Source organism: Pseudomonas sp. 1, assembly GCF_056626735.1.
In genome coordinates this window covers 168,710-226,380 of the sequence record NZ_JBWXMQ010000006.1, presented here as the reverse complement: position 1 = coordinate 226,380, position 57,671 = coordinate 168,710, and the positions used below count along the sequence as shown (strand labels likewise).

Here is a 57,671-nt window from a genome sequence, read left to right as displayed (position 1 = left end):
CTTTCCTTTATCCGTCCGCAAACGGATACCGATCAGCGACTGCCGCTTGTTACTCTCCCGGGGCCCTCGCGTTGAACACGACCAGCACGTTGCCGAAATAATCTCCCGCCTTGTAACCACCGGCCGGCATGATCGGATCGATCTCCAGCGGCACTCGCTTGCCTATCGCGGCCTCCTCCTTTGACAGCACCTGACGGTACGCCGGAGCGGCACTCAGCTCCACGTTGTTGAAGCGCACCCGCAGATCGATATTCTCGCCGGGCCTGCCCGTCGACAGGTACGGCGCGCTTTCCAGCCGAGCCTCGATGGCGCTGGTGTCATGCCGCACATCGAAGTTCCTGCTGAACCCACCGAGGGTCGAATCCGGGTAGTTCCAGGCCAGAATCTGCGGTCGGTGGATCCAGTCCGGTTCCGACGGCAGGATGTAAAACGGTCGGCTGGGGATGGTCAGCGTCACTTCGAAATGCAGCGTTTCCCGAGCCGCCGAGACAGCGGTTGCGGTCAACGTGCTGATTGCCGCCAGTACGGCGGCCACACAATACTTGTTCATGTCATTTCCTGCGGGTCAGCGGCTGACGACCTTGAGATCCTGCTTGCGCTCGCCTTCGACGAGTTTGAAGCGATACTCGCGGCCCTTTTCCTTGTCGAAAGCGAACGTGCGGCCGGCCATCACGTGGTGTTTGACGGTCGCGCCGCAGTCGGTTTCCTTTACCAGTGAACAGCTCTTGAACTCGTCGACCACAACCACCGTGTTGCCGTTGTTGCGCACTTCATACCGACTGCCGGTGTCGTTGAGAACCGTGTCGTAGCGAGTGTCTTTCGGCCGTACGAAAAACACCGTGCCGAAACCGGTCATCACGTTGACGCCCGCCGAAAGGGTCTTCTTGTAGTCTTCGCGCTCTTCGCTGGACACCACAAAATCGTCCTCCTTCTCCGGCACCACCGGCACGAAGCGCACACGGAAATAGCGCTCGCGGTCGCGCTCCCCCATATACAGCAGACGCGTGCCCTGCATGCCCTGGGCCGGAATGATCAGGCGTGCCGGGCTGGCCATCAGGCCGTTGCGCGACGCGCCATCAGCGGCGCTCGCAACCGGAACCTCCTGGGGCTGGCCCTGGCCGTCGTAGACGATCTCCAGCACGTTGACCTTGACGAATGCCGTGCTGTCGCCGCTGTTGAACACCCGTTTCAGGTAGGTGCTTTTGTCGCCGTCCAGGTAGTCGTACACCGTGCCCACATTGATCTGCGGTCCGGCCTGGGCCGTGGTCCAGAACACCGCGCACAGCAACAGCAAAAACAGATGTCTCATCCTTTCAACCTCATGAAAATCACAATGCCCCGTTGGCAGATGCTCATACTTCCGAATCAAAAATGATCGTGGCGTTGCCCCACAGCGTGCCGTTCATGCCGGGCTTCAAAAAATCCAGAAACCTGGGAGAGATGAAGAAGCGCAACATGCCTTGTTTGCGATCGACATAACGGCTGGGCTCGAACGGTCCAAGCCAGGTGTTGTAAGTCAGCGTGCCGGACCAGCCATCGGTATTCCCGGGGCCGACAATGCCGGGTGGCATCGTCAGCCGGACCTGGAACTTGGAGAAGCCCACCTGGTTATTGCCTATGTTGCAGTCGGCCCCTCCCAGAGAACTGCACTGCAACATCACCTTGAAACGCGATGAAGCGGACAGGAAAAACGGCTGATTACGGAAGATGTCGGTCGGCCTGCGGCCGCTGTCGATCCACTGTTGCCAGCCGCCTGCCGGCTCCAGCGCAATTTTGTTTCCGCCAGGAGGCAGCTCGACTTTCAGCGTGTGCTGTACGTCCAACACGAAATCCAGAGTCAGATCGCTATCGTCCGGCACCATCGTCGTGCCCATCTGAAAATCACCATCGGGGCCCATGGTGTAGGACAACGACCCGGTGTAGAGCCCGGATGACATACCCAACGGATTGGGCGTTCTCAATTCATAGGCAAAATCGAGGGTGTCGAATGACATCGACGGAATCGGGTACGCGGCGACCTTGGTACAGGCAGCCTCTACCGGTGATTTCCAGAAAAACCTGTAGTAGATCGGCGAGTAGGCCCCTACGCCGCTGTATTGACAGGGAGCCGGAGCATAGACCCAACTTCTGTCGGTCCAGAGTTGCTGATGTCCCTCCAGGGGGGTCGCCGCGCCTGTCAGATCGGCCGCCGGATGGCTCAGGACATAGTTGGACCCGATGCCGATGATTCGCACTTCAACGGTTTCGGTTTCCTGCGTATCCCGATTGATGACGGTCAACCGCCGCCAATTGGCCGGAACCCTCACTCCCAGACTGTCGCCAGGGGCGAAGGGCCGCGTGGACGTGAACCGCACCGGCGTTTGAATACTGAACATATTGTTGATCGAGCATTGACCCGGGTAAGTCGCGCAATAGCCACTGTTGGGCGTCTTGTTGACAAAAACATTCTTGTTTGGCTGCGAGGGGTCTGGCTGGAACAACGCTTTTATTTCATGAGTGGCTGCCTCGGCCGAAAGGCTCAACGCCGTTAGTAAACCCAGCCAGTACTTTGTCGCTTTCATGGCATCAACCCGCCTTCTGTTCGATGGATGCGAGATCGGCGAGAGTGTCGGGCGTGCAGCGCAGGTCACCGATCATCAACACATTGTTTTCGCTGCGGTGATCCTTCTCGTTGAGACGGAACTGGCACAGCAGGTTGTTATCCCGGCGCACTTCCAGCGTCGGGGAGCCAGCATTCATTTCCATCGAGAAGAACCCGTCGACTTCGGTCACTCCGCGACTGGCGTGGTTGATCACGTGATGGCCCCTGAGCGGACGCCCCTGCGCATCCACCAGACGACCGAGGACAGTGAGGGTTTTCATCACCCGGATCTGCCGGTAATCCACGCCGCCCTTGTTCAGGTGATAGCGGGTCCGGGCCGGAGCGATGGTCGCGGCGGGCACATGGTTGCCCTCGAAGTCGAAGCTCACGGAGCTGTTCTGGTACGCCGTCAGCGGAATGAAATTGCGCCCCGGCTTCAATGAAGCACCGCCGCCACTCAGGTCGTCGGCCCGCAGGACAATCCCGTCAATGTCCGATTCCACATCGACGATCATGCCGGCGCCGCGCATCTCGTATTCGCTGGTCATCAGCATTTTCTGCCCGCCCACCACCAGCGTGCTGTCGAGGTTCAGGCCGCCGGTGAACTTGTTGTTATAGGACGAACGCTGAACGAAACCGTCGCCATTGACCGTGTCGGTGCGGAAGTTGGCCAGGCTCGACAGGCCCATGCCGTAGGTATCGCTCAGCGCGGTGACCGATACGTTCTGCAGCACGTGATCCTTGAAGTCCTTGCGCCAGCCCAGAGAGGCATTGTTGTCGCGACCGCCATCACGGTCGGTGCGTGAACCGATGCTGCCGGTCAACTGCTGGCCCGGCGCGCCGATGGCGAGGTTCAGGCTGAGATCGACACCCCGGCTGCGATCATTGCCGCTGCTGAAACTGCCGGGACGATCGAACAGCGACAGGCGCCAATTGGCATCGTTGCCGAACAGCACGGCACGGCGGTTCCAGCCCAGATCCACGCCGAAGCCTTCGACGTTGCCTTCACTGTGCGAAACCCGGGCGTTGAGGGAGTTGCGCTGATCGACGCGATGATTGATCGCCAGCGAAGAATTGCTGGTCTGGCCGACGAACACGTTGCGTTGGCGCACACGGGTGCCATCGGGCAGGGTTTCGTAAAGATCGGTGGTGTCCAGCCAACTGCGGGTGTGGCTGAAGATCAGGCTGCCGGAGCCATAGTTGTACAGGCTCTGCAGGTCCAGTCCGGTGCCGTAGTCCCGAGTCTGGTAGACGTTGGCATACAGGCTGAGATGGTTGGCCAGCGTCCAGTCGATGGACGTGCCGTACTGCAGTGTTTCCCGGATCTGGCGTGCCGACAGCCCGAGAATCACCCGCGGGTGCGCCAGGTAGTTGATCGAAGCGCCGGCCGTGGGACTGCCGCTGGCCTGTTGATCCCAGTTGCTGAGCAGCTTGCTCTCTTCGCCGGCGAACAGGTTGTAGCGCCAGCGCTCGTCAAGGTTGCGCCAGTTGTTCGGCTTGTAGACCAGCTCCTGGGTGGTGGAGGTGATCTGACCGTCTTCGATCAGCCGCACTTCCACTTCATAGATGCCGCCGGGAAGCGGTCGGGTATCGAGGGTCTGCAATCCGGCCGGCACCGACTGCGTGTTGATCAACAGGCCGTCGCGGTAAATCTCCACCGAGCCCTGACGGTTGGCGGTGACATAAATCGGATAAACGCTGGGCATCGCGTTGTTGATGGCCAGACTGTCGGAGCTGCCGTACATCACACCGACCGCCGTGTCGGGGCTGGTGCCGAATGTACGCGGCTGACGGGTCAGGCCTTCGGAATTGGGGGTGAAATAACCCAGACGAAAGAAGCTGCCTTGCAGCTCGCGTTGGGTGTAAAGCTCGTGCACGGCGTGGTACAGCTTGTCGTCGGGACCGCCCATGCGCGCCAATTGCATGTTGAAGGTCTGGCTCCAGTTACCCAGGCTGCCACTGGCCTCCAGACCATAGCGCCCACCCAGGTCCTGATCCTGGCCACCATTGAGGTTGAGCTGATTGCGCACCATCAGGCCGCTGCTGCCTTCGAGGGGTTGATCGTGAAAACGCTTGGCCTCGAGATCGCGCTCGGCATTGCGGGTGAGGATCGAGACCAGGGAACTTTCGAGGTTGTAATGCACGGCCAGCACATCATTCGGGCACGCACCGGAGCAATCGCCCAATGGCACGCCGGGCTTGAGATAGGCTGCCCACTTTTCCCGTTCAGCCGGGCCGTAGCGGTTTTCGCTGGTATCGGTGAATTCGAGCAAGGTGATGCGGTCATCGCGTGACAGCACGACCAGAGCTTCTCCCAAAGGCTGCTGGTCAAGCTCGACCCGCACGGCCAGGGGCACGTCAAAGAAATGCTCCTCGAAATCCGCTGGCAAACCTTTGGCTTGCGCCAGCAGACTGCGGGGTGTCGAACCCGCGGAAACAGGTGCCGCCGTCGCACCGGCACAAAACAACAGTGCAAGCGCGACCGCGATGGGTGTCATCGGGAACATGAACTCTTACTCTGATTTCGAACAAGTTGAAGTCCGGCGGGACATTGGGGAATGGGTGTCCCGCCGGGAAACGCTACCGAGCGGTCAGCGCAGCTGCCCGATCAGAGCGCAGCGATCGGCGGTACAGCGTCGAAGGTCAGCGCGACAACACCGGTGTAATCACCCGAGGGGAAAGAGCTGCCTGTGGCGCGGATTTTGATCGGTGCGCGATAGTTCACGTCGGACTCGGACTCACCCACGACCATTTGTGGAGTCAGGGTCAGTACTTTGTTGTTGAACGAAACTTCCAGCGGGATGGTTTCGCTTCCATAGATCAATTGCGGAACACTTTCCAGGCTGGCGTGAACCGAACCGTTGTTGTTGCGCACATCGAAGAAACCATTGATCTCACGCATTTTGCCGGTGCTTGGCTGATAGCTCATGTCCTGGTCTTTGTTGACCAGATCCGTATCAGTTGGCACCACGTAGAAACCATTGGTCGGCACATGGGCGATGAGGCTGATGGAGTGGCGCGCTTCACCGGCAGCAAAGGTCACGGAAGAGCTGAGGGCGAGGGCAGCGAGAGAAGCGGTGATTGCGATTTTCTTGAACATCGATCAGTACCTGTTTTCTTTTTAAGGAATCGAAACATTGAAGTTCAGCTCACAACGGCCGATAAGGCCCGAGACACTGAAGTTCAACTCCGCGGCATGATCAACGCTTGTAGATTAAATGTAAGCAGGCAACTTCCTACGCACTTGTAGTTCAACACCCTTACAACTCGAAAGAAAAAACATTCAAAATCACAAATTCAATAAAGTGACTGTAAGCAATTCCCTACCTACAGTTTCAAGTAAAAAGCATTACAGCACTTTCAACACGACCCAGTCGTACTTTCCTCAAGTTTTAGAATATAAGATCAACGATTAATAGAGTCATAGCTTTAACTTCATGGTTATTTCTGCGTGACCGGTCTTTTTGGCAAAAAAATCATTTGAAACCCTGCTCACGCGCTTCGACCGCTCGTCAGCGGCCATTCCCTTTCGAAGAAAAAGGCCTTGCCCGGCCTGAAAGATATATCTTAAGTTGTATCTAAATACGACGAGAGACGACTGAAATGAGAGACCATCATTCCCCCCACCGCGACCACGGCGACAGCCGTGACGGCTTCGAAAAACGCCACGGCCGCGAGCGCGGCGGTCGCGGCCCGCGGGTTTTCGCTCCCGGTGATCTGAAATTGCTGCTACTGGCACTGATCGCCGAACAGCCGTGCCACGGCTACGACCTGATCCGCCAGATCGAAACCATGTTCGACGGCGCCTACAGCCCCAGCCCCGGCGTGATCTACCCGACCCTGACATTCCTTGAAGAGAGCGAAATGATCACCGGCGACGCCGAGGGCGGCAAAAAGCGCTACGCCGTGACCGATGCCGGCCGGCAATCCCTCAGCGAACAAGCGGTGGCGCTGGACGGCGTGCGCATGCGCATCGACGTCAGCAAGCGCTCGCTACGCGGTCACGACCGGCCGCCGGAAATCCATGAAGCGGTACACAACCTGCGTCATGCCTTGCAGATGCACCACGGGCGCTGGAGCCCGGAAGAAATCCTGCGGGTGCGCGACCTGCTCAACGACACCGCCAAAGCCATCGTCGACGGCCCTGCCGTTCAATCTGCCCCGGAGAAAGCCGAATGACTGAAGTCCAGACCCAAGGCATCCACCGTGTGATGCATGAAATCAAACGCCGCCGGCTCGAGGTTCTGCGGGTGGTCGACCTGACCCCGCGCATGCGCCGCATCACCCTCGGCGGGCCGGAACTGGCCGGGTTCATCAGCCTGGGCACCGACGATCACGTCAAACTGTTGTTCCCGCAGAACGCCGAACAGGCCGCCGCGCTGGAAACCCTGGTGCTCGGCGCTGGCAAGAGCGACGTGCCGATGCCACCGATGCGCGACTACACCCCGCGCCGCTACGACCTCGACAAGCTTGAGCTGGACATCGATTTCGTCCTGCACGGCGACGGCCCTGCCTCGACCTGGGCCGAACAGGCCAAACCGGGACAGTTCCTGCACATTGGCGGCCCGCGTGGCTCGATGATCGTGCCGGACATCTTCGACAGCTACCTGCTGATCGGCGACGAAACCGCCCTGCCCGCCATCGCCCGCCGCCTCGAAGGCCTGGCGGCCAATCGCAAGGCGCTGGTGGTGATCGAAGTGGAGAACGGCAAGGAGCAGCAAACCCTGGAAAGCGCGGCGCAGGTCAATGTGATCTGGGTGTTGCGTGAGGGCGGCAAAGACAATCTGCTGGCCACCATCAAACAATTGCAGGTGCCCAAGGGCAATCTGTATGCGTGGGTGGCGACGGAAACAAAAGTCTCGCGGCAGATCCGCCGGGTACTGCTCGATGAGCACGGGCTGGATGAGCAGTTCGTCAAAGCCGTCGGCTACTGGCGTGCCGAAGGCTCGGAAGAAGAGTGAATACGCGCGGCGGCGCTGTTAAAGGCGCCGCCCTTGCCAGCGATCAATCCCGATCACCAGCAACGCCATCAGCACAAAGCCCAGCAGAATCCCCCCGGCATTGACGAACACCTGTGGATAACCCAGCAGCGCCACGTCAATGAACGGATAGGCGTAAGCCCCCAGCAAATGCCCGCGCAACAGCGCATAGGCGAAGTACACCAGCGGATAGATCAGCCACAGCGGCAGGTGCTTCAGACGCAGGGTGCCCTTCGGCACACACAACCACCAATAAGCCAGAAACAGCAGCGGCATCACGTCGTGCAGCAATTCGTCAGCGATAAACTGCCAGCCCTGCGGATGCCACAGATGTCTCAGCAGAATGCTGTAGGCCAGGCCCACCACCGCAATGCTGACGGCAATCCCGCTGCTGACCCGGGGTTGCAGAAACCACTGGCGCGCAGCGGATTCGCGATGGGTCACCGCGCAGGTCAGCACCACCGCCACCAGGGTGTTGGTGATCACGGTGAAGTAGCTGAAGAAACTCACCAGCCCGCCCAGCAGGCTGGCGCCGACACTCAGCCGTGCGAAGAAAATCAGGTACAGCTGAATCCCCAGCCCGGCCCAGCCCAGCACCGCGACCGAAGTGATCAGGCGTCGCCGCCATAGGGCGTTCATCTCAGAGCGGTCGCTTGGTGCGCATCAGCTTCACGTACAGACGCTCAACCTTTTCCCGCGCCCATGGCGTCTTGCGCAAAAAGGTCAGGCTCGACTTGATGGTCGGATCGCTCTTGAAGCAGCGGATGTCGATGCGCTCGGCCAGGCCCGACCATTCGTAGTGGGTTACCAGTGCATTGAGGATCTGTTCGAGGGTCACGCCGTGCAGCGGATCGGGATTGTGGTCGTTCATGCCGGGCCTTTGGGCGAAGTGAAAATGCAGAAGCCGCGCACCTTAGCCGAGGGGCAGAGCCGGTGGAAGGCCTTCCTTCAAATGTAGGTGAACCGCGCAAGATCGCAGGCTCCATCATCCCGGGCAATGTGATCGATTGCCGCACTGTTACCGAATCCGAAAGGGTTCATGTCTGCAAAAGCACTTTGTGTTTTTGTAACAGGACATTATCCTGCCGCCCTTCTGCTGAATCGCTTCACTGCCTGCGTCAAATCGTAGCGGCCAGCTTATCCCCCAAAAAGATCAAGAAAGACCTATTCAATGCCCGATTTTCCGCTCTCCAGAGACAGCGCTATCTCAACCCTGCGCCTGATCGGCGGCTGCACCGCCCTTGGCCTCGCCACCTGCACCCAGGCCGCCTCGGCCTTCGACAGTGAATCACCGTGGATGCTCGGTGACTGGAACGGCACCCGCAGCGAACTCTCGGCAAAAGGCATCGACTTCAAGCTCGACTACACCGGTGAAATGGGCAGCAACCTGCACGGCGGCTACGACCACGACCGCACCGCGCGCTACAGCGACCAATGGGGCCTCGGCACTCATCTGGACCTGCAAAAACTGCTGGGCTGGGATGACGCAGAATTCCAGCTGACCGTGACCAAACGCAGCGGCAACAACATCAGCAACGACCGCATCAACGACCCGCGCGTCGGTGGCTTCACCTCGGCCCAGGAAGTCTGGGGCCGTGGCCAGACCACCCGCCTGACGCAGATGTGGTACCAGCAGAAATTCTTCGATCAGAAACTCGACATCAAGGTCGGCCGCTTCGGCGAAGGCGAAGACTTCAACAGCTTCCCGTGCGACTTCCAGAACCTGGCGTTCTGCGGCTCGCAGGTCGGCAACTGGGTCGGCGGCATCTGGTACAACTGGCCGGTCAGCCAATGGGCACTGCGCGTCAAATATCACCTGACGCCGGAGCTGTACGCACAGGTCGGCGCCTATGAGCAGAACTCGTCGAACCTCGATCGCGGCAACGGCTTCAAACTCAGCGGCAGCGGCACCCAGGGCGCGATCCTGCCGATCGAACTGGTATGGAAACCAAAGCTCAACGGCCTGCCGGGCGAATACCGCGCCGGTTACTACTACAGCAACGCCAAGGCCACCGACGCCTATAAAGACAGCAACGGCCAGCCGGCGGCCCTGAGCGGCGAAGCCTATCGCAGCGCTTCAAGCAAACACGGTGTGTGGCTCGGCGTGCAGCAGCAGATCACCAGCGTCGCCAGCGACAACTCTCGCGGCTTGAGCGTGTTCGCCAACGGCACGATGCACGACAAGAAGACCAACGCCGTCGACAACTACGTCCAGGCCGGCGTGGTCTACAAAGGCCTGTTCGACGCCCGCGCCAGGGACGACATCGGTTTCGCTCTGGCTCGGGTTCACGTCAATCCGGCCTATCGCAAGAACGCCGAAGCGACCAACCAGGCCCGCGCCGTCTACGACTACGACGATCCGTCCTACCTGCCGCCGCAGGACACCGAATACAGCGCCGAACTCTATTACGGCGTGCACGTGACGAACTGGCTGACCGTGCGCCCGAACCTGCAATACATCCGCCATCCGGGCGGCGTGGACAAGGTCGATGACGCGCTGATCGGCGGGATCAAGATCCAGTCGTCGTTCTGATCGACACCGCCCCACACGAAATTTAGCTAGCTACACAAGTTTTACTTGAACCATGCCCACGCCAAATCGTCATCTACAGTGACTACAGCGCGGGACTACATAAACGTCACGGAGAATCACACTATGAGCACTGAAGGTGCTTCGAGTCGAAGCCGTCTTCTGCCGAACCTGCTCGGCATTCTGCTTCTACTGATGGGCCTGGCCATGCTGGCCGGGGGAATCAAGCTGAGCACGCTCGGCGGCTCGCTGTACTACCTGCTGGCCGGCATCGGCATCACGCTGACCGGCATTCTGATGTTGATGCGCCGTCGCGCAGCACTGGGCCTGTACGCCATCGTGCTGTTCGCCAGCACCGTCTGGGCGCTGTGGGAAGTCGGCCTGGACTGGTGGCAACTGGTGCCGCGCCTGGCGCTGTGGTTTGTCCTCGGTTTCGTGATGCTGCTGCCGTGGTTCCGTCGTCCGCTGTTGCTCGCAGGCCCTGCGCCGATGGGCACCGGTGGTTTGACCGTGGCCGTGATTCTGGCCGGCGTCACCGCTCTGGCCAGCCTGTTCACCCACCCGGACGAAACCTTCGGCGAACTGGGTCGCGACACCGCCGGTACCACCAGCACCGCGCCAGCCATGCCCGACGGCGACTGGCAGGCCTATGGCCGCACCGAGTTCGGTGATCGCTACTCGCCTCTGAAGCAGATCACCCCGGCCAACGTCGGCAAGCTGCAAGAAGCCTGGCGCATCCAGACCGGCGACCTGCCGAGCGCTGATGACCCGGTCGAGCTGACCAACGAAAACACCCCGCTGAAAGCCAACGGCATGCTCTACGCCTGCACCGCCCACAGCAAAGTGCTGGCGCTGGATCCGGACACCGGCAAGGAACTGTGGCGCTTCGACCCGCAGATCAAGAGCCCGGTCGGCTTCAAGGGCTTCGCCCACATGACCTGCCGTGGCGTGTCGTACTACGACGAAGCCGCGTACGCCAAGTCGCAAAACGCTGCGTCCGCCGTCATCTCCGAAGCCGGCAAAGCCGTCGCCCAGGCCTGCCCGCGTCGCCTGTACCTGCCGACCGCCGATGCCCGCCTGATCGCACTGAACGCCGACACCGGCAAGATCTGCGAAGGCTTCGGCACCAACGGTGTGGTTGACCTGACCCAAGGCATCGGCCCGTTCACCGCCGGTGGTTACTACTCCACCTCGCCAGCCGCCATCACCCGTGATCTGGTGATCATGGGCGGTCATGTCACCGACAACGAGTCGACCAACGAGCCATCGGGCGTGATCCGCGCCTTCGACGTGCGCGACGGTCACCTGGTGTGGAACTGGGACAGCGACAAGCCGGATGCCACCGAGCCTTTGGCCCCGGGCGAGACCTACAGCCGCAACTCGGCCAACATGTGGTCGCTGGCCAGCGTCGATGAAAAACTCGGCATGGTTTACCTGCCACTGGGCAACCAGACGCCAGACCAGTGGGGCGCCGACCGCACCCCGGGTGCCGAGAAGTTCAGCGCCGGCGTCGTCGCCCTGGACCTGGCCACCGGTAAAGTGCGCTGGAACTATCAGTTCACCCACCACGACCTGTGGGACATGGACGTCGGCAGCCAGCCAACCCTGCTGGACATGAAAACCGCCGACGGCATCAAGCCTGCACTGATCGCCCCGACCAAACAGGGCAGCCTGTACGTCCTCGACCGTCGTGACGGCACGCCGATCATCCCGATCCGCGAGATCCCGGTTCCGCAAGGCGCCGTGAAAGGCGACCACACCGCCCCGACCCAGGCCCGTTCGGACCTGAACCTGCTGGCCCCGGAACTGACCGAAAAAGCCATGTGGGGCGCCAGCCCGTTCGACCAGATGTTGTGCCGCATCCAGTTCAAGGAACTGCGCTACGAAGGCCAATACACGCCTCCGTCGGAACAGGGCAGCCTGATTTATCCGGGTAACGTCGGCGTGTTCAACTGGGGCGGCGTATCGGTCGACCCGGTTCGCCAGATGCTGTTCACCAGCCCGAACTACATGGCCTTCGTCTCGAAAATGGTGCCGCGCGAAAAAGTCGCCGCCGGCAGCAAGCGCGAGAGCGAAACCGCTGGCGTGCAACCGAACACCGGCGCGCCATACGCGGTGATCATGCACCCGTTCATGTCGCCACTCGGCGTACCGTGCCAGGCCCCGGCCTGGGGCTACGTCGCCGGTATCGACCTGACCACCGGCAAAGTCGTCTGGAAACGCAAAAACGGTACCAGCCGCGACAGCTCGCCAATCCCGATCGGCTTCACCCTGGGCGTGCCAAGCATGGGCGGCTCGATCGTCACTGCCGGCGGCGTCGGCTTCCTCAGCGGCACCCTCGATCAGTACCTGCGCGCCTATGACGTGAACACCGGTAAGGAACTGTGGAAATCGCGTCTGCCGGCCGGCGGCCAGGCGACCCCGATGACCTACACCGGCAAGGACGGCAAGCAATACGTTCTGCTCGTTGTCGGCGGTCACGGTTCGCTGGGCACCAAGATGGGTGACTATGTGATTGCGTACAAACTGCCGGAATAAGTTTTAGCGGCGGTAAAAGCAAAGGCGACGCCCTGCCAAGGGTGTCGCCTTTTTTGTGGGCGCCAATCGCCAATCGATATAAAAGACTGTCAACTCTGACAGGCGCGGTTCTGCTCATTTGCTCCGATCATCAACCCTGAGAAGCGGTTGAATCATGGAGTCAGCGATGCCCGCCCCCCACCACTTTGGCAACCACTGGATCGAGTCTCTGGTCAACGGACAGGCCCGGCTCCATCAGTTGCCCGCACACCTTGCGCCCGATGAAGCCAACCTGATACGACGCGAGGCCCTGCAACGAATCAACGGGTCGTCCCTGCAGGCGATCGGCGAATATCAGCACGACGCGCGACCGGTTCATTGCGAGAACCGCATCGGCTCCATACAGATTCCGCTGGGTGTCGCCGGACCGCTGCTTGTCAAAGGCCAGGCCATTACGGCTCAGGAACCGGTCTATGTGCCCATGGCCACCACCGAAGGCGCGCTGATCGCCAGCACCTCGCGCGGTTGCCGCGCCTTGCATGCCGCCGGCGGCGCCGTAGTGCGGGTCGAGGACGTGGGCATTACCCGCGCGCCTGTGTTTCGCACCAGCGGCATTGAACAGGCCCAAACCTTTCTCGCCTGGATTCGCGACCACTACCCGCAGATCAAGCAATGTTGCGAACAGGACAGCCACTATCTGCAATTGCAGGAAATCGTGCCGGCAGTGGTCGGCAGAACGATTTACCTGCGTTTTCGCTTCCACAGCGCCGATGCCATGGGCATGAACATGGCAACCCTTGCCTGCGACCGAGCGATTATCCAGTTGATCAGCCCGGAAACAGGCGTGCCCTGCATCAGCATCTCGGGCAACTATTGCACCGATAAAAAAGCGGCAATGGTCAATTTCCTCAACGGACGCGGCCAGCGCATTCATGCCGAAGCCCACCTGAGCGCCGACATCCTGCGCGATATTCTCAAAACCAACTCCACCGACCTGTGCGAACTGCAATACCGCAAGAACCTGCTCGGTTCCGCCATGGCCGGCGCCATCGGCCACAACGCCCATCACGCCAATATCCTCGCCGCGTTTTTCATCGCCACGGGTCAGGATGTCGCTCAAGTGGCTGAAAGTGCGGTAGGCATTACGTGTATCGAAGCCTGTGAACACGGAGCCATTTACGCCTCGGTCCTGTTGCCGGACACGCCGTTGGGAACAGTCGGCGGCGGTACCGGGTTGTCCACCCAGCGCGAAGCCCTGGCCTTGATGGGGATCGTCCCGGGCAGTAAAAAACCAGGCGTCGACACCCGGCGGCTGGCGGAAATTCTCGGTGCGCTGGTACTCGCGGGGGAACTGTCGATCATGGCCGCCCAAGCCTCGCATCAGCTGGTTTCAGCCCATCAGCGATTGGGGCGCTGAGCATGCCCGTGATCCATGCCAGAGCGCCCGGCAAAATCATCCTGATGGGGGAACATGCCGCGCTGCATGGGTGTCCGGCCATTGCCTGTGCCGTAGGGCTTTACTGCAACGTGTGGATATCCCCGCACGAGAGTCGGCAGATCGACGTGCAACTGCCCGACCTTGCGTTCCAGCACCGCTATGACCCCGAGCAATTGGCCGACTACATCCGCCATGTTCGTCTGGCCTGGGCGCATTATCGGCGCGGCCCGAGTACCTCCAGTTTTGCGCGACTCAACGTCAGCGCCCCCGACCACCTGATCAAATGCGCCATGGGTGAAATCCTGCTGCGACTCGCGCCCGCCAACTGGCAGGGCTTTGTCCTGCGGGTGCAATCACAGATTCCGACCGGCGCCGGCTTCGGCAGCTCCGGCGCACTGGCCGTCACGCTCATGGCTGCACTGTCGCAGCTGTTCCGGCTGACAGAAGCCGATTGTCCGCTCGAACAGTTGGCCCTGGCGCTTGAACGCTATCAGCACGGCGAACCATCGGGCATCGACCACAACACCAGCCTGCTGGGCTCGGTTGTCATAGGCCGGCGTGACGCGCAGGGCCCGTTCAATCTGCTCACGCTACCCGACAGCCCTGTGCTCCTGCCGCCCGGCACGTTGCGAGTGTTCAACACCGGAACCGCCCGCGAGAGCACCGGCCAAGTCATCGCCGCCACCCGATACCGGCTCGAAGGCGCCAACAATCCATTACTGGCCAGCATGCAACGCAATACCGAGCGCTTCTGTTCGCTGCTGCAACAATCGCGACCGATGCCGGAAACGCTTCGTGCGGTGATACGCGATTACCAGGCGGATCTGGAAAAGCTGGGCGTCGTCCCCGCCGCCGTCGCCCGCTTGATTCGCTCGATAGAAAACGCAGGAGGAGCAGCCAAAATCTGCGGCGCGGGAGCCCTGACCGGTCACCAGGCCGGGGCACTGCTGGTGATGGGCGCAGAAGAGGTGCCGCAGCTTTCGCGGTATCAGCGAATCGACGCACCGCTCGCGGTGGCGGGACTCGAGATCATCCGTTCATGAATCGCACCAGCGTCTCGTCCCCGGCCAACATTGCACTGATCAAGTATTGGGGCATGCGCGACGCTCACAACACCTTGCCCAATAACGCCTCGCTTTCGATGACCCTGAGCCGCTGCGTCAGTATCTGCACGCTGGCGCCATTGCCCGGTGGCTCGGCCGATGAATTTCTGTGGAAAAACAGGCAAGGCACACTGGTACCGGCCGACCCCACCCTGCGCGCCGGGATCGAACATCACCTGCACGCCTTGCGCGAACATTTCGATCACTGGCAACCGCTACGCATCGCAACCACCAACAGTTTCCCGACCGGCGCCGGCATCGCCTCGTCGGCAGCGGGTTTCAGCGCACTTGCAGCGGCATTTGCCGTGTATCGCGGACACTCGCTGACGCATCCCACCCTCAGCGATCTGGCGCGCCTGTCCGGCTCCGGCTCGGCGGCGCGCTCGGTCTGCGGTGGTTTTGTGCAGTGGCCCGGCAATGCGCAGCTGCTTTCGGGGCCGGCCCTGCAAATCGCTCCCGCACGCCACTGGCCACTGCATGATCTGATCGCCGTGGTCGATGCCCGACACAAAACCGTCAGCTCCCGCCAGGGTCATCTGCTCGCCACCAGCAGCGAGTTTTATCCGACCCGTTTGAAGCTGCTGCCGGAGCGTCTGGAACAAGTGCACCGCGCCATTCTCGAACGCGACTTCACCCGACTGGCCGATGCCGTGGAGCGCGAAGCCATCGAACTGCACCTGATCACCATGACTTCGCAGCCACCGGTTTTCTATTGGCATCCGGCGACACTGGCCGTGCTGGAACAGGTCCGCCAACTGCGTCGCGAAGGCCTGGACGTCTGCGCCACCCTCGACGCCGGCCCCAACGTACATGTGCTGTGCACGCCACAACATTCCCCCCGCGTGTTTGCTGCACTGCGCAAACTGCCTGACATCCAGCGCTGGATACTCGATAGAGCGGGCGACGGGCCCCGGCGGCTGGAGCAGCATCTGTTCTGATGCTTGCGTCCTACAGATGAGGTGTTTTTTGGGGACGATTCCGACAAGTCGCGTCGGTTGTCCCTAGGAAACGGGGTGGATAGGCTTCGGGGGTCGCTGAAACATTCTGCGATGGGGCGTCGCGGCCCGATAACTGATGCATAATCGCCAACCTCACGGCACCCCGGTGCCTGTTGTTTGTGTCATGGCGGCTGTGCGCGGGATACCTTCTCTGGAGGTATGCCGATTCCTCAGTTATCGGTCCGCGAACCCGCGTACAGCTGCCACCTCAGATTGCGTCGCGGCAATCGAAGGCAGCTCCAAATTCACCAACTGAGTATTCACCATGAAAAAACCAACACCCAATCCCCCCGAATCAAACGACGCATCGCCCTAACGAATCGCCAGATTCCAAAAAACTCCACGAAGCCGCCGAGCGCGCCCTCGACCATTACCTGAAACCCAACGCCACCACCCTGCGCTTCCATAAACCCAGCACCATGTTCCAGGTCGCCCCCGATCAGGACAGCGAAAGCCTGCTGGTGCACGCCTGCGAATCACTGGCACAGGCCAGCCTCATGACCAGCGACATCGCCGCACACATCGACCTCCCGCAGCGGCGGACGATTCTGGCCATTCAGCAAATCATCATGCTGGCTGAACTGGCGGTGAATCGGGTGCTGGATAATGTTGAGGTCGATCGGTATCCAACCTGATTATTGAAAATACCGCTGCGCGAAGAAGGGCTTGTGGTGCGTTCTGCCTGAGGCACCACGAGCCCTTCCGACCGTCAAATCCGTTGTTTTTTGACAATGCCCGGAGCCAGCCGGTTTTTATCTCACCCTGATCATTTGCAGATCGTGTTCAAGCATATTGATCAAGTTCTGCAGGTATTTGAATCGCTTATCTTTTTTCTCCCAACGATCAATGAACAGCAAGCCGTGATCGTTGACCTGGATCGGTGTCTCGACGATTTCACCGGTCCTGGATTTATGCACCAGACGGAGCGCACTCGTGTCTGAACTGTCGATCATGAACATCCCGGCACCGGTCAGTTTGCTGCGGCTGACAGACTGCACCGGGACTGGTTTTTCCCCTCCGGCGACGGCCACCTCCATCAAGAAATCGCTGCGCAGGGCGCGGCTAGTGGTTCCCATCCTGCCGGCCACAACTTCCCACCCCCCGCGATGGATACCTTTGGCCAGTTCCGGAGCGGTGTCGCGCACATGGAGACTGACTGCCGAGAGGGTATCCGCCAGCCCCGGTACACCCAGGTTGTAATTGGTGTGGGCACTGCCGATCAGGGCCACCCATTTATGCGGTCCGTGTGCCAGTTGGTCGGCTTTGATCACCTGAGTGGCGAAATAGCTGAACATCTCGTTGCGAGAAATATCGGTGTCACGCAAGCCCTTGACGTGGTACGACGCCGTGCAATCGAGTGCCCTGATACGGATGTTGTACTTGGCCGCCGCCTGACAGACCTCTGTGTACGTATCGTTACCGGCATGGGTGGGCATCTGGCCACGGTCCTGAACGCGCAGATAAGCCTTCAGTCGGTCCGGCATGCGCTGTGTCCGGTAAAAAACATCCAGGTCAGCCTGATGCAGATCGGTGAACAGATGCTCCATGTACAGCGTGTCATACCCGGCTTGCTTGAGCGCCTTCATGTGTTTTTTCAGCAGCACTTTGCTCGATACGTCGCTATGGGCCTCGCCGATCAGCAGGTTCAAGCGTCCGTCAGCCAACTGCCGCAAAAAACCTTCGAATGAGGTGTCTGAGGTGATTGTCGGGAGCCTGGCAGCTGCGGGGGGAGTGTACTGAGCAAAAGTGTCCCGGGCTTTTTTCCCGAGACGCTCGCGGTTGGTGATGAACGCATCATGCGCCGGTCTTTCTTTAGGTGCGGACGGGGAATAACGTGAATCCAAGGCATGGCGTTGGTGCAACATGTTCGCGATATCGTCACGCAGGGAGGCCGGGATATCGTAGTCGCTGAAATGCTCGACAACAGAAGTAATCGGAGCGGGCCTGGAGACGGGCTGGGGAGCCTTATACGCCGTCGGCCATTGCACACGATAATCGCCCTTGGCAGCCGCATCCCCCGCGTTTGTCCCGGCCGAATCGAGGCTGATACGTGCTGACTGATCCAGGGCAACGTCTTCTACACGCACGGCGACAGCAGCATGCAGGTCAGCCAGGCCAGGGGTTTTGTCGGAGGTGCACATGCGTGATTGTTCAGTGAGAACCACCCAGCGCTCCTCGGGCGCATCGGCGATATCGGCGGCCAGCGTCTTGTGTGAATAGAAATTTCTGATGAGGTTGCTTCGAGGGGTCAATGGCGAGACATCGGCCAGGACCAGAGCCCCGTCCAGGTTGTAGCTGGTCGAAGCATCCAGCGCATGGATTTTCAGACCTTTTTCGCGAGCCGCACGCACCAGTGCCAGATACGAGTGTGGTGCGTCTTTCTCATGTCCCAGTGCACGGTCGACGGCTTCAAGATGAGTTTTGATGTGCTTCCAGGTTCCACCCTTGTTCATTTTTGCCAGCTTGACATTGAAGACATCACCCGCCAGGTATTCCACGTAAAGCCGCTTGTAGCCTTGACTGACGAGTGCGTCCAGATTATCGATCAGCAGTTGTTTGCTGGCGATCGAATCGGGCCGGGCGCCGATCACCAGATTTTTCCCTTTGACAGTATCGCTGCCGATCAACCGGGCAAATGACAGGTCGCCGGCGACTGCCGGGACTTCGGCGCGGGCTGCCAGCGGGGCAAGTCCGGCGAAATGAGCAGTGGCGTCTGCGCTGAGCTTTTCGACCTGCTTGAGGTATGCGGTGCGTGTCGAGGCAAGCTCATGGGCGGCGCCTTCCATGACGACGGCGGGCGTGATGGCTATATCGTCCTGACTGCGCAGGAGGATGTTCTGCCGGGTTTGCGGATTCATCACCGTTTCGATGCGTTCCCGGTACTTGGGCTCTACGCCATAGTCCTTATACGGTCCGGGGGGCTCTGGTACAGGCTCATACTTGGGCGCTCCACCGACCATGCCACTACGTACCAGAACGCCATCGGAATTGCGCACGGTCAGAATGCCGGTAGAAACGAGTTCGCTGGAATCCGGCTTGAACCGATAGAGCAAATAACGACCGAGTTCGTCAGGACTGTTCCTGGTATAGAACAGTTGGTTTCTGAAAGACACCACATGCATGTCTTTCAAATGAGGTTGGGGTGCCACGTCATCAATCACGGCCATGACATGTTCCAGTTGATTTCTGGCGCTGGCACTGGAGAGGCGTGGCAGCAAAAGACTGCGTGTGGGTTTGAGCGGTTTCAACATCGGACGCAGGTCGGTCAGTACCGCCCCGGCACTGTTGAACAGATAGCCGAGCCAATGCTCAAAAGCTTCACCGTGGTCACCCTGGCGATAGGCGTGCAGGGCGAGCATGCCGTCCTTGAAAGCCAACAGCAGACCGCTACTCAGGCTCAGCAGCGGGAACGGCGCAGTGGCAATGGCGGTGAACAGTTCGACAGTGATCCATACCAGACCGGCGATCATTCCGGCACGGCTGGTGGTGGTCGCGTTAACGTCGTCGATCCGACGTTGCAGCTTCATGTTGTAAAGGGCAAAGCGCAGATCACTGACTGCCGCGACCGCGTGGGTCGAGTCGTAACGCGCAGGGCTGGGTGTCGTTTTATTGAGGCCTGCGGGCAGCTCCTTCCTGATATTTTCAAGGTACTTGCTTACACGGGGCCGGGCGCTGACGCTGACTCGCGAGACCAGGTATTCGAGCATGCCGGACAGCTGTTTAAGCAGGTAGTTGAACAGCCGCGCCTCGCGAAAAACCACGCCGTCGGGCGCATCGGGTGTGTAGAGCAGGACCGGGTTGTCGCCGTGGCTGAACAGCCACGTATCGATCACCCACTCGCCGTCGATCATCAGACGGTGAAGCGCATAATTGGTGCGCGTGGCACCTGAAGTCTCACCCATACTGTCAATACTGCGCTCCAGCCATTGCAGGTCATGACTGGCAATATGGCCTTGCAGCTGGCACTCCAGCGCGGCGTTTTTCATCTGGAGCCGGGTAATCGCCAGGGTCGCATTACGCCTGAAGTCATAGCCTTCGCTTGTCGAACTTTGCAGCTCGGCCTTGACTTTGTCGATGTAGCGTTGGCCGATCCATACACCGGTGACCGAACGCGCGACATTCTCTGCGGTCAGGTTGCTGATATCGATCCCCTGCGGACCTCTGAAGCGCGCCGAGCGGGAAAATTTTTCATCGAGAAAACCGACGCCGTCGGCGTAACCGTCGCGATAAAGCTTCGTGTACGTCAAAGGTGCCGGTGTCCACGAGGGCATGATGGAGGTCGGCGAGAATGCCCAGACGGTATCCGGGTCGACATCGTTGGCCGTGCGTTTGAGCAAGCGATTCAAGCTTATTTTTGCTTGCTCGTGCACATAGTCATCAAAGGTCGGAAAGCGACTGCCCGACAAGGCGTGGCTAATGAACGCACGCAAGACTCCGTCGGCGCCTTCGCCATGGGTCGTCAGTTTCCGGCGGTTGACGGAGGTGGTCGAGCGATACCACAACGGTGTACTGAAATCGTAGTCGTCGGTCCGTGTAGCGAGCATGTGCCTGGCCATCGCACCAAGGCAATCAAGATGACTGCCGTGAGCGAACGTGACCTTGTGATGCTCGTGCGCCTCTGGCTTGAAACTCAGTCCGGACAACACCTGGCGCACCTTCTGGCGAAAACGCATGGGCGCGCGACGGATCAGATAGCCGGCCATGCTGTCGGCGACACTTTGCCGGGCCCAGCCAAGCAAGTGAGTCTGGCATTCGAGCTCACTGTCGAAAGCCTGGAATTGCTGCTCTCGCGGCGCCTCTGGCGTACACAGCAACAACCGTTTGATCGCGCCGCCGTCATCGTTCTGGCACAGCACCCACAAGTCCTGTAACTGTGCGCCGTGCAGCGACACGGTGGCGGCGCGCAGGCGGGAATCGCGGCCGTCACGCAGGCGCTGGATCAGTTGCAGGTCACTGTCGAGCAGATGCCCTTGCAGCACTGCCGTGTGAGCGAGGGCGACGATACGGTGATCGAGCATCTGCTCGATGGCGGACTTGATCGCAGGCCTGGCCTGTAGCGCTTTTTGCAAGTCATAGAAATCAGTTCGAGGCTGCAGTTCCAGGGCTTGCTTGATCAGCCACGCTGGTGTCACGTCAGCGTAGGCTGGTGGCAAAGGCTCGTCATTGTAAGTGAGGGTGGTGTGCTTCAAAAACGCCGAGTCCGGTAATTCATCGCCGGTGTGCGGGCCGCGCAAGGTCAGCTCAAGCAAACTGCTTTGTTGCACATAATTACCGTATCCCGGTACTTGACGAACGGTGGATAGGCTTAATTTTTCGGGCTCGATATCGTCGATTTCCAGATCTTCGCTCAGGCGCTCCAGCCATTGCTGGCGGGCCAGGGCCGTCAGGCTGCCTGCCGGTCCCATCAGGTCGAGCAGGTGTTGCCGCCTCTGCTGGTAGTTGCGCAGGTGCTGCGTCAGTGCGTTTTTTTGCGCAGTGCTGGCGCTCCGATACCAGTGCGGTGCGCTATCGCGCAGATGGCGTTCGAACAAGGATTGCGCGCGCAATTCCATACGCGACGTGAGATCCGGCAATGCGGCGGCAATTGCGCGCTCCAGGGCCGCGAGCAATAGCGTGGGGTCTTGCAGCGGGTTATCGGAGAAGCTCAAGGCGCGCTCGATATCCTGCGTACGTTTTTCGATCAGCGCATCGTAGATGTGTTCGAACAAGGGCTTGTTGTCGATCGGTACGAGCGACAGCGGCCAGATACCTGCTGCGCCCACAGCGTGATAGCGCGTCGGCAGCATGTGCATGAATTCTTGGCTTGCACTGGCCTGGTTCAGTGACGCGCGCAACTGGTTGTCGAGATCAGCCAGGGAATTGAAGAATTCGATGCCCCTTGCGGGGGTGAACAGCAACGCGTAACCCATGCCTTGGTCTGTCTGCAGATCCTTGACCTGGCGGGTGTTTTTTTCCGTGACGAGGAAGGCGCCGGCCAGCTCGACGATGGTGTCCTGGTAGCTGAACTGCAGCGCGTAAGTGGCTGGACGCAGCATAGGTACCCTATTGAGTTTTTGGAGAAGCTCGCCGGCTTGCGGGTGCAGCAGGCGGTCGCTGACGGCTTGCCTTGCTTCGTTGCCGATGGCGGTGAAGCCCGCGTCATATACGAGGAAGCTTTTTGCCGGTTTGCCGTCGATGCGGTCGCGCATGTCCATGCCGGCCAGTTGGCTAGCCAGTCCGTTTTTCAGCGTTGCGATCAACTTTTTGCCGTCGGCGCTTTTCAGATCGCTGTTTTCCACCACCTGATACAGCGCGCGACTGCGTTGCAGGTAGCTTGTACGGTAGGTTTTCAGTTGCTCATCGAGGCGTTTCAGGAAGGCCTGTTCGCTGGTCGGTTTCTGTTCGGGAAGCAATGGGTTTGGGGTATTGAACAAATAATGGGCGATCACGTTGAGATCGTTTTTGATCTCTTCGGGTGTGGGAGGGGTGGTGATACTCATTGGCACACGTCCATGTTGAGAATGAGGGCGCAGCATGGCGAAGGGCAGTCCTGACAAGGTGGTACACATACACTTCCAGACGAGGTCCTAAACCTGTCAAAGCCCTGAACACACAACCAGAAACACCCACCCCATTGAAACCACCAAAACCCTGCCCCATCTAACAGCCATACCCCATTGCGCAGGTGCCCCATGAGCGACCAGCAAGAATTCCCCGAGAACCCCGACGACATCACCGAAACCGACGCCGAACACATCGAACACCACGTCCCTGGCAAAGGTCTGGCCCTGCCCGGCCAGAACCTGCCGGACAAGGTGTATATCATGCCGATCCACAACCGCCCGTTCTTCCCGGCTCAGGTCCTGCCGGTCATCGTCAACGAAGAACCCTGGGCTGAAACCCTCGAACTGGTCAGCAAATCCGAACACCACTCCCTGGCCCTGTTCTTCATGGACACGCCCCAGGAAGACCCGCGCCACTTCGACACCAAGGCACTGCCGCAATACGGCACCCTGGTCAAGGTGCACCACGCCAGCCGCGAAAACGGCAAACTGCAATTCGTCGCCCAGGGCCTGAGCCGCGTCCGCATCAAGACCTGGCTCAAACACCACCGCCCGCCGTATCTGGTGGAAGTCGAATACCCGCACCAGCCCACCGAGCCGACCGACGAGGTCAAGGCCTACGGCATGGCGCTGATCAACGCGATCAAGGAACTGCTGCCGCTCAACCCGCTGTACAGCGAAGAGCTGAAGAACTACCTCAACCGCTTCAGCCCCAACGATCCGTCGCCGCTGACCGACTTCGCCGCCGCCCTTACCTCGGCGACCGGCAATGAGCTGCAGCAAGTGCTCGACTGCGTGCCGATGCTCAAGCGCATGGAAAAAGTCCTGCCGATGCTGCGCAAGGAAGTCGAAGTTGCGCGCCTGCAGAAAGAAATCTCCGCCGAAGTGAACCGCAAGATCGGCGAGCATCAGCGCGAGTTCTTCCTCAAGGAACAGCTCAAGGTCATCCAGCAGGAACTCGGCCTGACCAAGGACGACCGCAGCGCCGACCTCGAACAGTTCGAGCAGCGCCTGGAAGGCAAAGTCCTGCCGACCCAGGTGCAGAAGCGTCTCGAAGAAGAGATGAACAAACTGTCGATCCTCGAAACCGGATCGCCGGAATACGCGGTCACCCGCAACTACCTCGACTGGGCGACCTCGGTGCCGTGGGGCGTGTACGGCGAAGACAAGATCGACCTCAAGCACGCGCGCAAGGTACTGGACAAACACCACGCCGGCCTCGACGACATCAAGGACCGGATCCTCGAATTCCTCGCGGTCGGTGCCTACAAAGGTGAAATCAGCGGCTCCATCGTGCTGCTGGTCGGCCCGCCGGGCGTGGGTAAAACCAGTGTCGGCAAATCGATCGCCGAATCTCTCGGCCGGCCGTTCTACCGTTTCAGCGTCGGCGGCATGCGTGACGAGGCCGAAATCAAGGGCCACCGGCGCACTTACATTGGTGCGCAGCCGGGCAAACTGGTGCAGGCGTTGAAAGACGTCGAAGTGATGAACCCGGTGATCATGCTCGACGAGATCGACAAGATGGGCCAGAGCTACCAGGGCGATCCAGCCTCGGCGCTGCTGGAAACCCTCGATCCGGAACAGAACGTCGAATTCCTCGACCACTATCTGGACCTGCGGATGGACCTGTCGAAAGTCCTGTTCGTCTGCACCGCCAACACTCTGGATTCGATTCCCGGCCCGTTGCTGGACCGGATGGAAGTGATTCGCCTGTCGGGTTATATCACCGAAGAAAAAGTCGCCATCGCCAAGCGTCACCTGTGGCCGAAACTGCTGGAAAAGGCCGGCGTGTCCAAGGGCAGCCTGAGCATCAGCGACACGGCGCTCAAGGCCTTGATCGACGGTTACGCCCGTGAAGCCGGCGTGCGCCAGCTGGAAAAACAGATGGGCAAACTGGTGCGCAAAGCGGTGATGAAGCTGATCGACGACCCGAAAGCGGTGATCAAGATCGGCCCGAAAGATCTCGAAGCGTCCCTCGGCCATCCGGTGTTCCGCAACGAACAGGTGCTGTCCGGCACCGGCGTGATCACTGGCCTGGCATGGACCAGCATGGGCGGCGCGACTCTGCCGATCGAAGCCACGCGGATTCACACGTTAAATCGTGGTTTCAAACTCACCGGGCAACTGGGCGATGTGATGAAGGAATCGGCCGAGATCGCCTACAGCTACGTCAGCTCGCACCTCAAATCCTTCGGTGGCGATACGAAATTCTTCGATGAAGCTTTCGTCCACCTGCACGTGCCGGAAGGTGCAACACCGAAAGACGGCCCGAGCGCCGGCGTGACCATGGCCAGTGCCTTGCTCTCCCTCGCTCGTAACCAGCCGCCGAAAAAAGGCGTGGCGATGACCGGTGAATTGACACTGACCGGGCATGTACTGCCGATTGGCGGGGTGCGCGAGAAGGTGATTGCGGCGCGGCGCCAGAAGATTTTCGAGTTGATTCTGCCGGAGGCGAATCGCGGCAACTTCGAAGAACTGCCGGATTACCTGAAAGAAGGCATCACCGTGCATTTCGCCAAGAAGTTTGCGGATGTGGCGAAGGTGCTTTTCTAACCCTCCCCTGCTGATCGTTCCCACGCTCCGCGTGGGAATGCATCCTTTGACGCTCTGCGTCACGCTTGCAAAGGACGCAGAGCGTCCCGGGCGGCATTCCCACGCGGACGCGTTCGACGCCTCGACGTGGGAACGATCACGCCAAGCCTGGCGTTGTCACACTTTGTCTCATCTTCAGTTATGCTCGCCGTTCGTCGCCAACGCCGGAGCCACTGAATCCATGTCCCCCCTTCGCCTGTTTGTCCCCCTGTCTCTCGCCCTGCTGGCCGCCTGCGCCACGCAACCGAAAACCAACGTGACCGTGGAAAAACAGAGCGAATGCCCGGTGCAACTCACCAATGGGCAAAACCTGATCGTCATGCTCCCGAGCAACCCCACCACCGGCTACCGCTGGGCTATCCAGGATTCCGCCGGCGGCGTATTGCGCGCCCTCAGCCCCGAGGTCTACAGCAATCCGGAAGATGCCGGCGTGGTCGGCGCGGCCGGTCTCTCGACCTGGCGCTTCCAGGCTTTCGCCACCGGCACCGGTCGTCTGCGTCTGACTTCACAGCAACCATGGGCACCGGAAGTGTTGCCGGTGGAAACATTTGACTGCGCCATTTCGGTGAACTGATCGTGGGCTGGCTGATCCTCGCGCTGATGGGCGCCGTGACTTTTCTCTACGGCGTCAGTACCCACGCGGCGTTGCTTTGCCTGCTGGTCAAACCGCTGCCGGTGCTGGCATTGCTCGGCTGGTTGCACGATGCGCCGCCGAGCGAATATCGCCGCTGGATCAGCCTCGGACTGATTTTCTCGTTGATCGGCGATGTGCTGCTGGCGTGGCCGGGGGATTTGTTCGTCTTCGGCCTGGGTGCGTTTCTGGTCGCGCATCTTGCGTATCTCAAGGCTTATCTCAGTGATTGCCGGCGCCTGGCATTGCTGCCGCTGATCCTGGCGCTCAGCGTCGGCGCCGTGCTGTTGGGCATTCTGATTTCCAGTGGACTGGGTCCGTTGACCGTGCCGGTGATCGTTTACGGCACCGCCATCAGCGCCATGCTCTGGCGCGCCCTGGCCCGGCTCGGCAGCAGCGTGCCGCAGCGCTCGGCATTGCTGGCGGCGGGTGGCGCAGTGGCGTTCGTGTTTTCCGACAGCGTGATCGGCATCGATCGTTTTGTCGCACCGTTCCACGCTGCTCCGTATGTGATCATCCTCAGTTACTGGCTGGGGCAGTGGGGCATCGCCGCCTCGGCATTTTCCCAGAGCAAACGTCCGGCCCTTTGACCCGGCGGTTTATCAGACAACCCGCGCATCTGCGCGCCAGTTTGGCTAAAATGCCGGCCTTTTCATCGACACCGCCGGAACCGCCGTGAGCAAAGAACCCGATCGCATTTTCGCCCAGCCGATGGCCCAGGTGCCTGACTTCGCCTTCAACGAAGACGTGGTGCGGGTGTTCCCGGACATGATCAAGCGTTCGGTGCCGGGTTACCCGACCATCGTCGAAAACCTCGGCGTGCTCGCCGCGCAGTTCGCCCAGCCGAACAGCGTGCTCTACGACCTCGGCGCCTCCCTCGGTGCGGTAACCCAGGCCCTGCGCCGGCACGTGCGCACCGACGGTTGCCGGGTGATTGCGGTGGATAACTCGGCGGCGATGGTCGAGCGCTGCCGCGAATACCTCAACGGTCAGGATTCGATGTTCCAGGAGTTGCTGCCAGTGGAGGTGATCGAAGGTGACATTCTCGCCCTCGATTTCAAACCGGCCTCGGTGGTGGCGCTGAACTTCACTCTGCAATTCATCGCCCCGGATCAGCGCACCGCGTTGCTGTCGCGCATTCGCCAATCGTTGCTGCCGGGTGGCGCGCTGATTCTGTCGGAGAAGCTGCGCTTCAACGATGCCGAAGAACACGCGCTGCTCACCGATCTGCACGTCGCATTCAAACGCGCCAACGGCTACAGCGAACTGGAAATCGCCCAGAAGCGCAGCGCCATCGAAAACGTCATGAAGCCCGACAGCCTCGAAGAACACCGCGAGCGCCTGCTGGCGGCCGGGTTCTCGAAAGTCGTGCCGTGGTTCCAGTGTCTTAACTTTGCCTCGTTGATTGCCTTGCCATGATTGATCTGTCTCCCCTCGCCCGCCGTCTGGCCGGTACGCCGCTGGCCGAATGGGCCAACACCCTGCAAGTGCAGCTCGACAAGAAAATGGAGAAAGGCCACGGCGATCTGGAACGCTGGCAAAGTGCGCTGGACGCTTTGCCGAAGCTCCAGCCGACCGAAATCGACCTGCTCGACGGCCTGAAGCTGGACACCGATTGCGACGACGCAACCCGCGCACAGATGCGCACCGCGCTGATGGGCCTGTCGCCGTGGCGCAAGGGGCCGTTCGATCTGTTCGGCGTGCATGTCGACACCGAATGGCGCTCGGACTGGAAATGGTCGCGGGTTTCTCCGCATCTGGACCTGAAGGGCAAGCGCATCCTCGATGTCGGTTGCGGCAACGGCTACTACATGTGGCGCATGCTCGGCGCCGGTGCCGACAGCGTGATCGGCGTCGATCCGAACTGGCTGTTCTTCTGCCAGTTCCAGGCGGTGCAGCGTTATCTGTCAGAGCCGAATGCCTGGCACCTGCCGTTCCCGTTCGAAGACCTGCCGCCGAACCTGGAAGGCTTCGACACGGTGTTTTCCATGGGCGTGTTCTACCACCGTCGTTCGCCGATCGAGCATTTGCTGGCGCTGAAGGATTGCCTGGTGAAGGGTGGCGAACTGGTGCTGGAGACATTGGTGGTCGAAGGCGACAAGCATCAAGTGCTGGTGCCGGAAGACCGTTATGCGCAGATGCGCAATGTGTGGTTTTTGCCATCGGTGCCGGCGCTGGAACTGTGGCTGCGGCGCGCGGGTTTCACCGATGTGAAATGTGTGGATGTGAGCACCACCACCGTCGAAGAGCAGCGCGGGACCGAGTGGATGAAGTATCAGTCGTTGAGCGACTTCCTCGATCCGCAAGATCACAGCAAGACGATCGAAGGGCTGCCGGCGCCGATGCGCGCCGTCATCGTCGCGAAGAAGTAACGACCCCTTCCAGACACTGCAAAAAATTGTGGGAGCTGGCTGGCCAGCTCCCACAGGGTTTGATGTTGTGCTTCAGTCTGCGGGTTTCGCCCGCCGCGCCCTGAAGAACTCGGTCAACACCGCCCCGCACTCCTGCGCCAACACCCCACCTTCATACAGCACTCGATGGTTGAGAAAGCCCTGAGTGAAGAACTGCCCCTGACTCTGCACAATCCCGGCCTTGGGCTCCAGCGCGCCGTACACCACCCGCGCAATCCGCGAATGCACGATCAGCCCGGCGCACATGCTGCACGGTTCCAGCGTCACGTAGAGCGTACTGCCCGGCAGGCGATAGTTGCTCACAGCCTGAGCAGCGGCGCGGATCGCGACCATTTCCGCATGAGCACTCGGGTCACTGGCGCTGATCGGGCAATTGAAGCCGCGACCGATAATCTCGCCATCCTGCACCAGCACCGCGCCCACCGGCACTTCGCCGAGGGCTGCGCCTTGGGCCGCCAACGCCAGGGCTTCGCGCATGAAGTCGCGGTCACGGCTGCGGTCGATGATCGCCGCGGGGCGAATCTGGCGCATCACTTCACCTCGATGGCGGCCATCAGGCCGGTTTCCATGTGGTCGATCACGTGGCAGTGGAACATCCACACGCCAGGGTTATCCGCCACCAACGCCACTTGCGCGCGCTCGTTTTTGCCCAGCAGATAAGTGTCGGTGAAGTACGGCACGATCTTGTGCCGGTTCGACGCAATCACCTTGAAGCTCATGCCGTGCAGGTGGATCGGGTGCTGGTACTGGGTCATGTTCTTCAGTTCGAAAATATAGCTCTGACCCAGTTTCAGGCTGGCGATCGGCCGGTCGGCGCAGGTCTTGTCCGTGATGTCCCAGGCCTTGCCGTTGATCTGCCACAGGCTCGGCGGCTTGCCGTTATCAACATTCACCGACACCGAACCGACCCATTCGAAATTGAAGTTGAGTTTCTCGGCATTGGCCAGGTCCGGCTCGGCCACCGGGTTGGCCGGCAGTGCGTTCGGCCAGTCGGTCGGCGCGTCATTGTTGGCTACCGAACGCAGAGTGCCCAGGCGAACCGGGCCATTGCGCAACGACAGTTCTTCACCGGCCGGCGGCGCCTTGATCGCCAGACAGATGCGCATGCCCGGGCCGAGCCAGTATTCCTTGCCCAGCGGGCGCGGCTCGACCGGGTTGCCGTCCAGCGCATAAATCTGCGCTTCGACGCCGGGAATATTGATGCGATAGGTCAGGGTATTGTCGAGGTTGAGCAGGCGCACGCGGGTGATCTGCCCCGCCGGCAACTCGATCACCGGCGAAGGCACGCCGTTGATGGTCGACAGCCTTCCTGCCGTACCGCCCCGGGCCGCTTCACGCGGGATGCTGAATTCGACGAAATTGCCCTCGTCGTCGATGTGCCAGTTCTTCAGGCTCAGGGTCTTTTCGTACTTGAACCCGGTCGGCTCGCGCTCCTCGACAATCAACGGCCCGACCAGCCCGCGACCGAGTTCTTCGCTGCTGCTGACGTGCGGGTGATACCAATAGCTGCCGGCGTCCGGCACACGGAATTTGTAATCGAAGTATTCGCCCGGCAGCACCGGCAATTGCGAAACATACGGCACACCGTCCATTTCCAGCGGCAGGCGGATGCCGTGCCAGTGAATGGTGGTCGCGACCGGCAGATGATTGATGAAGCGAACCCGCAACCACTCGCCCTGACGCACGCGCAATTCGGTGCCCGGCGCCGACGGGCCGAACGCCCACGCCTCGGTCTTGTGCCCCGGCACCAACTCGACATCCAGGGGCGCGGCGATCAGCTCGTAGTCATGCCCCGCATCGGCATCGGCCATCTTGCCCAGCCAGTAACGCGACGCGCCCCCCGCTCCCACGCCAACGACAACAAGACCGGCCAGGCCACCGAGGATTTGGCGACGGGTAAAGGACATGAACTCAACTACCTCACGTATCTGCGGCGGGCCCGCAGGCCCGTAAAGGGCGAATACGATACACCTGCAAATGAGAAAGAAACAGCAACGCGGCCGTGACCACAGGCCGCAGGGGCATGAATCCAGTGGACGACACAAATGCAAAAAGCCGTGTGAACTCACGTTCACACGGCTTTTTCATCCAGCATTCAAACCATTACGGCTTGCGCGGGATCACTCCCACTCAATGGTCGCCGGCGGCTTGCTCGACACGTCGTAAGTCACGCGCGAAATACCTTCGATTTCATTGATGATGCGGCCGCTGACAGTTTCCAGCAGTTCGTAAGGCAGGTGTGCCCAACGCGCGGTCATGAAGTCGATGGTTTCCACGGCACGCAGCGCCACGACCCAGGCGTAACGACGGCCATCGCCGACCACGCCAACCGATTTCACCGGCTGGAACACGACGAAGGCCTGGCTGACCTTGTGGTACCAGTCGGCCTTGCGCAGTTCTTCGATGAAGATGTGGTCGGCGCGACGCAGCAGGTCGGCGTATTCCTTCTTCACTTCACCGAGGATCCGCACGCCCAGGCCCGGGCCCGGGAACGGGTGGCGGTAGACCATGTCGTACGGCAGGCCCAGTTCCAGGCCCAGACGACGGACTTCGTCCTTGAACAGTTCGCGCAGTGGCTCGACCAGTTTCAGGTTCATTTCTTCCGGCAGGCCGCCCACGTTGTGGTGCGACTTGATCACGTGGGCCTTGCCGCTTTTCGCGCCAGCCGACTCGATCACGTCCGGGTAGATGGTGCCCTGGGCCAGGTACTTGATGTTTTCCAGCTTGCAGGATTCGGCATCGAACACGTCGATGAAGGTGCGGCCGATGATCTTGCGCTTCTTCTCCGGATCGGCTTCGCCGGCCAGGTTGTTCAGGAACTGCTCTTCAGCGTTGGCGCGGATCACCTTGACGCCCATGTTCTCGGCGAACATGGCCATCACTTGCTCGCCTTCGTGCAGACGCAGCAGGCCGTTATCGACGAAGACGCAGGTCAGTTGATCGCCGATGGCCTTGTGCAGCAGCGCCGCAACTACCGAGGAATCCACACCGCCGGACAGGCCCAGCAGCACGTTGTCGGTACCGACCTGTGCGCGGATGTTGGCGATGGCGTCTTCGGCGATCTTCGACGGAGTCCACAGGGCTTCACAGCCGCAGATGTCGAGAACGAAACGCGACAGGATGCGACCGCCCTGCTTGGTGTGGGTCACTTCCGGGTGGAATTGCACGCCATAGTAAGCACGCTCGTCGTTGAACATGCCGGCGATCGGGCAGCTCGGGGTGCTGGCCAGAATGTGGAAATCGCCTGGCATTTTGGTGACCTTGTCACCGTGGCTCATCCACACGTCGAGGCCGAACAGGCCGTCGGCGTCGATGTGGTCTTCGATGCCGTCGAGCAGGCGGCTCTTGCCGACCACGTCAACGCGGGCATAACCGAACTCACGCAGTTCGGAGCCTTCAACCTTGCCGCCCAGCTGCTCGGCCATGGTCTGCATGCCGTAGCAGATACCGAAAACCGGTACGCCCAGATCGAACACCGCTTGCGGGCAGCGCGGGCTGTTGGCTTCGTGCACGGACTCGGGACCGCCGGCGAGGATCACGCCTTTTGGCGCGAATTCGCGGATCGCATCCTCGTCCATGTCGAACGGGTGCAGTTCGCAGTACACACCGATCTCGCGCACGCGGCGGGCGATCAGTTGGGTGTATTGCGAACCGAAGTCGAGGATCAGGATGCGGTGAGCGTGAATGTCGAGGGCCATGATTCAGTCTCGTCTAAGTAATTCAGAAACAGTCTTGATTCAGAAACAACTCGGGGCTGAATAAAACAGCCCCGGTCATTTGACGTTTTGCTTGAAGCCTCAACCTACGCGGTAGTTTGGCGCTTCCTTGGTGATCTGCACGTCGTGGACGTGGGATTCGGCCATACCTGCACCGGTGATCCGCACGAACTCAGGCTTGGTGCGCATCTCTTCGATGTTGGCGCTGCCGGTGTAACCCATCGAGGAACGCAGACCGCCCATCAACTGGTGAATGATCGCGCTCAGGGTGCCCTTGTAGGGAACACGGCCTTCGATGCCTTCCGGAACGAGTTTCTCGGCGCCTGCCGAGGAGTCCTGGAAGTAACGGTCGGAGGAGCCTTGAGCCTGGGACATGGCGCCCAGCGAACCCATGCCGCGATAAGCCTTGTAGGAACGGCCCTGGAACAGTTCGATCTCGCCCGGCGCTTCTTCGGTACCGGCGAACATCGAGCCCATCATCACGCAGGACGCACCGGCCACGATGGCCTTGGACAGGTCACCGGAGAAACGGATGCCGCCGTCGGCGATCAACGGAACGCCAGTGCCTTCAAGGGCTGCGGCGACGTTGGCGATGGCACTGATTTGCGGAACGCCGACACCGGCGACGATACGGGTGGTGCAGATCGAGCCAGGGCCGATACCGACCTTGACCGCGTCGGCGCCAGCTTCGGCCAGAGCCTTGGCGGCTGCGCCGGTGGCGATGTTGCCGCCGATCACCTGCACTTCAGGGAAGTTCTCCTTGACCCAGCGAACGCGGTCGATCACGCCTTTGGAGTGACCGTGAGCGGTGTCGACCACCACCACGTCCACACCGGCATTGACCAGGGCAGCAACGCGGTCACCGGTGTCTTTACCGGTACCGACCGCAGCGCCGACGCGCAGACGACCCTGGTCGTCCTTGCTGGCCAGTGGGTAAGCCTTGGCTTTTTCGATGTCTTTGACGGTCATCATGCCTTTGAGGGCAAACTTGTCGTCGACGATCAGGACTTTTTCCAGACGGTGCTTGTGCAGCAGCTCGCGGACTTCGTTCTTGTCGGCGCCTTCGCGAACAGTGACCAGACGCTCTTTGGGCGTCATCACTTCGCGAACGGTGGCGTCCAGACGGGTTTCGAAACGCACGTCACGGGAAGTGACGATGCCGACCAGGTCGCCATCGTGCAGAACCGGAACGCCGGAAATGTTGTGCATGCGGGTCAGTTCGAACAGATCACGAACCGTGGCGTCAGCCTCGATGGTGATTGGGTCCTTGACCACACCGGCTTCGAACTTCTTGACCTTGCGAACTTCGGCAGCTTGCTGCTCGATGGTCATGTTCTTGTGGATAATGCCGATGCCACCTTCCTGAGCCATGGCGATTGCCAGACGGGCTTCGGTAACGGTGTCCATGGCGGCAGAAACCAGAGGAATGTTCAGCTCGATGCCACGGGTAAGGCGGGTCTTCAGACTGACTTCGTTAGGAAGCACCTCGGAATAACCGGGCACTAGGAGAATGTCGTCGAAGGTCAGAGCTTCTTGGCTGATACGCAGCATCGCGGGGGCTCCCGAGCGGGAAAATGGAAGCGCGCCATTATAGTCAGACACCCCCTCGGGTTCAATGTAAAACTTGTCTTATATCAATGTTGCTGATGTACGGAAAAAGCGGCCTCTAAAGCTCGACCTTGACCCAGCTCACCGGCTGATCCAGCCAGTCGGCGAATTCGTCTATGAAGCTCTGCTTGAACCCCGCCTCCAGCCAGTTGTTGAAGATGAACCCGAGGTTGGAAAAACCGCACTCCTGCAAATACAGAAAGCCGTTGATGTCGTCTTCATGCCCGCACTCAGGGCAGGTGAAGTTGTCAGTGCGGCCCGGCATCCAGTCTTCCAGGCTTTCGAACAATGCTTCGCCGATTTCCTGACGGCACTCGGCACAACCAGCCTCCTCGAGAAAACCCTTGGCTGGCGTGTAGATACAGCGCTTGGTGATGACTTCCAGCCCATTGATCGGCTCACCGAACGGCAGCGCCTCGGGGTATAGCACCACCGCGCGGGCGCCATCGGCGATGGCGTAGGCCATGCGATTGCCGGTGCGTCCACAGGTGCTCAGCTCTTCCTTGACGATGTTCTTGCGCACCAGCCAGCGCAGGATCGCCCGGGCCCGGGGCTCGTGCACCGGCAGGTTGGAGATTTTCGGGACGATGATGCTTTGGGAATTCATGGTGCAAGCCTGCTGCGTCAAAGGATGTTCTGCGACGAACGCGGCCGGCAGCTTAATCCCTGACAAAATCCGGTCAAGTGCTTAAATAGCGGCCGATCAGCGCAATCCCGCTTGCCAGCACCAGCCAGGTCACCAGCCGCACGAAGGCCTCGCGGGACAGGCGCATGGTCAAGCGCCGCCCGCCCCACAAGCCCAGCGCCATGGCTGGCAACAGGCACAGCGCAAGCATCAACAAGGGTAGCTCGGCATACACACCGGCGATGGCGAACAGGCTCAAACGCACTACCGTGCTGCAACTGATCAGCGCACTTTGCGTGGCCCGGGCTGCGTCCTTGGGCAGTCGGCTGTTGAGGTAGATCGCATAAAGAAAGCCACCACTGCCGAACAAAGCCCCGAACAGCCCGCCCACCGTGCCCATCGGCAATGCCCACCCGGCGGACAACTGCGTCGGCCGTGCCTTGATCCACAAGCTGTAGATCGCATAGGCACTGATGAACAGCCCCATCAACAGCAGCAAAAGATCGGACTTCAGGTTAAGCAGAAAAATCACCCCCAGCGTGCAACCCACCGCCATGCACGGCAGCAGCCGCAGCAATTCCGGTTTCGCCACATCCCGCCGCGAAGGCAGCAAATTGCCGAACGCCGCGACGAAATCCAGCAACACCAGCAACGGCACGATTTTCGACAGCGGCATGAACAGAATCAGAATCGGCCCCGCCACCAGCGCCGTACCGAAACCGGCAATCCCGAAGACGATGTAGGCCAGCGCGATGGCCAGTCCGATCACCACCCAGCCCTGCGCGCCCCACGACCATTCGCTCAACAAACCCGCCACGCTCATCCATTCGCTTCCTTTATAGACCTGCGATGACTTTAGCCAGCGCCGAGGGTTGCGACTAATATCATCGAATTCGCCAAGCCATCTCGAAAAGGCATGCCTCGTGCTTTCAACCCGTCAATTGCGCTACTTCGTGGAAATCGCCGAAAGCGGCAGCTTCAGCGCCGCAGCCGAACGGCTGTTCATCGCTCAATCGGCGTTGAGCCGGCAGATCAAGGACATGGAAACCCGACTGCAAACACCGCTGTTCGAACGCACCGCGCGTCAGCCCCGGCTCACCGCTGCTGGCGAAGCGTTCCTGCCCCGGGCGAGAAACCTGCTCAATGAACTGAACAAGGCCAGCACCCTGGCCACGGAGATCGGCCAGGGCCAACGCGGCACTTTGCGCGTGTGTCACTCCAGTACCGTCCCGATCAGTGGCCGGCTGCTGAGCGACATGAGCGCATATCTTGAGCAACGACCCGGCGTTTCGCTGGACATCGGCACGCTATCCTCGGAAACACAACTTGAAGAACTGGCCGAGGGCCGGCTCGACATCGGCCTTCTGCGTCTGCCAGTACTGCGCCAGCGTGAAGGCGTTCAGGTTGTGCCGCTCTATACCGAGCGCCTGCTGCTTGCCGTGCCGACGAATCATCGACTGGCGTTGGTGGAGGCAGTCGACTTGGCGCAATTGAGGGACGAAGCGTTTATCTCCATCCCGCATCCGCAGCGCGGCGGGCTGAGTTATTTGTGCGCCGACCTGTGCATGCGTCACGGTTTCTTCCCTCAGGCTGCGCGGGTGATGTCGCGCAAGACCACGCAACTGCAGTTGATCCAGGCCGGATTCGGCATCGCGCTACTGCCGGAATCGATGCAGGATATCGCGCCCGCCGGTGTGAGATTTGTCCCGCTGACCGGCGATTGCCAGAGCACCGTCGCCCTCGCCTCTCGGCAAAATCCCACAGCTCTGGTGCAACACTTCCTCCAGACATTCACCGGCGAATGCCTTTAAACTGCGCCCCATGATTAAAGATCCCTTTGCAAGACTCGGTCTGGACCGCGAAGTCCTGACCGTCAGCCAGCTCAACGGCCGCGCGCGGGTGTTGCTTGAAGACGTGTTCAGCAACATCTGGGTTGAAGGCGAAATCTCCAACCTCGCCCGCCCGGCGTCCGGCCACGTGTATTTCACGCTCAAGGACAGCGGCGCGCAGGTGCGTTGCGCACTGTTCCGCCAGAATGCCGCGCGGGTGCGTCAGGCGCTGAAGGATGGCCTGGCGGTCAAGGTGCGCGGCAAGGTCTCGCTGTTCGAAGGGCGTGGCGACTATCAGCTGATCCTCGACACCGTGGAGCCTGCCGGTGACGGCGCCCTGCGCCTGGCCTTCGATGCGCTGAAGGAAAAGCTCAGCGCCGAGGGCCTGTTCAGTGCCGAACGCAAGGTGCCGCTTCCGGCGCATCCGCAACGCATCGGCATCATCAGTTCACCGACCGGCGCGGTGATTCGCGACATCATCAGCGTGTTTCGCCGTCGCGCGCCGCAAGTGCAACTGACGCTGATTCCGACTGCCGTTCAGGGCCGTGAAGCCACTGCGCAGATCGTCCGCGCTTTGAAAATGGCGGATGCCCGTGGCTTCGACGCGCTGATCCTGGCCCGTGGCGGCGGCTCGCTGGAAGACCTCTGGTGCTTTAACGAAGAGGCCGTGGCCCGGGCGGTGGATGCCTGCGTCACGCCGATCGTCAGCGCAGTCGGCCATGAAACCGATGTGTCGATCAGCGACTTCGTGGCCGACGTGCGCGCCCCCACGCCGTCCGCTGCTGCTGAACTGCTTGCACCGGACTCCAGTCACCTGATCCGTCAGGTCGAAAGCCTGCATCGCCGACTGGTGATGCGCATGCGTGATCGCCTGATGCGCGATCGCCTGCGGCTCGAGGGCGTGACCCGCCGCTTGCGCCATCCCGGCGAACGTCTGCGCCAGCAGGCACAGCGTCTGGATGACCTCGACATGCGCATGCGCCGTGCCTTCGAGCGTCAGCTCAATACCCGCCGCGAACGCCTGATCCGCCTGGAAACCCGCCTCGCCGGGCAACACCCGGGACGCCAACTGGCCCTGTTGCGCCAACGCCTCGACAGCCTCGCCGAACGCCTGCCACGCGCCATGAACGAAGGCCTGAAACGCCGTCGCCTGCAGCTGCAAAGCCAGATGCAGACATTGCACGTGGTCAGCCCGTTGGCGACGCTCGGCCGTGGCTACAGCATTCTGCTGGATGAGCGCGGCAATGCGATCCGCAACGCCGCGCAGACCCACACCGGCCAGCGCCTCAAAGCCAGACTGGGCGAAGGCGAGCTGCAAGTGCGCGTCGAGGACAACCACCTGACGCCCGTCACTCTTTCTTTACTGGACTGATCCATGCCGCGTTTTCTCGCTCCGCTGCTGTTGCTGTTGCTGTGCCTGACCTTCAACGCCCACGCCGACAGTTACATCACCCGCCTGCTGAACAAACCGGTGCCGGGCGGCGTGGCAGTCGTCAATCTGGGCAGCGCCGCGCAAGCGCCGAAAGCCACGTATCAGGGCAAACCGGTGCTGGTCGTCAAGGAACAGAACAACTGGCTGGCGATTGTCGGCGTTCCGCTGACCGTCAAACCCGGTATTCAGCAGATCAGCAGTGGCGGCCGTAACCTCAACTTCAATGTCGGCAACAAGAAATACCCGGAACAGCACATCACCCTGAAGAACACTCAGCAGGTCAATCCGAACCCGGCCAATCTCAAGCGCATCGAGAGCGAACTGGCCGAGCAGATCAAGGCCTATCGCAGTTTCAGCCCGAACACCCCAAGCAACCTGCTGCTGGACAAACCGGTCAACGGGCCGCTGTCGAGCAAGTTCGGCGTGCGCCGTTTCTTCAACGGTGAAGAGCGCAATCCACACGCAGGTCTGGACTTCGCGGTGCCGGCGGGCACGCCGATCAAGACCCCGGCGGCGGGCAAGGTGATCCTGATCGGCAACTACTTCTTCAATGGCAACACGGTGTTCGTCGACCACGGCCAGGGCTTCATCAGCATGTTCTGTCATATGTCGAAGATTGATGTGCAGAACGGCCAGCAACTGGCGCGTGGCGCGGTGGTTGGCAAGGTGGGCGCCACAGGTCGGGCGACCGGACCGCATATGCACTGGAACGTCAGCCTGAACGATGCGCGGGTCGATCCGGCGATTTTCATCGGGGCTTTCCAGCCTTGATTTGCGGGTGAGGCGACGGCCCTCATCGCGAGCAAGCTCGCTCCCACAGCGATTGCGCACGACGAACGGACTGCGCAATCTCTGCAAACAATCAATCTGATTCAGAGAATAAAATCTCGGAAAAAACCGCTTTCCGAGTATTCCTCTCAATTTTTTTCGACTGCTTGCCATCCTCATCCCCCGCGGTTAGGGTTGAGGGCATGAAAACCTCTCACACCCTCATTCAGCTTCGCCAGCACCGCAGCCTGTGCCTCGTCAGCGCACGACTGCCGGGCTGAATCGCTGCGCCTCGTCCCACGCTTTTCCAAGAACGTTCGTTCCACCGGCAGGCCGCCTCTTTTCGGCCCAGACAATAAGGAATTTCCCGATGAGCATGCTCAAAGACCCGTCTTCGAAATACCGCGCGTTTCCTGTGATCAACCTGCCGGACCGTACCTGGCCATCGAAAACCATCGATACCGCGCCGATCTGGTGCAGCTCCGACCTGCGTGACGGCAACCAGTCGTTGATCGAGCCAATGGACGCGGTGAAAAAGCTGCGCTTCTGGAAAACCCTGGTGCAGGTGGGCGTGAAGGAAATCGAAGCCTCGTTCCCGGCCGCTTCGCAAACCGACTTCGACTTCGTGCGCACCCTGATCGAAGACGGCCACATCCCGGACGACACCACCATCCAGGTGCTGACCCAGGGCCGTGAAGACCTGATCGAGCGCACTTTCGAATCCCTGCGCGGGGCGAAGAAAGCCATCGTTCACCTGTACAACGCCACCTCCCCTTCTTTCCGTCGCATCGTGTTCAACCAGGACAAGGACGGGATCAAGGCCATCGCCGTCAACGCCGCCAAGCTGTTCGTCAAATACGCAGCCATGCAGCCGGACACCGAGTGGACATTCGAATACTCGCCGGAAACCTTTAGCGCCACCGAGCTGGAATTCGCCAAGGAAGTCTGTGATGCGGTGATCGAGGTCTGGAACCCGACGCCTGAGCACAAGATCATCCTCAACCTGCCGGCCACCGTTGAATGCGCGACCCCGAACGTCTACGCCGACCAGATCGAGTGGTTCCACCGCAACATCAACCGCCGTGACAGCGTGATCATCAGCCTGCACACCCATAACGACCGTGGCACCGGCGTGGCCGCCACCGAACTGGGCCTGATGGCCGGTGCCGACCGCGTCGAAGGCTGCCTGTTCGGCAACGGCGAGCGTACCGGCAACGTCGACCTCGTGACCGTGGCACTGAACATGTACACCCAGGGCCTTGACCCGCAACTGGACTTCTCCGACATCGACGGCGTGCGCAAAGTCGTTGAAGAGTGCAACCAGATTCAGGTTCACCCGCGTCACCCCTACGTCGGCGACCTGGTGCATACCGCATTCTCCGGCTCCCACCAGGACGCAATCCGCAAGGGCTTCGCCCAGCAGAAACCGGACGCACTGTGGGAAGTACCATACTTGCCGATCGACCCGGCCGACATCGGTCGCAGCTACGAGGCGGTGATCCGCGTCAACAGCCAGTCGGGCAAGGGCGGCATCGCTTACCTGCTGGAACAGGAATACGGCATCAGCCTGCCGCGTCGCATGCAGATCGAATTCAGCCAGGTCGTGCAGCGTGAAACCGATCGCCTGGGCCTGGAGATGACTGCGCAGCAGATCCACGCGCTGCTGCACAGCGAATACCTGCAAGCCAATACCCCGTACGCGCTGGTCAGCCATCGCTTGCAGGAAGAAAACGGCAATAGCGCCGTCGAAGTGGAGGTGGCGAGCAAAGGTCAGGGCGAAACCAACCTGCACTGGCGCGGCAAGGGCAACGGCGCGCTGGAAGCGCTGGTGGCCGGTCTGCCGATTCCGGTGGAAATCATGGACTACAACGAACACGCCATCGGCGCAGGCACCAACGCCAAGGCGGCGGCCTACATCGAACTGCGTGTGAACGGCGAGCGTGCGGTGCACGGTGTGGGTATCGATGAAAACATCACCACCGCCAGCTTCAAGGCCCTGTTCAGCGCGCTGAACCGCTCGCTGAGCCAGCCGGAAGCGAAAGCGGCGTAACTGATCGCTGCAATGCAAAAGGCCCCGGAGTTCGCACTCCGGGGCCTTTTTATTTTCTATCTGATCGTTCCCACGCTCTGCGTGGGAATGCAGCTCGTGACGCTCTGCGTCACTGGGACGCGGAGCGTCCCTTGAGGCGTTCCCACGCGGAGCGTGGGAACGATCTAGGTGATCTGGGCTATCAGGTGAACTCGAAGGTGTCCGCATCCAGATTCGCCGGAAACCGCTCGCGGTAAGCCGCCAGCGAAGCCGCTTCCAGAACCACCTTGAACACCCCGTCAGCCTCTCCGGCCGCGAGCAACGTCTCGCCCTGGAAGTCCAGCACCTGACTGTCGCCTGTATACGCAAAGCCTTTGCCATCGGTGCCAACCCGGTTGACCGCCGCTACATAACAAAGGTTTTCAATGGCCCGGGCCGGTAGCAGCCGGTTCCAGTGCTGACGCCGCGCGCCCGGCCAGTTGGCGGTGTACAACAACAGATCGGTGTCCAGCGCGTCGCGGCTCCACACCGGGAAGCGCAAGTCGTAGCAGATCAGCGGACGCACCCGCCAGCCCTTGAGTTCGAACTGCACCTGGCGCTCGCCGGGGGTGTAGTGGTTGTGCTCGCCGGCCATGCGAAACAGGTGACGCTTGTCGTAATACAGCACTTCGCCGTCCGGGCGAGCCCACAGCAAGCGGTTGCGGTGGCTGCCGTCGGCGGCCTGGATGATCACGCTGCCGGTGACGACCGCGTTCAGCTTCGCAGCCTGGGCCCGCAGCCATTTGCTGGTCGGGCCGTTTTCGGCTTCGGCCAAGGTTTCGGATTCCATGGAGAATCCGGTGGTGAACATTTCCGGCAGGATAATCAGATCCGCACCGCGCGCCTGCTCCAGCAAAACGTCGAAATGCTCGAGATTGGCCTGACGGTCATGCCAGGCCAGGCTGGTCTGGATCAGCGCCAGATTGAGATCGGGCAACGCACTCAGATCACGCATAGTTTGGCCGCCGCTTCCCGCAGCGTCTCCTCACGTTTGGCAAAGCACAGGCGCACCAGGCGCTGGCCTTCAGGTGGACTCTGGTAGAACACCGACACCGGAATACTCGCCACGCCGTGCTCGCGGGTCATCCACATTGCCATTTCGACATCGTTCAGGTCGGGGCGAATCTGCGAGTAATCGACCAACTGGAAATAGGTGCCGGTGACCCGGGTGAAACTGAATCGCGACGGCGCGAGCAAATCACAGAACAGATCGCGCTTGGCCTGATAGAAGCCCGGCAGTTCTTCGACGTGCTCCGGATGCTCGGCCATGTAATCGGCCAAAGCGAACTGCAATGGCGTCACGCCACAGAAACTGACGTACTGGTGCACTTTGCGCAGCTCCGCCGTCAGGGCCGGCGGCGCCACGACGTAACCGGTTTTCCAGCCGGTGACGTGATAGGTCTTGCCGAACGAGCTGACCACGAAGGCGCGCTGATACAACTCTTCGTGGGCCAGCACGCTGACATGCGGAACGCCGTCATACACCAGGTGTTCGTAGACTTCGTCGCTGATCACATAAATGTCGCGATCGCGGATCAGCGCCGCCAGCTGGTCCAGCTCTGCGCGACTGATCAGGGCGCCGCTGGGGTTGTGCGGGGTGTTGAGGATGATCATCCGCGTGCGCGGACTCAGCGCTGCACTGAGCTTGTCGAAGTCGATGGAGAAATCATCCAGACCGAGTTGCACATGCACACAGCGCCCACCGGCCAGTTCCACCGACGGCTCGTAGCTGTCATAGGCGGGGTCGAACACGATGACTTCGTCGCCGCTGTGGATAACCGCCTGGATGGCGCAGAAGATCGCCTGGGTCGCGCCCGGGGTCACAGTCACCTCGGTGTCGGCATCGACGTTGACGTCATAACTGCGGGCGATTTTCGCCGCGATCTGCTGGCGCAGCGCCGGCAGGCCGGTCATGGGCGAATACTGGTTATGGCCGCTTGCGATGTGTCGACCGACCGCGTCGCGCAGTGCCTGCGGGCCGTCGAAATCGGGAAAACCCTGGGAAAGGTTGATCGCTCCGGTCTGCGCCGCGAGCTGAGACATCTGCGTGAAAATCGTGATGCCGACATTCGGCAGCTTGCTGGTGATCATCGGGGTTCCCTGCTCTGCCCCGGCTCTGACGACGGCGCGGGAGAGCCCGAGGATAGCCCATCCGGCGCCCATAAAAAAAGGGCGCCAGACGGCGCCCTTCTCTCTTGATGACCGGGATCAGCGCTTGTCGCGGCGCTTCTTGCTGGCTTTCTTGTTGTGCGACATCAAGCGACGCTTCTTGTTGACCTGGCGGTCGGTCAGCGTGTTCTTGTTGCCTTCGTACGGGTTCTCGCCGCCCTTGAACTCGATACGGATCGGCGTACCGACCAGTTTGAGCACACGGCGATAAGTGTTTTCCAGATAGCGCACGTACGAGTTCGGCACTTTTTCGATCTGGTTGCCGTGGATCACAATCAGCGGCGGGTTGGCGCCACCAAGGTGGGCATAGCGCAGCTTGATCCGGCGGCCGTTGACCATCGGTGGCTGATGCTCGCTGACCGCGTCTTCGAGGATCTGGGTCAGACGGCTGGTCGGCCAGCGGGTGACCGCCGACTTGAAGGAGTTCTGCACCGAAGCGTAGAGGTTGCCCACGCCAGTACCGTGCAGGGCCGAGATGAAGTGGATGTCGGCGAAGTCAACGAAGAACAACCGGCGTTCCAGCTCGGTCTTCACGTAGTCACGCTCGCCCGGCGTCATGCCATCCCACTTGTTCAGCGCGATGACCAATGCACGGCCAGACTCCAGTGCAAAACCGAGCAGGTTGAGGTCGTGATCGACCACACCTTCGCGGGCGTCCATCACGAAGATCACCACGTTGGCGTCTTTGATGGCCTGCAGGGTTTTAACCACGGAGAACTTTTCGACTTCTTCGTGGATCTTGCCGCGCTTGCGCACACCGGCAGTGTCGATCAGCGTGTACTTCTCGTCGTTACGCTCGAACGGGATGTAGATACTGTCGCGAGTGGTGCCCGGCTGGTCGTAGACGATCACCCGCTCTTCACCGAGCATGCGGTTGACCAGCGTCGACTTGCCGACGTTCGGCCGGCCGATGATGGCGATCTTGATGCCGTCCTTTTCGCTCGGGCCAGGAATACGCTTGGCTTCCTCGCCTTCGGCGACTTCCTCCTGCTCTTCGCCTTCCTGCGGCTCGTCCTCATCTTTCGGGAATTCGCTCAGGGCGATTTCCAGCAATTGAGTGATGCCGCGACCATGCGCGCCGGCGATCGGGATCGCATCGCCCATGCCCATCGGCGCGAATTCTGCGCGAGCCATTTCCGGATCGATGTTGTCGACCTTGTTGGCGACCACGTAGGAACGCTTGTTACGCTTGCGCAGGTGTTCGCCGATCATCTGGTCGGCGGCGGTGAAACCGGCCTTGGCATCTACCAGGAACAGAACGACATCTGCTTCTTCGATGGCCAGCAGCGACTGCTCGGCCATTTTTTCGTCCATACCATGCTCGTCACCGGAGATACCGCCGGTGTCGATCAGAATGTAGGAACGCCCTTGCCACTTGGCCTCACCGTACTGGCGATCACGGGTCAGACCGGACAAGTCGCCGACGATGGCGTCGCGAGTCCTGGTCAGGCGGTTGAACAAGGTGGACTTGCCGACGTTCGGTCGGCCCACCAGGGCGATTACGGGAACCATGCGGCTCTCCACTTCGTTATTTCAGAAAATACAAAAGCCGCTGCGAGGCAGCGGCTGGTGCTCGGGGCAACGCCCATGGGTGTTGCAAACCCTGCCGGAGCAGGGCCGCTTGGGGATCAACCCCAAGCATAGTCAAACCATTACTTGATGGTCAGGGCTTCCAGTTTGCCGCTGTTGCCATACACATAAATCGTGTCACCCACCACCAGCGGACGGGCGCGCAGGCCGTCGCTGTCGATGCGCTCGCGGCCGACGAAACGACCGTCCACCTGACTCAGCAGGTGCAGGTAACCTTCCAGGTCACCAACTGCAACGTAACTGGAGAACACTTCCGGCGCCGACAGTTGACGACGGGCCAGCGAGTCGTTGCTCCACAGTGCTGTGGTGGAACGCTCGTCGACGCCTTCAACGGTGCCCGACGACAGGCTTACGTAGACGTTGCCGAAACCCTGTGCAACACCGGCGTAGCTCGACGCGTCGCGCTGCCAGAGTTGACGGCCGCTTTCCAGATCCAGCGCCGCAACGCGACCCTGATAGCTGGCTACGTACAAGGTGCCGCCGGACAGCAGCAGACCGCCGTCGATGTCGACCACGCGCTCCAGCTCCGAACGACCTTGTGGAATCGCGATCCGCTGTTCCCAGACCGGCACGCCGTTGGAAATGTCGAGAGCAACCACTTTACCGGTCGACAGGCCAGCCACCGCGAGGCGGTTGGTGACGATCGGTGCGCTGGTGCCGCGCAGGGTCAGTACGGCCGGCGTGCTGTCATACACCCAGCGCTGGTTGCCGGTGGACGCGTCCAGACCAATCAGACGATCGTCCTGGGTCTGTACCACCACCACGTCACCGTTGTTGGCCGGTGGCGCGAGGACTTCGCTGTTGACGCGCGAGCGCCACTTCTCTTCGCCGTTGATGGCATCGAGGGCAACGACTTCACCGCGCAGGGTGCCGACCATGACCAGACCGTAACCCACGCCAACGGCGCCGGACACGGGCAGTTCAAGGTCTTTCTTCCATTTCACGTCGCCATTGCTGCGATCCAGGCCCATCACGATACCGGTCACGTCGGCCGCGTAGATGGTGTCACCGTCGATCGCCGGCACCAGCATGTTGTACGTTTCGCCCTGACCGTCACCGATCGAACGGCTCCACTGCTTGTGCAGGACCACTTCTTCTTTGAAGTCGGTCAGCTCGGCCGGTGGCAGTTCTTTTTTGCTGTTGCTGCTGCAACCCGCGGCCAGAATGGCCAGAGCCAGCACTGCTGCATGCTTCCAACCGATCACGTCACGCATCCCCTTTGGCCAGGTCGTCCAGCTTGATTTGAAGGCCACCGACCGCCGCTTCATCCGACAGTGCCGCCTTGGCTTTTTGATACGCCGCGTTCGCTTCGTCGGTACGGCCCAGCTGTACCAGCAGGTCGCCCTTGAGTTCTTCGCGAGTGGCCAGGAACGACTTGTCGGCATCGCCTTCGAGCAGTTTCAGGGCTTCATCGGCCTTGTTCTGTGCACCCAGTACCTGCGCCAGACGCTGACGGGCGATTTCGCCCAGCGCCGGGTTGGCCGGTTTGGCCACGATGGCCTTGAGTTCGGTCGCCGCGTCGTCCAGCTTGCCGCTGTCGACCGCTACCTTGGCCACGAACAGGCTGCCGTACTGCGCGTAGGCAGAACCGCCGAATTCGCTGTTGAGCTTGCCGGCCAGATCCGCAACGCGCGCGGCGTCAGGCTTGCCGTCCGGGGTCAGCGTGGTTTCCAGCAATTGCTGATAGAGCACCGAGGCGCCTTGCGACTGGTTGCTCTGATACTTGTGATAAGCCTGCCAGCCGAACACGATGACCAGCGCCAACAGGCCGCCGGTGACCAGAGGTTTGCCGTTGCGTGTCCACCAGTCCTTCAAATCCGCCAACTGTTCGTCTTCGGTACTCGACACCCCAATACTCCTTAATCGCTAAATCGGCTGTTTGGACAGCTTCAACCCTGCACGACGCAGGTGGCCAGGTGTGCAGCGAGCGCATCCCAGGCAATGCTTTGTTGTTCGCCCTGGCCACGCAGGGGTTTGAAACCTACCACTTGCTGGGCCATTTCGTCGTCACCGAGGATCAGTGCGTACAACGCACCGCTCTTGTCGGCTTTCTTGAACTGGCTCTTGAAGCTTCCGGCGCCGGCATTGACTTGCAGACGCAGGTTGGGCAGTTGGTCGCGTACACGCTCGGCCAGGGCCAGACCGGCCAGCTCTGCTTCTTCGCCGAAGGCGCAGAGATAGACGTCGACCTGACGGGAGATTTCTTCCGGAATCTGCTCCAGGGTTTCCAGCAGCAGCACCAGACGTTCGATGCCCATGGCGAAACCGACGCCCGGAGTCGGCTTGCCGCCCATCTGCTCGACCAGGCCGTCATAGCGCCCACCCGCGCAGACGGTGCCCTGGGCGCCGAGCTTGTCGGTGACCCATTCGAATACGGTCTTGCTGTAGTAATCCAGACCACGCACCAGCTTCGGGTTCAGCACGTAAGGAATGCCGACGGCATCCAGACGGGCCTTCAGGCCTTCGAAGTGGGCACGGGATTCGTCATCCAGGTAGTCGGCCATTTTCGGCGCATTGACCAGCACGGCCTGGGTGTCGGCATTTTTGGTGTCGAGCACGCGCAGCGGGTTGGTTTTCAGGCGACGCTGGCTGTCTTCGTCCAGTTTGTCGTGGTGCGCCGAGAGATACTCGACCAGCGCTTCACGATAACGACCGCGGGACTCGCTGGTGCCGAGGCTGTTGAGCTCGAGCTTGACCGCATCACGGATGCCCAGCTCGCCCCACAGGCGCCAGGTCAGCACGATCAGTTCGGCGTCGATGTCCGGACCGTCGAGGTTGAACACCTCCAGACCGATCTGGTGAAACTGGCGATAACGGCCTTTTTGCGGGCGCTCGTGACGGAACATCGGGCCGATGTACCAGAGTTTCTGTACCTGGCCACCGCCTGTGATGCCGTGCTCGAGCACCGCACGCACGCAAGCGGCCGTGCCTTCCGGACGCAGGGTCAGTGAGTCGCCGTTGCGATCGTCAAAGGTGTACATCTCTTTTTCGACGATGTCGGTCACTTCACCGATCGAGCGCTTGAACAGCTCGGTGAACTCGACGATCGGCATGCGGATCTGCTTGTAACCGTAGTTATCCAGCAAACGCGAAACAGTGCCTTCGAAGTAGCGCCATACCGGCGTCTGTTCCGGCAGGATGTCGTTCATGCCACGAATGGCTTGCAGGGACTTGCTCACAGAAATTCCTTAATTCGTTCGATCAGCCGCGCGCGATAACCGCTGCGTCAGCTTCGACCTTCTCGGCCGCTTTCTCGCGGATCAGCTTTTCCAGCTCGTCCACCAGATTGTCATTCGTCAGTTTCTGCGACGGCTTGCCGTCGATGTAAATCAGGTTTGGCGTGCCGCCGGTGAGGCCGATATGGGCTTCCTTGGCTTCGCCGGGGCCGTTGACCACACAACCGATCACCGCGACATCCAGCGGCACCAGCAGGTCTTCAAGGCGCCCTTCCAGCTCGTTCATGGTCTTGACCACATCGAAGTTCTGCCGCGAGCAGCTCGGGCAGGCGATGAAGTTGATGCCACGGGAACGCAGATGCAAAGACTTGAGAATGTCGTAACCGACCTTCACTTCCTCGACCGGGTCGGCCGCCAGGGAGATGCGGATGGTATCGCCAATCCCCTCGGCGAGCAGCATACCTAGGCCCACGGCGGATTTCACTGTACCGGAACGCAATCCACCGGCTTCGGTGATGCCCAGGTGCAGCGGCTGGACGATTTCCTTGGCCAGCAGACGGTAGGCTTCAACGGCCATGAACACGTCGGAAGCCTTCACGCTGACCTTGAAGTCCTGGAAATTCAGGCGTTCAAGGTGTTCGACGTGACGCAGGGCGGATTCGACCAACGCGGCCGGCGTCGGCTCGCCGTATTTCTTTTGCAGGTCTTTTTCCAGGGAACCGGCGTTGACGCCGATACGGATCGGGATACCGCGGTCACGGGCGGCATCGACCACCGCACGCACTCGGTCTTCGCGACCGATGTTGCCCGGGTTGATGCGCAGGCAATCCACACCCAGTTCGGCCACGCGCAAAGCGATCTTGTAGTCGAAATGGATGTCGGCAACCAACGGCACCTTGACCAGTTGCTTGATCTTGCCGAACGCCTCGGCGGCGTCCATGTCCGGCACCGAAACGCGGACGATGTCGACGCCGGCGGCTTCCAGACGGTTGATCTGCGCGACGGTGGCAGCGACGTCATTGGTGTCGCTGTTGGTCATGCTCTGCACAGCGATAGGGGCATCGCCGCCCACGGGCACGTTACCGACCCAGATCTTGCGCGATTCGCGACGTTTGATTGGAGATTCGCCGTGCATGACTTATTGACCCAACTTCAGGCGAGCGGTCTCGCCACTGGTGAACGGAGCAACATCGACCGGCTGGCCGTTGTAGCTGACCTGGGCGCCACGGGCTACGCCCAGACGCACGGCAAACGGAGGCTTGCCGACGACAGACAGGCTGTCGCCCTTACGCTTGAGGCCGCTGTACAGCACTTTGCCGCTGCCATCGGTCACTTGAGTCCAGCAATCGGCGATGAACTGCACCTGAACCTGGCCTTGACCTGCAGCCGGAGCAACTGGCGCTGTCGGCGCGGGTGCAGCGACGACCGGAGCAGCCGGGGCGGTGACGGTCGGCGCCGGCGTGGTCGGAGCGGCAGGTGCCGGATTCGCTGGAGCAGTAACCACAGGCGCTGGCGTATGGGCCGGGGCAGCCGGAGTGGCGGCTGGCGCAGCGGGTGCCGGAGCAACCGGTGCGGTCGCTGGGGCTGCAGTCTCGGCACCGGTCGATTCAGCCGTGGTTTCCGACTGTGGCAGCGCCAGAGAGGTGGAGCCCTCGGCCTCGCCTTCCGCGACGGCCTGGTCTTCCGGCTCGTCCAGCGGATGAATCTGGGTGGTGCCGTCGGCGCCTTCGACTTCGACGTGTTCCGGGGTCAGGCCGATCAGGTCCTTGGTACGCAGCGAAGTCTGATCCTGCCACCAGACGAAACCGCCGCCGATGACCGCAATCAGCAGCAACAGGCTGACGATACGCAAAATGGTGTGGGAAACCCGCACCGGCTCTTCGATACGGCCCAGGGCGTGGACGTTGCTGCCCTGGGAATCGGTGCCGGTGGACTGGTCGAATTGCTGGACCAGAACGGTCTGGTCCATGCCAAGCAATTTGGCGTACGCGCGAATGTAGCCGCGAGCAAAGGTATGCCCGGGCAACTTGTCGAATGCGCCGGCTTCAAGATTGCTCAGGGAAGTCACGGTGAGGTTGAGCTTGAGGGCCACTTCGGCCAGCGACCAGCCATTGCTTTCGCGGGCCTGGCGCAGGGTCTCACCGGGATTAACGCGATTCGCTGCTACAACTTCGGGATGCGCCGCTTTCATCATTGCTCCGACAGGTATTGCTGATATTCCGGCGTACCGGGATAGAGTCGTTTTAATTGCAGGCCCGCACTGGCGGCCTTGTCGCGATCTTCAAATACTTTTGCCAACCGAACGGCGAGCAACAGACTACGTGCATTTTGCTCGGAGAGCTGGCTGAAACGGTCGTAATAGTCACGCGCGGGCACATAATGCCTGTCTTCGAATGACAACTCAGCCATTTCCAGCAATGCCCTTGGCTGCTGGCGGTTCAAACGCAGCGCTTTTTCCAGCTGCTGCTGCGCCAGATCACGCTCCCCGAGCTTCGCCGCCGTCATGCCGAGGTTTTCGAATACCCGCGAACGCTCAGGATACAGGGTATCGGCGGCTGCCTGTTCAAATCGCTCGTAGGCTTCCTTGTAACGCTGTTCTTCGTAGAGAAAACTGCCGTAGTTGTTGAGGATGCGTGCATCGGCGGGACGGGAGGACAAGGCTTTGAGGAAGTGTTCGTCAGCCAGTTTCGGTTCCATTTCAGCCTGGAATACCAGCCCCAGCGCGGCATTGGCGTCGGGATCCGAACCGTCCAGCTCCAGGGCCTTCTTCAGTGGAACCTTGGCCCGCTCGGTCATGCCCTGCTGCAAGTATCCCAGCCCCAGCTGCACGTAGGCAGCCCGCGCTTCGTCACGGCCCTTGCTGGTCTTCATCGGGTTGTAATCGCCCGACAGGACACAACCAGCACACAGGCTGGTCAACAGCAACAGCAGCGCAAAGCGCAGGGACATAGAGATCCTCTCTTAGTTAGTGTTCGCGGCGTTCTGTGCCAGATCGCTGTCGGCGCTCAATTCACGCACGGCGATGTAACGTTCGCTGCGACGGGTGCGATCCAGCACCTGCCCTACCAATTGACCACAAGCCGCGTCGATGTCTTCACCACGAGTGGTGCGCACAGTGACGTTGAAACCGGCCTGGTGAAGCTGATCCTGGAAACGGCGGATGGCGTTGTTGCTCGGCCGCTCGTACCCGGAATGCGGGAACGGGTTGAACGGAATCAGGTTGATCTTGCACGGAATGTCTTTCAGCAACTCGATCATTTCCACGGCGTGCTCAAGCTTGTCATTGACGTCCTTGAGCAAGGTGTACTCGATGGTCAGCACGCGCTTCTCGCCCAGTTCGGACATGTAGCGCTGGCACGACTCGAGCAGCATCTTAAGCGGATATTTCTTGTTGATCGGCACCAATTGGTTACGCAATGCGTCATTCGGTGCGTGCAGGGACAACGCCAGGGATACGTCGATATGCTTGGCCAGCTCATCGATCATCGGCACCACACCCGACGTGGACAGGGTCACGCGGCGCTTGGAGATCCCGTAGCCCAGGTCATCCATCATCAGATGCATGGCGGCCACGACGTTGTCGAAGTTCAGCAGCGGTTCGCCCATGCCCATCATCACCACGTTGGTGATGGCGCGGTCGATGGTAGCCGGAACACTGCCGAAGGATTTGTTGGCAATCCACACCTGGCCGATGACTTCGGCGGCGGTGAGGTTGCTGTTGAAGCCTTGCTTGCCGGTGGAGCAGAAACTGCAGTCCAGGGCACAGCCTGCCTGGGACGAAACGCACAGAGTGCCGCGTTTGCCCTGGGGGATGTAAACGGTCTCGACACAGCTGCCGGACGCCACGCGCACCACCCACTTGCGGGTGCCGTCGCTGGAAATGTCCTCGCTGACCACTTCGGGACCACGGACCTCGGCAACAGCCTTGAGCTTTTCGCGCAAGGCCTTGCTGACGTTCGTCATGGCGTCGAAATCATCGACGCCAAAGTGGTGAATCCATTTCATTACCTGACCGGCACGGAAACGCTTCTCCCCGATTGAGTCGAAGAATTTTTCCATTTCCGGCTGGGTCAGCCCCAGCAGGTTGGTTTTAACAGTCGATATCGTCATGGATTCACCTTCACTCTCAAGCCAATGCTTAGCGAGTGGTTACTTCGGTAGCTGCGAAGAAGTACGAGATTTCGCGAGCGGCAGCGGCTTCGGAGTCCGAACCGTGAACGGCGTTGGCGTCGATCGATTCAGCGAAGTCGGCACGGATGGTGCCTGGAGCAGCTTCTTTAGGGTTGGTAGCGCCCATCAGCTCACGGTTGCGAGCGATGGCGTTTTCGCCTTCCAGAACCTGAACAACCACTGGACCGGAGATCATGAAAGCAACCAGGTCACCGAAGAAACCGCGCTCTTTGTGCTCAGCGTAGAAGCCTTCAGCTTCGGCTTTGGACAGCTGCTTCATTTTCGAAGCAACCACTTTCAGACCAGCCTTTTCGAAACGGGTAACGATTTCGCCGGCAGCGCCTTTTGCAACGGCGTCAGGCTTGATGATGGAGAAAGTACGTTGAACAGCCATGGTGTAACTCCAGAAACGGTAATTTGCGAAAAATTAAACCCGCGAATTATACGCGGGTTCTTGGGTATTGCCTAACCTGCGAGACGATCAGCCCAATTCATTGGCCCAGAGCTCCTGAACCGCTTCCAGAACCTTCTCGCCAACGCGGCCAGAAGTCTTATCGAAGTCAGGCAGTTCCTCGATCATATGCTGCAGACGGAAAAAACCTACAGAATACGGATCGAGCCCCTCATGGGCCTCGGCCAGCTCTTCTGCAATACGTTGAACATCATTCCAACCGTAGCTCATGACAGTCTTACCAGTCAGTGCGGCGCTTCGGCCGCATGGTTAAGCGAATATTTCGGGATTTCGACGGTGATGTCTTCTTCACCGACGATCGCCTGACAGGCCAGACGCGATTGCGCTTCCAGACCCCAGGCGCGATCAAGGAAGTCTTCTTCCAGCTCGTCAGCCTCTTCCAGCGAGTCGAAACCCTCGCGGATGATGCAGTGGCAAGTGGTGCAGGCACAGACACCGCCGCAGGCGCTTTCCATCTCGATATGGTGTTCGTGGGCCAGCTCGAGAATCGAAGTGCCGGGCTCAGCCTCGACCACCATGCCTTCAGGGCAGAACTTCTCGTGGGGCAGAAAAATGACCTGCGGCATCAGATATCCTCGATTTCATTCAGATTGCGCCCCGACAGAGCGGCTTTCACCGTCTGATCCATACGACGGGCTGCAAAAGCATCGGTCACTTGCGACAGACGCTTGGTCTGCTGCTCGATGGCATAGCCATCAGTGCCTTTCATCAGTTCGGTCAGTTCCTGCACCTGCAGATCGATGACCATGCGCTCTTCGGCGTCGAGCAAACGCTCGCCATCCGCCTCCAGAGCCCCCTGCACCGCTTCGATCAGGCGCTGGGCATCGACTTGCTGCTCGCGAAGCACGCGAGCGACCTTGTCGTCATTGGCGTGCTGGAACGAATCTTTCAGCATCTTGGCGATTTCGCCGTCGGTCAGCCCGTAGGACGGCTTGACCTGGATGCTCGCCTCAACGCCCGAACCCAGTTCACGGGCCGAGACGCTGAGCAGACCGTCGGCATCGACCTGGAAGGTCACACGAATTTTCGCCGCGCCGGCCACCATCGCCGGGATGCCGCGCAATTCGAAGCGAGCCAGTGAGCGGCAATCGCTGATCAACTCACGCTCGCCCTGCAACACATGGATCGCCATGGCCGACTGGCCATCTTTATAGGTGGTGAAGTCCTGGGCGCGTGCGACGGGGATGGTGGTGTTGCGCGGAATCACCTTCTCCATCAGACCGCCCATGGTTTCCAGACCCAGGGACAACGGAATCACGTCGAGCAGCAGCAATTCGCCGCCATCACGCTTGTTGCCGGCCAGCGTATCGGCCTGGATCGCGGCACCAATGGCCACCACTTGATCCGGGTCGATTTCGGTCAGCGGCTGACGACCGAACGCTTCGGCGACAGCTTCGCGAACACGCGGAACGCGGGTCGAACCACCGACCATGACCACGGCGTGCACGTCTTCCAGCTCGACGCCGGAGTCACGCACGGCACGGCGGCAGGCTTTAAGACTGCGGGCGACCATCGGTTCGATCAACGCATCGAAGGCTTCGCGGGTCAGCTGTGCTTTCCAGTCGCCGTAGGCAACTTCAACAGTGTCAGAGTCCGTCAGGGCTTCTTTGGCAGCGCAAGCGGCTTGCAGCAAGCTGCGCTGTGCACCCGGATCGAGGTCGGCGGACAAACCGGCACTCTGGATGATCCAGCCGGCAATCGCATGATCGAAATCGTCACCGCCCAGGGCACTGTCGCCACCGGTGGCCAGGACTTCGAACACACCGCCGGTCAGACGCAGAATCGAAATATCGAATGTGCCGCCACCCAGGTCGTAAATGGCGACCAGGCCTTCGGCATGCTGATCCAGACCGTATGCCACCGCTGCTGCGGTCGGTTCATTGAGCAGACGCAGCACGTTCAGACCGGCGAGTTTCGCCGCATCCTTAGTAGCCTGGCGCTGGGCATCGTCGAAATACGCCGGAACGGTGATCACCGCGCCCACCAGCTCGCCGCCAAGGGTGGCTTCAGCACGCTGACGCAATACTTTCAGGATATCGGCGGAAACCTCGACCGGGCTTTTCGGGCCCTGCACGGTGTCGATGAACGGCATGTGCGATTCGCCGCCGACAAAGCGGTACGGCAGCTGATCGCCCAATTGCTTGACGTCGGACAGACCACGCCCCATCAGGCGTTTGACCGACAGCACGGTATTCAGGGGGTCGGAGGACGCAGCCAGCTTGGCCGACTCGCCGACTTCGACGCGATCGGCGTGATAACGCACGGCGGAAGGCAGGATGACCCGTCCTTCGGCATCGGCCAGCGGCTCGGAAAGACCACTGCGCAATGCAGCGACCAGCGAATTGGTAGTACCCAAGTCGATCCCCACAGCCAGACGACGCTGGTGCGGTTGAGGACTTTGGCCGGGTTCGGCGATCTGCAGTAGGGCCATCGTGATCAGGACTTATCTGTATATCAGGCGTGCGACCGGAGCGGCACTGGGTTAATCGTCGAGGCGCTCTTCTAACTGGCGCACTTCGTAGGTGAGCTTGTCGAGGAACTGCATGCGCCGCATCAGGCGTTCGGCCTGTTCGCGTTGCGCTGCATCATCCCAACAGGCTGCGAAGCTTTCGTTGAGCTCTTCCTGCGCGGTTTTCAGGCGACGCTTGAAAGCCGCGACACCGTCCAGGTCGGCACTGTCCTGCAGATCTTCGAGTTCTTCGCGCCATTGCATCTGCTGCAAAAGAAACTCGGGATCGTGGACGGTGACTTCCATCGGCACTTCATGCCCGCTGATGGTCAGCAGGTAGCGTGCACGCCGGGCCGGACTCTTGAGTGTCTGGTAGGCATCGTTGAGCCGCGCAGACTGCTCGAGCGCCGACCGCTGCTCGCGCTCGGAAGCATCGGCAAAGCGGTCAGGATGAACGCCGCGCGCCAACTCGCGATAGCGCGTGGCCAACTGCTCGAGATCCAGGCGAAAGCCCGGTTGCAGCTCGAATAAAGCGAAATGACAAGGAGTACCCACGACAAGCCTCAGATGTTGAAGCTTTCGCCGCAGCCACATTCACCGCGTACGTTGGGGTTGTTGAACTTGAAGCCTTCGTTCAACCCTTCCTTGACGAAGTCGAGCTCGGTGCCGTCGAGGTAGGCCAGGCTTTTCGGGTCGATGATCACTTTCTCGCCGTGACTCTCGAACACCTGATCTTCTGCAACCACCTCGTCGACAAACTCCAGCACGTAGGCAAGGCCGGAACAGCCCGTGGTGCGAACACCCAGACGAATCCCCTCACCCTTGCCGCGCCCGTCAAGGGAGCGCCGCACGTGTCGAGCAGCCGCTTCTGTCATGCTGATAGCCATCGTTGACTCCTTACTCGTCGCCAAATCTTGAAAGTCAGATCAAGCCTTTCTTCTGCTTGTAATCGCGAACGGCGGCCTTGATGGCGTCTTCAGCGAGAACCGAGCAGTGGATTTTCACTGGCGGCAGGGCCAGTTCTTCAGCCAGCTGAGTGTTCTTGATGGTTTCAGCTTCGTCCAGGGTCTTGCCTTTCATCCACTCGGTAGCGAGGGAGCTGGAGGCGATAGCCGAACCGCAGCCGTAGGTCTTGAACTTGGCGTCTTCGATAACGCCCTGATCGTTGACCTTGATTTGCAGACGCATCACGTCGCCGCACGCCGGAGCGCCGACCATGCCGGTGCCAACGTCCGGATCTTCGGCGTTCATCTTGCCGACGTTACGCGGGTTTTCGTAGTGGTCGATGACCTTTTCGCTGTAAGCCATGATTCTCAATCCTCACTCATCAGGGCCGCTCTTGAGACCCCGCAACTGCGCTGCGTAAACCGCCGCGTCGCTACAGGATCCGTATCCGGCGGCTTCTATATTTAGTGTGCCGCCCACTCGATCTTCGAGATATCGACGCCGTCTTTGTACATGTCCCACAGCGGCGACAGAGCGCGCAGCTTGGTAACGGCCTCGCAGACTTTCTGCGCGGCGTAGTCGATTTCTTCCTCGGTGGTGAAACGGCCGAAGGTAAAACGGATCGAGCTGTGTGCCAGTTCGTCATTGCGGCCCAGGGCGCGCAGTACGTACGAAGGCTCCAGCGACGCCGAGGTGCAGGCCGAACCGGACGAAACCGCCAGATCCTTGAGCGCCATGATCAGCGACTCGCCTTCAACGTAGTTGAAGCTCAGGTTCAGGTTGTGCGGAACGCGCGCGGTGAGGCTGCCATTGACGTACAGCTCCTCCAGATGCTCGACCTGCTTGTAGAAGCGATCGCTCAATGCCTTGATGCGAACGTTTTCGGCAGCCATGTCTTCCTTGGCCACACGGAACGCTTCGCCCATGCCGACGATCTGGTGAGTCGCCAGGGTGCCGGAACGCATGCCGCGCTCATGACCGCCGCCGTGCATGGTCGCTTCAATGCGCACACGCGGCTTGCGGCTGACATACAACGCGCCGATGCCTTTAGGGCCGTAGGTCTTGTGCGCGGAGAACGACATCATGTCGACTTTCAGTTTCTGCAGGTCGATTTCGACCTTGCCGGTGGACTGAGCGGCGTCGACGTGGAACAGGATGCCTTTGGAACGGGTCAGCTCGCCGATGGCGGCAATGTCGTTGACGGTGCCGATTTCGTTGTTCACGTGCATCACCGACACCAGGATGGTGTCTTCGCGCAGCGCGGCTTCGATCATGGCCGGGGTGATCAGGCCGTCTTCGGTCGGATCGAGGTAGGTGACTTCGAAACCTTCACGCTCCAGCTGGCGCATGGTGTCGAGGACAGCCTTGTGTTCGATCTTGGAGGTGATCAGGTGCTTGCCCTTGGAGGCGTAGAAATGTGCCGCACCCTTGATTGCCAGGTTGTCGGACTCGGTGGCACCGGAGGTCCAGACGATTTCACGCGGGTCGGCGTTGACCAGGTCGGCCACCTGACGACGGGCGTTTTCGACGGACTCCTCGGCTTTCCAGCCGAACACGTGGGAACGGGACGCCGGGTTGCCGAAGTTTCCGTCGACCAGCAGGCATTCACTCATTTTTTGCGCAACGCGCGGATCGACCGGGGTGGTCGCAGAGTAATCAAGGTAAATCGGCAATTTCATGGACTATCTCCTAAATCAGGCTGGCTGGCGTGCCGCTAGCTCTCTGGCTGTCATTCGACGGCGGACGCTTCAATCTTGTCCAGGCGCGGCGCCTTGCCATTGCAACGACGCTGATCCTGACGCTGGGCCACTTCCTGCACCTCACGGCGAGTTACGAGGTCGGCCAAGCTGATACCGCTGAGAAATTCGTGAATCTGCAGGCTCAGATCGCACCACAGGTGGTGGGTCAGGCAAGTGTCACCGGAGTGGCAGTCGCCCTGGCCCTGGCATTTTGTTGCATCGACCGATTCGTTCACCGCATCGATCACCTGCGCCACCTGGATGCCCTGCATGTCGCGGGACAACTGGTAGCCACCGCCCGGACCGCGAACACTGGAAACCAGGTTGCTGCGGCGCAGCTTGGCGAAAAGCTGTTCGAGATAGGACAGGGAGATGCCTTGGCGCTCGGAGATATCGGCCAGGGACACGGGCCCGTGTTGCGCGTGCAACGCCAGGTCAAGCATGGCGGTCACGGCGTATCGGCCTTTTGTAGTCAGTCGCATGGACAATTACCACGGAGTTCGGAATGGGCGGGAGTATGCAATTCCCGAGCATTTAAGTCAACTATAAGACCTAGTGCTTTAGTCGGGTTTACCCGCAAAAGAGCGCGCGAA

General features: G+C 60.6%; 49 protein-coding genes and 1 pseudogene. 17 read left to right on the top strand and 33 right to left on the bottom strand.

All coding sequences use genetic code 11. The features are described 5' to 3' along the window. Window positions 1-49 precede the first annotated feature (49 nt). The 5 genes from AC1MDC_RS11555 to AC1MDC_RS11535 all read right to left on the bottom strand — a co-directional run bounded on the left by AC1MDC_RS11555 (window position 50) and on the right by AC1MDC_RS11535 (window position 5,681). Window positions 50-550 carry a fimbrial assembly protein gene (locus AC1MDC_RS11555; RefSeq protein WP_227233437.1) on the bottom strand — a complete coding sequence of 167 codons (501 nt, stop codon included), beginning with the start codon at window positions 548-550 and terminating at the stop codon, window positions 50-52. Window positions 551-565: 15 nt separating this feature from the next. Next, complete coding sequence (locus AC1MDC_RS11550) at window positions 566-1,309, bottom strand: pilus assembly protein (protein WP_085701739.1); 744 nt, start codon at window positions 1,307-1,309, stop codon at window positions 566-568. Between the two features lie 43 nt (window positions 1,310-1,352). Next, window positions 1,353-2,561 carry a hypothetical protein gene (locus tag AC1MDC_RS11545; protein WP_480393027.1) on the bottom strand — a complete coding sequence of 403 codons (1,209 nt, stop codon included), beginning with the start codon at window positions 2,559-2,561 and terminating at the stop codon, window positions 1,353-1,355. Window positions 2,562-2,565: 4 nt separating this feature from the next. Next, a complete protein-coding gene (locus tag AC1MDC_RS11540; protein WP_480393026.1) occupies window positions 2,566-5,088 on the bottom strand; it encodes a TcfC E-set like domain-containing protein in 2,523 nt (840 codons plus the stop codon). A gap of 101 nt (window positions 5,089-5,189) precedes the next feature. Next, window positions 5,190-5,681, bottom strand: a complete 492-nt coding sequence (locus tag AC1MDC_RS11535; RefSeq protein ID WP_227233442.1) for a CS1 type fimbrial major subunit — start codon at window positions 5,679-5,681, stop codon at window positions 5,190-5,192. Window positions 5,682-6,184: 503 nt separating this feature from the next. Between AC1MDC_RS11535 and AC1MDC_RS11530 the strand changes: the two genes are divergently transcribed. Continuing rightward, entirely contained in the window at window positions 6,185-6,760 is a 576-nt protein-coding gene (locus tag AC1MDC_RS11530) for a PadR family transcriptional regulator (RefSeq protein WP_011335784.1), read from the top strand. Next, window positions 6,757-7,542, top strand: a complete 786-nt coding sequence (locus AC1MDC_RS11525) for a siderophore-interacting protein (RefSeq protein WP_085699773.1) — start codon at window positions 6,757-6,759, stop codon at window positions 7,540-7,542. Before AC1MDC_RS11530 ends, AC1MDC_RS11525 begins: the two co-directional genes overlap by 4 nt. 18 nt (window positions 7,543-7,560) lie before the next feature. Here the strand turns inward: AC1MDC_RS11525 and AC1MDC_RS11520 are convergent, their stop codons facing one another. Further along, window positions 7,561-8,199: a Pr6Pr family membrane protein gene (locus AC1MDC_RS11520; protein WP_480393025.1), complete on the bottom strand. Its 639-nt coding sequence runs from the start codon at window positions 8,197-8,199 to the stop codon at window positions 7,561-7,563. A gap of 1 nt (window position 8,200) precedes the next feature. Beyond that, entirely contained in the window at window positions 8,201-8,431 is a 231-nt protein-coding gene (locus AC1MDC_RS11515; protein WP_007956650.1) for a VF530 family protein, read from the bottom strand. A gap of 300 nt (window positions 8,432-8,731) precedes the next feature. Between AC1MDC_RS11515 and AC1MDC_RS11510 the strand changes: the two genes are divergently transcribed. The 6 genes and pseudogenes from AC1MDC_RS11510 to AC1MDC_RS11485 all read left to right on the top strand — a co-directional run bounded on the left by AC1MDC_RS11510 (window position 8,732) and on the right by AC1MDC_RS11485 (window position 16,781). After that, window positions 8,732-10,093: a carbohydrate porin gene (locus tag AC1MDC_RS11510; protein WP_480393024.1), complete on the top strand. Its 1,362-nt coding sequence runs from the start codon at window positions 8,732-8,734 to the stop codon at window positions 10,091-10,093. 123 nt (window positions 10,094-10,216) lie between these two features. Further along, window positions 10,217-12,628: a glucose/quinate/shikimate family membrane-bound PQQ-dependent dehydrogenase gene (locus AC1MDC_RS11505; RefSeq protein WP_480393023.1), complete on the top strand. Its 2,412-nt coding sequence runs from the start codon at window positions 10,217-10,219 to the stop codon at window positions 12,626-12,628. Between the two features lie 166 nt (window positions 12,629-12,794). Continuing rightward, a complete protein-coding gene (locus AC1MDC_RS11500; RefSeq protein ID WP_480393022.1) occupies window positions 12,795-14,024 on the top strand; it encodes a hydroxymethylglutaryl-CoA reductase in 1,230 nt (409 codons plus the stop codon). A 2-nt stretch (window positions 14,025-14,026) separates the two neighbouring features. Then, entirely contained in the window at window positions 14,027-15,088 is a 1,062-nt protein-coding gene (locus AC1MDC_RS11495) for a mevalonate kinase family protein (RefSeq protein WP_480393021.1), read from the top strand. Then, complete coding sequence (gene mvaD / locus AC1MDC_RS11490; RefSeq protein ID WP_480393020.1) at window positions 15,085-16,086, top strand: diphosphomevalonate decarboxylase; 1,002 nt, start codon at window positions 15,085-15,087, stop codon at window positions 16,084-16,086. Before AC1MDC_RS11495 ends, mvaD begins: the two co-directional genes overlap by 4 nt. A gap of 325 nt (window positions 16,087-16,411) precedes the next feature. Further along, a pseudogene (locus AC1MDC_RS11485) lies at window positions 16,412-16,781 on the top strand (DUF6124 family protein). 117 nt (window positions 16,782-16,898) lie between these two features. Here the strand turns inward: AC1MDC_RS11485 and AC1MDC_RS11480 are convergent. Beyond that, complete coding sequence (locus AC1MDC_RS11480) at window positions 16,899-22,625, bottom strand: dermonecrotic toxin domain-containing protein (protein WP_480393019.1); 5,727 nt, start codon at window positions 22,623-22,625, stop codon at window positions 16,899-16,901. A 192-nt stretch (window positions 22,626-22,817) separates the two neighbouring features. On the opposite strand from AC1MDC_RS11480, the gene lon reads away from it, so the two are divergent. The 5 genes from lon (at window position 22,818) to cmoB (ending at window position 28,283) form a co-directional block, all read left to right on the top strand. Next, window positions 22,818-25,241: an endopeptidase La gene (lon, locus tag AC1MDC_RS11475; RefSeq protein ID WP_085699790.1), complete on the top strand. Its 2,424-nt coding sequence runs from the start codon at window positions 22,818-22,820 to the stop codon at window positions 25,239-25,241. 220 nt (window positions 25,242-25,461) lie between these two features. Further along, a complete protein-coding gene (locus AC1MDC_RS11470; RefSeq protein WP_085699792.1) occupies window positions 25,462-25,854 on the top strand; it encodes a protease inhibitor I42 family protein in 393 nt (130 codons plus the stop codon). A 2-nt stretch (window positions 25,855-25,856) separates the two neighbouring features. Further along, window positions 25,857-26,501 (top strand): lysoplasmalogenase, encoded by a 645-nt coding sequence (locus AC1MDC_RS11465; RefSeq protein WP_170929754.1) that lies wholly within the window; start codon window positions 25,857-25,859, stop codon window positions 26,499-26,501. A 121-nt stretch (window positions 26,502-26,622) separates the two neighbouring features. Next, the gene (cmoA, locus tag AC1MDC_RS11460; protein ID WP_218888027.1) at window positions 26,623-27,330 is read left to right on the top strand and encodes a carboxy-S-adenosyl-L-methionine synthase CmoA; all 708 of its coding nucleotides are present in this window, start codon (window positions 26,623-26,625) and stop codon (window positions 27,328-27,330) included. After that, a complete protein-coding gene (gene cmoB, locus AC1MDC_RS11455; protein WP_480393018.1) occupies window positions 27,327-28,283 on the top strand; it encodes a tRNA 5-methoxyuridine(34)/uridine 5-oxyacetic acid(34) synthase CmoB in 957 nt (318 codons plus the stop codon). The genes cmoA and cmoB overlap by 4 nt, the downstream gene beginning before the upstream one ends. A 72-nt stretch (window positions 28,284-28,355) precedes the next feature. Here the strand turns inward: cmoB and tadA are convergent, their stop codons facing one another. From tadA to AC1MDC_RS11425, 6 genes are all read right to left on the bottom strand, one after another. After that, window positions 28,356-28,853 (bottom strand): tRNA adenosine(34) deaminase TadA, encoded by a 498-nt coding sequence (gene tadA / locus AC1MDC_RS11450; protein ID WP_085699800.1) that lies wholly within the window; start codon window positions 28,851-28,853, stop codon window positions 28,356-28,358. Next, window positions 28,853-30,229, bottom strand: coding sequence for a multicopper oxidase family protein (locus tag AC1MDC_RS11445; RefSeq protein WP_266200983.1), 1,377 nt, complete (start codon window positions 30,227-30,229; stop codon window positions 28,853-28,855). Before AC1MDC_RS11445 ends, tadA begins: the two co-directional genes overlap by 1 nt. A gap of 213 nt (window positions 30,230-30,442) precedes the next feature. Continuing rightward, window positions 30,443-32,020: a glutamine-hydrolyzing GMP synthase gene (gene guaA / locus AC1MDC_RS11440; RefSeq protein ID WP_085699807.1), complete on the bottom strand. Its 1,578-nt coding sequence runs from the start codon at window positions 32,018-32,020 to the stop codon at window positions 30,443-30,445. Between the two features lie 99 nt (window positions 32,021-32,119). Further along, window positions 32,120-33,589 (bottom strand): IMP dehydrogenase, encoded by a 1,470-nt coding sequence (gene guaB, locus AC1MDC_RS11435; protein WP_011335798.1) that lies wholly within the window; start codon window positions 33,587-33,589, stop codon window positions 32,120-32,122. A 115-nt stretch (window positions 33,590-33,704) separates the two neighbouring features. Then, window positions 33,705-34,253 carry a sugar ABC transporter ATPase gene (locus tag AC1MDC_RS11430; RefSeq protein ID WP_085610914.1) on the bottom strand — a complete coding sequence of 183 codons (549 nt, stop codon included), beginning with the start codon at window positions 34,251-34,253 and terminating at the stop codon, window positions 33,705-33,707. A gap of 73 nt (window positions 34,254-34,326) precedes the next feature. Next, complete coding sequence (locus AC1MDC_RS11425; RefSeq protein ID WP_085699809.1) at window positions 34,327-35,094, bottom strand: sulfite exporter TauE/SafE family protein; 768 nt, start codon at window positions 35,092-35,094, stop codon at window positions 34,327-34,329. Between the two features lie 100 nt (window positions 35,095-35,194). On the opposite strand from AC1MDC_RS11425, the gene AC1MDC_RS11420 reads away from it, so the two are divergent. The 4 genes from AC1MDC_RS11420 (at window position 35,195) to leuA (ending at window position 40,350) form a co-directional block, all read left to right on the top strand. Next, entirely contained in the window at window positions 35,195-36,082 is an 888-nt protein-coding gene (locus tag AC1MDC_RS11420) for a LysR family transcriptional regulator (protein WP_480393017.1), read from the top strand. A gap of 10 nt (window positions 36,083-36,092) precedes the next feature. Then, window positions 36,093-37,472 (top strand): exodeoxyribonuclease VII large subunit, encoded by a 1,380-nt coding sequence (gene xseA / locus AC1MDC_RS11415; protein ID WP_085699813.1) that lies wholly within the window; start codon window positions 36,093-36,095, stop codon window positions 37,470-37,472. A gap of 3 nt (window positions 37,473-37,475) precedes the next feature. Then, the gene (locus AC1MDC_RS11410) at window positions 37,476-38,303 is read left to right on the top strand and encodes a peptidoglycan DD-metalloendopeptidase family protein (RefSeq protein ID WP_480393016.1); all 828 of its coding nucleotides are present in this window, start codon (window positions 37,476-37,478) and stop codon (window positions 38,301-38,303) included. Between the two features lie 367 nt (window positions 38,304-38,670). Then, window positions 38,671-40,350 (top strand): 2-isopropylmalate synthase, encoded by a 1,680-nt coding sequence (gene leuA, locus AC1MDC_RS11405; RefSeq protein WP_480393015.1) that lies wholly within the window; start codon window positions 38,671-38,673, stop codon window positions 40,348-40,350. Between the two features lie 181 nt (window positions 40,351-40,531). Here leuA and AC1MDC_RS11400 read toward each other — a convergent pair whose 3' ends face one another. The 19 genes from AC1MDC_RS11400 to iscR form a co-directional block, all read right to left on the bottom strand. Beyond that, on the bottom strand, window positions 40,532-41,323 hold the full coding sequence (locus tag AC1MDC_RS11400; RefSeq protein ID WP_480393014.1) for an amidohydrolase: 792 nt from the start codon (window positions 41,321-41,323) through the stop codon (window positions 40,532-40,534). Continuing rightward, the gene (locus AC1MDC_RS11395) at window positions 41,311-42,459 is read right to left on the bottom strand and encodes a pyridoxal phosphate-dependent aminotransferase (protein WP_085701756.1); all 1,149 of its coding nucleotides are present in this window, start codon (window positions 42,457-42,459) and stop codon (window positions 41,311-41,313) included. Before AC1MDC_RS11395 ends, AC1MDC_RS11400 begins: the two co-directional genes overlap by 13 nt. Window positions 42,460-42,576: 117 nt before the next feature. Next, window positions 42,577-44,049 (bottom strand): ribosome biogenesis GTPase Der, encoded by a 1,473-nt coding sequence (der, locus tag AC1MDC_RS11390; RefSeq protein WP_085699823.1) that lies wholly within the window; start codon window positions 44,047-44,049, stop codon window positions 42,577-42,579. Window positions 44,050-44,189: 140 nt separating this feature from the next. Continuing rightward, on the bottom strand, window positions 44,190-45,341 hold the full coding sequence (bamB, locus tag AC1MDC_RS11385; RefSeq protein ID WP_085699825.1) for an outer membrane protein assembly factor BamB: 1,152 nt from the start codon (window positions 45,339-45,341) through the stop codon (window positions 44,190-44,192). Continuing rightward, on the bottom strand, window positions 45,334-45,975 hold the full coding sequence (locus tag AC1MDC_RS11380) for a tetratricopeptide repeat protein (RefSeq protein ID WP_011335807.1): 642 nt from the start codon (window positions 45,973-45,975) through the stop codon (window positions 45,334-45,336). Before AC1MDC_RS11380 ends, bamB begins: the two co-directional genes overlap by 8 nt. 41 nt (window positions 45,976-46,016) lie before the next feature. Further along, window positions 46,017-47,306, bottom strand: a complete 1,290-nt coding sequence (hisS, locus tag AC1MDC_RS11375; protein ID WP_085699827.1) for a histidine--tRNA ligase — start codon at window positions 47,304-47,306, stop codon at window positions 46,017-46,019. A 22-nt stretch (window positions 47,307-47,328) separates the two neighbouring features. Further along, window positions 47,329-48,438: a flavodoxin-dependent (E)-4-hydroxy-3-methylbut-2-enyl-diphosphate synthase gene (gene ispG / locus AC1MDC_RS11370; RefSeq protein WP_007956680.1), complete on the bottom strand. Its 1,110-nt coding sequence runs from the start codon at window positions 48,436-48,438 to the stop codon at window positions 47,329-47,331. A gap of 3 nt (window positions 48,439-48,441) precedes the next feature. Further along, the gene (locus AC1MDC_RS11365; protein ID WP_085699829.1) at window positions 48,442-49,494 is read right to left on the bottom strand and encodes a RodZ domain-containing protein; all 1,053 of its coding nucleotides are present in this window, start codon (window positions 49,492-49,494) and stop codon (window positions 48,442-48,444) included. After that, window positions 49,494-50,252 (bottom strand): type IV pilus biogenesis/stability protein PilW, encoded by a 759-nt coding sequence (gene pilW, locus AC1MDC_RS11360; protein WP_480393013.1) that lies wholly within the window; start codon window positions 50,250-50,252, stop codon window positions 49,494-49,496. The genes AC1MDC_RS11365 and pilW overlap by 1 nt, the downstream gene beginning before the upstream one ends. Window positions 50,253-50,264: 12 nt before the next feature. Beyond that, window positions 50,265-51,413 (bottom strand): dual-specificity RNA methyltransferase RlmN, encoded by a 1,149-nt coding sequence (gene rlmN / locus AC1MDC_RS11355; protein ID WP_085699833.1) that lies wholly within the window; start codon window positions 51,411-51,413, stop codon window positions 50,265-50,267. A gap of 28 nt (window positions 51,414-51,441) precedes the next feature. Continuing rightward, complete coding sequence (gene ndk / locus AC1MDC_RS11350) at window positions 51,442-51,867, bottom strand: nucleoside-diphosphate kinase (protein WP_065257687.1); 426 nt, start codon at window positions 51,865-51,867, stop codon at window positions 51,442-51,444. Window positions 51,868-51,954: 87 nt separating this feature from the next. Beyond that, window positions 51,955-52,155, bottom strand: coding sequence for a Fe-S cluster assembly protein IscX (gene iscX / locus AC1MDC_RS11345; protein WP_480393012.1), 201 nt, complete (start codon window positions 52,153-52,155; stop codon window positions 51,955-51,957). 14 nt (window positions 52,156-52,169) lie between these two features. Next, complete coding sequence (gene fdx / locus AC1MDC_RS11340; RefSeq protein ID WP_007964424.1) at window positions 52,170-52,511, bottom strand: ISC system 2Fe-2S type ferredoxin; 342 nt, start codon at window positions 52,509-52,511, stop codon at window positions 52,170-52,172. Next, window positions 52,511-54,376, bottom strand: coding sequence for a Fe-S protein assembly chaperone HscA (hscA, locus tag AC1MDC_RS11335; protein ID WP_085699837.1), 1,866 nt, complete (start codon window positions 54,374-54,376; stop codon window positions 52,511-52,513). The genes fdx and hscA overlap by 1 nt, the downstream gene beginning before the upstream one ends. A gap of 51 nt (window positions 54,377-54,427) precedes the next feature. Then, window positions 54,428-54,949 (bottom strand): co-chaperone HscB, encoded by a 522-nt coding sequence (gene hscB / locus AC1MDC_RS11330; protein ID WP_085699840.1) that lies wholly within the window; start codon window positions 54,947-54,949, stop codon window positions 54,428-54,430. A gap of 8 nt (window positions 54,950-54,957) precedes the next feature. After that, on the bottom strand, window positions 54,958-55,281 hold the full coding sequence (gene iscA, locus AC1MDC_RS11325; protein WP_003227904.1) for an iron-sulfur cluster assembly protein IscA: 324 nt from the start codon (window positions 55,279-55,281) through the stop codon (window positions 54,958-54,960). 34 nt (window positions 55,282-55,315) lie between these two features. Beyond that, window positions 55,316-55,702 (bottom strand): Fe-S cluster assembly scaffold IscU, encoded by a 387-nt coding sequence (iscU, locus tag AC1MDC_RS11320; RefSeq protein ID WP_003227907.1) that lies wholly within the window; start codon window positions 55,700-55,702, stop codon window positions 55,316-55,318. A gap of 101 nt (window positions 55,703-55,803) precedes the next feature. Next, window positions 55,804-57,018 carry an IscS subfamily cysteine desulfurase gene (locus AC1MDC_RS11315; protein ID WP_064599246.1) on the bottom strand — a complete coding sequence of 405 codons (1,215 nt, stop codon included), beginning with the start codon at window positions 57,016-57,018 and terminating at the stop codon, window positions 55,804-55,806. A 50-nt stretch (window positions 57,019-57,068) separates the two neighbouring features. Further along, complete coding sequence (gene iscR, locus AC1MDC_RS11310) at window positions 57,069-57,560, bottom strand: Fe-S cluster assembly transcriptional regulator IscR (RefSeq protein WP_007956690.1); 492 nt, start codon at window positions 57,558-57,560, stop codon at window positions 57,069-57,071. Window positions 57,561-57,671: the final 111 nt, after the last annotated feature.

What these genes read in the sequence shown, in the direction of transcription:
- AC1MDC_RS11395 (WP_085701756.1), bottom strand. Translation starts at nt 42,459, where the DNA reads ATGATCACCAGCAAGCTGCCGAATGTCGGCATCACGATTTTCACGCAG.
- AC1MDC_RS11470 (WP_085699792.1), top strand. Translation starts at nt 25,462, where the DNA reads ATGTCCCCCCTTCGCCTGTTTGTCCCCCTGTCTCTCGCCCTGCTGGCC.
- leuA (WP_480393015.1), top strand. Translation starts at nt 38,671, where the DNA reads ATGAGCATGCTCAAAGACCCGTCTTCGAAATACCGCGCGTTTCCTGTG.
- hscA (WP_085699837.1), bottom strand. Translation starts at nt 54,376, where the DNA reads ATGGCCCTACTGCAGATCGCCGAACCCGGCCAAAGTCCTCAACCGCAC.
- AC1MDC_RS11535 (WP_227233442.1), bottom strand. Translation starts at nt 5,681, where the DNA reads ATGTTCAAGAAAATCGCAATCACCGCTTCTCTCGCTGCCCTCGCCCTC.
- iscU (WP_003227907.1), bottom strand. Translation starts at nt 55,702, where the DNA reads ATGGCTTACAGCGAAAAGGTCATCGACCACTACGAAAACCCGCGTAAC.
- rlmN (WP_085699833.1), bottom strand. Translation starts at nt 51,413, where the DNA reads ATGACGATATCGACTGTTAAAACCAACCTGCTGGGGCTGACCCAGCCG.
- AC1MDC_RS11540 (WP_480393026.1), bottom strand. Translation starts at nt 5,088, where the DNA reads ATGTTCCCGATGACACCCATCGCGGTCGCGCTTGCACTGTTGTTTTGT.
- AC1MDC_RS11515 (WP_007956650.1), bottom strand. Translation starts at nt 8,431, where the DNA reads ATGAACGACCACAATCCCGATCCGCTGCACGGCGTGACCCTCGAACAG.
- AC1MDC_RS11545 (WP_480393027.1), bottom strand. Translation starts at nt 2,561, where the DNA reads ATGAAAGCGACAAAGTACTGGCTGGGTTTACTAACGGCGTTGAGCCTT.
- AC1MDC_RS11410 (WP_480393016.1), top strand. Translation starts at nt 37,476, where the DNA reads ATGCCGCGTTTTCTCGCTCCGCTGCTGTTGCTGTTGCTGTGCCTGACC.
- AC1MDC_RS11480 (WP_480393019.1), bottom strand. Translation starts at nt 22,625, where the DNA reads ATGAGTATCACCACCCCTCCCACACCCGAAGAGATCAAAAACGATCTC.
- cmoA (WP_218888027.1), top strand. Translation starts at nt 26,623, where the DNA reads ATGGCCCAGGTGCCTGACTTCGCCTTCAACGAAGACGTGGTGCGGGTG.
- lon (WP_085699790.1), top strand. Translation starts at nt 22,818, where the DNA reads ATGAGCGACCAGCAAGAATTCCCCGAGAACCCCGACGACATCACCGAA.
- AC1MDC_RS11510 (WP_480393024.1), top strand. Translation starts at nt 8,732, where the DNA reads ATGCCCGATTTTCCGCTCTCCAGAGACAGCGCTATCTCAACCCTGCGC.
- AC1MDC_RS11445 (WP_266200983.1), bottom strand. Translation starts at nt 30,229, where the DNA reads ATGTCCTTTACCCGTCGCCAAATCCTCGGTGGCCTGGCCGGTCTTGTT.
- AC1MDC_RS11500 (WP_480393022.1), top strand. Translation starts at nt 12,795, where the DNA reads ATGCCCGCCCCCCACCACTTTGGCAACCACTGGATCGAGTCTCTGGTC.
- guaA (WP_085699807.1), bottom strand. Translation starts at nt 32,020, where the DNA reads ATGGCCCTCGACATTCACGCTCACCGCATCCTGATCCTCGACTTCGGT.
- AC1MDC_RS11530 (WP_011335784.1), top strand. Translation starts at nt 6,185, where the DNA reads ATGAGAGACCATCATTCCCCCCACCGCGACCACGGCGACAGCCGTGAC.
- AC1MDC_RS11365 (WP_085699829.1), bottom strand. Translation starts at nt 49,494, where the DNA reads ATGAAAGCGGCGCATCCCGAAGTTGTAGCAGCGAATCGCGTTAATCCC.
- ndk (WP_065257687.1), bottom strand. Translation starts at nt 51,867, where the DNA reads ATGGCTGTTCAACGTACTTTCTCCATCATCAAGCCTGACGCCGTTGCA.
- AC1MDC_RS11495 (WP_480393021.1), top strand. Translation starts at nt 14,027, where the DNA reads ATGCCCGTGATCCATGCCAGAGCGCCCGGCAAAATCATCCTGATGGGG.
- mvaD (WP_480393020.1), top strand. Translation starts at nt 15,085, where the DNA reads ATGAATCGCACCAGCGTCTCGTCCCCGGCCAACATTGCACTGATCAAG.
- iscR (WP_007956690.1), bottom strand. Translation starts at nt 57,560, where the DNA reads ATGCGACTGACTACAAAAGGCCGATACGCCGTGACCGCCATGCTTGAC.
- cmoB (WP_480393018.1), top strand. Translation starts at nt 27,327, where the DNA reads ATGATTGATCTGTCTCCCCTCGCCCGCCGTCTGGCCGGTACGCCGCTG.
- der (WP_085699823.1), bottom strand. Translation starts at nt 44,049, where the DNA reads ATGGTTCCCGTAATCGCCCTGGTGGGCCGACCGAACGTCGGCAAGTCC.
- guaB (WP_011335798.1), bottom strand. Translation starts at nt 33,589, where the DNA reads ATGCTGCGTATCAGCCAAGAAGCTCTGACCTTCGACGACATTCTCCTA.
- AC1MDC_RS11430 (WP_085610914.1), bottom strand. Translation starts at nt 34,253, where the DNA reads ATGAATTCCCAAAGCATCATCGTCCCGAAAATCTCCAACCTGCCGGTG.
- AC1MDC_RS11315 (WP_064599246.1), bottom strand. Translation starts at nt 57,018, where the DNA reads ATGAAATTGCCGATTTACCTTGATTACTCTGCGACCACCCCGGTCGAT.
- ispG (WP_007956680.1), bottom strand. Translation starts at nt 48,438, where the DNA reads ATGCACGGCGAATCTCCAATCAAACGTCGCGAATCGCGCAAGATCTGG.
- tadA (WP_085699800.1), bottom strand. Translation starts at nt 28,853, where the DNA reads ATGCGCCAGATTCGCCCCGCGGCGATCATCGACCGCAGCCGTGACCGC.
- pilW (WP_480393013.1), bottom strand. Translation starts at nt 50,252, where the DNA reads ATGTCCCTGCGCTTTGCGCTGCTGTTGCTGTTGACCAGCCTGTGTGCT.
- bamB (WP_085699825.1), bottom strand. Translation starts at nt 45,341, where the DNA reads ATGCGTGACGTGATCGGTTGGAAGCATGCAGCAGTGCTGGCTCTGGCC.
- AC1MDC_RS11505 (WP_480393023.1), top strand. Translation starts at nt 10,217, where the DNA reads ATGAGCACTGAAGGTGCTTCGAGTCGAAGCCGTCTTCTGCCGAACCTG.
- AC1MDC_RS11555 (WP_227233437.1), bottom strand. Translation starts at nt 550, where the DNA reads ATGAACAAGTATTGTGTGGCCGCCGTACTGGCGGCAATCAGCACGTTG.
- iscA (WP_003227904.1), bottom strand. Translation starts at nt 55,281, where the DNA reads ATGGCTATCAGCATGACAGAAGCGGCTGCTCGACACGTGCGGCGCTCC.
- AC1MDC_RS11400 (WP_480393014.1), bottom strand. Translation starts at nt 41,323, where the DNA reads ATGCGTGATCTGAGTGCGTTGCCCGATCTCAATCTGGCGCTGATCCAG.
- iscX (WP_480393012.1), bottom strand. Translation starts at nt 52,155, where the DNA reads ATGAGCTACGGTTGGAATGATGTTCAACGTATTGCAGAAGAGCTGGCC.
- AC1MDC_RS11425 (WP_085699809.1), bottom strand. Translation starts at nt 35,094, where the DNA reads ATGAGCGTGGCGGGTTTGTTGAGCGAATGGTCGTGGGGCGCGCAGGGC.
- fdx (WP_007964424.1), bottom strand. Translation starts at nt 52,511, where the DNA reads ATGCCGCAGGTCATTTTTCTGCCCCACGAGAAGTTCTGCCCTGAAGGC.
- AC1MDC_RS11550 (WP_085701739.1), bottom strand. Translation starts at nt 1,309, where the DNA reads ATGAGACATCTGTTTTTGCTGTTGCTGTGCGCGGTGTTCTGGACCACG.
- AC1MDC_RS11520 (WP_480393025.1), bottom strand. Translation starts at nt 8,199, where the DNA reads ATGAACGCCCTATGGCGGCGACGCCTGATCACTTCGGTCGCGGTGCTG.
- AC1MDC_RS11525 (WP_085699773.1), top strand. Translation starts at nt 6,757, where the DNA reads ATGACTGAAGTCCAGACCCAAGGCATCCACCGTGTGATGCATGAAATC.
- xseA (WP_085699813.1), top strand. Translation starts at nt 36,093, where the DNA reads ATGATTAAAGATCCCTTTGCAAGACTCGGTCTGGACCGCGAAGTCCTG.